This is a genomic window from Kribbella sandramycini (genome assembly GCF_013131805.1).
Taxonomy (GTDB): Bacteria; Actinomycetota; Actinomycetes; order Propionibacteriales; family Kribbellaceae; genus Kribbella; species Kribbella sandramycini.
Window position 1 is genome coordinate 1 of sequence record NZ_JABJRC010000015.1, and the last position, 56,769, is coordinate 56,769.

53 protein-coding genes (1 of these 53 only partly in view) are annotated in these 56,769 nt (G+C 69.2%); 35 read left to right on the forward strand and 18 right to left on the reverse strand.

All coding sequences use genetic code 11. The features are described from left to right. Window positions 1-408 (forward strand): hypothetical protein (locus HPO96_RS38790; protein WP_238355903.1); only part of this gene is annotated, 408 nt, incomplete at its 5' end. On the opposite strand, the gene HPO96_RS39405 is transcribed toward HPO96_RS38790, so the two are convergent. Continuing rightward, a complete protein-coding gene (locus tag HPO96_RS39405; protein ID WP_171678964.1) occupies window positions 350-1,651 on the reverse strand; it encodes a LysR family transcriptional regulator in 1,302 nt (433 codons plus the stop codon). The two genes, HPO96_RS38790 and HPO96_RS39405, sit on opposite strands and share 59 nt — an antisense overlap. A 70-nt stretch (window positions 1,652-1,721) precedes the next feature. On the opposite strand from HPO96_RS39405, the gene dapA reads away from it, so the two are divergent. After that, on the forward strand, window positions 1,722-2,624 hold the full coding sequence (dapA, locus tag HPO96_RS36030; protein WP_171678965.1) for a 4-hydroxy-tetrahydrodipicolinate synthase: 903 nt from the start codon (window positions 1,722-1,724) through the stop codon (window positions 2,622-2,624). A 38-nt stretch (window positions 2,625-2,662) separates the two neighbouring features. Here the strand turns inward: dapA and HPO96_RS36035 are convergent, their stop codons facing one another. Continuing rightward, window positions 2,663-3,514: a helix-turn-helix domain-containing protein gene (locus HPO96_RS36035; protein WP_171678966.1), complete on the reverse strand. Its 852-nt coding sequence runs from the start codon at window positions 3,512-3,514 to the stop codon at window positions 2,663-2,665. A gap of 124 nt (window positions 3,515-3,638) precedes the next feature. Between HPO96_RS36035 and HPO96_RS36040 the strand changes: the two genes are divergently transcribed. Then, on the forward strand, window positions 3,639-4,607 hold the full coding sequence (locus tag HPO96_RS36040) for an aldo/keto reductase (protein ID WP_171678967.1): 969 nt from the start codon (window positions 3,639-3,641) through the stop codon (window positions 4,605-4,607). Here HPO96_RS36040 and HPO96_RS36045 read toward each other — a convergent pair. After that, a complete protein-coding gene (locus tag HPO96_RS36045) occupies window positions 4,577-5,632 on the reverse strand; it encodes an NAD-dependent epimerase/dehydratase family protein (RefSeq protein ID WP_171678968.1) in 1,056 nt (351 codons plus the stop codon). The genes HPO96_RS36040 and HPO96_RS36045 overlap by 31 nt on opposite strands. Then, window positions 5,629-6,435 carry an S-methyl-5'-thioadenosine phosphorylase gene (locus HPO96_RS36050; protein WP_171678969.1) on the reverse strand — a complete coding sequence of 269 codons (807 nt, stop codon included), beginning with the start codon at window positions 6,433-6,435 and terminating at the stop codon, window positions 5,629-5,631. The genes HPO96_RS36045 and HPO96_RS36050 overlap by 4 nt, the downstream gene beginning before the upstream one ends. Before the next feature lie 86 nt (window positions 6,436-6,521). On the opposite strand from HPO96_RS36050, the gene HPO96_RS36055 reads away from it, so the two are divergent. Further along, the gene (locus HPO96_RS36055) at window positions 6,522-7,007 is read left to right on the forward strand and encodes a hypothetical protein (RefSeq protein ID WP_337796947.1); all 486 of its coding nucleotides are present in this window, start codon (window positions 6,522-6,524) and stop codon (window positions 7,005-7,007) included. Then, window positions 7,004-7,960 carry an RNA polymerase subunit sigma-70 gene (locus HPO96_RS36060; protein WP_238355904.1) on the forward strand — a complete coding sequence of 319 codons (957 nt, stop codon included), beginning with the start codon at window positions 7,004-7,006 and terminating at the stop codon, window positions 7,958-7,960. The genes HPO96_RS36055 and HPO96_RS36060 overlap by 4 nt, the downstream gene beginning before the upstream one ends. On the opposite strand, the gene HPO96_RS36065 is transcribed toward HPO96_RS36060, so the two are convergent. Next, the gene (locus HPO96_RS36065; RefSeq protein ID WP_171678971.1) at window positions 7,942-9,597 is read right to left on the reverse strand and encodes a bifunctional 3'-5' exonuclease/DNA polymerase; all 1,656 of its coding nucleotides are present in this window, start codon (window positions 9,595-9,597) and stop codon (window positions 7,942-7,944) included. The two genes, HPO96_RS36060 and HPO96_RS36065, sit on opposite strands and share 19 nt — an antisense overlap. Before the next feature lie 66 nt (window positions 9,598-9,663). On the opposite strand from HPO96_RS36065, the gene HPO96_RS36070 reads away from it, so the two are divergent. The 8 genes from HPO96_RS36070 to HPO96_RS36105 all read left to right on the forward strand — a co-directional run bounded on the left by HPO96_RS36070 (window position 9,664) and on the right by HPO96_RS36105 (window position 15,946). After that, window positions 9,664-11,019, forward strand: a complete 1,356-nt coding sequence (locus tag HPO96_RS36070) for an aminotransferase-like domain-containing protein (protein WP_171678972.1) — start codon at window positions 9,664-9,666, stop codon at window positions 11,017-11,019. Between the two features lie 75 nt (window positions 11,020-11,094). Further along, complete coding sequence (pdxS, locus tag HPO96_RS36075) at window positions 11,095-11,994, forward strand: pyridoxal 5'-phosphate synthase lyase subunit PdxS (protein WP_171678973.1); 900 nt, start codon at window positions 11,095-11,097, stop codon at window positions 11,992-11,994. Continuing rightward, window positions 11,991-12,563 carry a DUF6891 domain-containing protein gene (locus HPO96_RS36080; protein WP_337796948.1) on the forward strand — a complete coding sequence of 191 codons (573 nt, stop codon included), beginning with the start codon at window positions 11,991-11,993 and terminating at the stop codon, window positions 12,561-12,563. The genes pdxS and HPO96_RS36080 overlap by 4 nt, the downstream gene beginning before the upstream one ends. A gap of 11 nt (window positions 12,564-12,574) precedes the next feature. Then, the gene (locus HPO96_RS36085) at window positions 12,575-12,946 is read left to right on the forward strand and encodes a hypothetical protein (protein ID WP_171678974.1); all 372 of its coding nucleotides are present in this window, start codon (window positions 12,575-12,577) and stop codon (window positions 12,944-12,946) included. After that, on the forward strand, window positions 12,943-13,365 hold the full coding sequence (locus HPO96_RS36090) for a hypothetical protein (RefSeq protein ID WP_171678975.1): 423 nt from the start codon (window positions 12,943-12,945) through the stop codon (window positions 13,363-13,365). The genes HPO96_RS36085 and HPO96_RS36090 overlap by 4 nt, the downstream gene beginning before the upstream one ends. Before the next feature lies 1 nt (window position 13,366). Then, window positions 13,367-13,966 (forward strand): pyridoxal 5'-phosphate synthase glutaminase subunit PdxT, encoded by a 600-nt coding sequence (pdxT, locus tag HPO96_RS36095; RefSeq protein WP_171678976.1) that lies wholly within the window; start codon window positions 13,367-13,369, stop codon window positions 13,964-13,966. Between the two features lie 33 nt (window positions 13,967-13,999). After that, window positions 14,000-14,761 carry a YebC/PmpR family DNA-binding transcriptional regulator gene (locus tag HPO96_RS36100; RefSeq protein WP_171678977.1) on the forward strand — a complete coding sequence of 254 codons (762 nt, stop codon included), beginning with the start codon at window positions 14,000-14,002 and terminating at the stop codon, window positions 14,759-14,761. Between the two features lie 135 nt (window positions 14,762-14,896). Beyond that, a complete protein-coding gene (locus HPO96_RS36105; RefSeq protein ID WP_171678978.1) occupies window positions 14,897-15,946 on the forward strand; it encodes a glycoside hydrolase family 19 protein in 1,050 nt (349 codons plus the stop codon). Window positions 15,947-15,996: 50 nt separating this feature from the next. On the opposite strand, the gene HPO96_RS36110 is transcribed toward HPO96_RS36105, so the two are convergent. The 7 genes from HPO96_RS36110 to HPO96_RS36140 form a co-directional block, all read right to left on the reverse strand. Continuing rightward, entirely contained in the window at window positions 15,997-16,449 is a 453-nt protein-coding gene (locus HPO96_RS36110; protein ID WP_171678979.1) for a hypothetical protein, read from the reverse strand. A 102-nt stretch (window positions 16,450-16,551) separates the two neighbouring features. Continuing rightward, complete coding sequence (locus tag HPO96_RS36115; protein WP_171678980.1) at window positions 16,552-19,038, reverse strand: tetratricopeptide repeat protein; 2,487 nt, start codon at window positions 19,036-19,038, stop codon at window positions 16,552-16,554. A gap of 105 nt (window positions 19,039-19,143) precedes the next feature. After that, window positions 19,144-20,283: a Gfo/Idh/MocA family protein gene (locus tag HPO96_RS36120; protein WP_171678981.1), complete on the reverse strand. Its 1,140-nt coding sequence runs from the start codon at window positions 20,281-20,283 to the stop codon at window positions 19,144-19,146. After that, window positions 20,280-21,326, reverse strand: a complete 1,047-nt coding sequence (locus HPO96_RS36125) for a Gfo/Idh/MocA family protein (protein ID WP_171678982.1) — start codon at window positions 21,324-21,326, stop codon at window positions 20,280-20,282. The genes HPO96_RS36120 and HPO96_RS36125 overlap by 4 nt, the downstream gene beginning before the upstream one ends. An 11-nt stretch (window positions 21,327-21,337) precedes the next feature. Next, the gene (locus HPO96_RS36130) at window positions 21,338-22,939 is read right to left on the reverse strand and encodes a type 2 periplasmic-binding domain-containing protein (RefSeq protein WP_171678983.1); all 1,602 of its coding nucleotides are present in this window, start codon (window positions 22,937-22,939) and stop codon (window positions 21,338-21,340) included. 12 nt (window positions 22,940-22,951) lie between these two features. Further along, window positions 22,952-23,860, reverse strand: coding sequence for a carbohydrate ABC transporter permease (locus HPO96_RS36135; RefSeq protein ID WP_171678984.1), 909 nt, complete (start codon window positions 23,858-23,860; stop codon window positions 22,952-22,954). Then, window positions 23,857-24,768: an ABC transporter permease gene (locus tag HPO96_RS36140; protein WP_337796949.1), complete on the reverse strand. Its 912-nt coding sequence runs from the start codon at window positions 24,766-24,768 to the stop codon at window positions 23,857-23,859. The genes HPO96_RS36135 and HPO96_RS36140 overlap by 4 nt, the downstream gene beginning before the upstream one ends. 105 nt (window positions 24,769-24,873) lie before the next feature. Here HPO96_RS36140 and HPO96_RS36145 point away from each other — a divergent pair, with 105 nt between their 5' ends. From HPO96_RS36145 to HPO96_RS36200, 12 genes are all read left to right on the forward strand, one after another. Next, the gene (locus HPO96_RS36145) at window positions 24,874-25,878 is read left to right on the forward strand and encodes a LacI family DNA-binding transcriptional regulator (RefSeq protein ID WP_337796950.1); all 1,005 of its coding nucleotides are present in this window, start codon (window positions 24,874-24,876) and stop codon (window positions 25,876-25,878) included. 33 nt (window positions 25,879-25,911) lie between these two features. Next, window positions 25,912-26,373 carry a hotdog fold domain-containing protein gene (locus HPO96_RS36150; RefSeq protein ID WP_171678985.1) on the forward strand — a complete coding sequence of 154 codons (462 nt, stop codon included), beginning with the start codon at window positions 25,912-25,914 and terminating at the stop codon, window positions 26,371-26,373. Window positions 26,374-26,412: 39 nt separating this feature from the next. Then, window positions 26,413-27,573, forward strand: coding sequence for a GNAT family N-acetyltransferase (locus tag HPO96_RS36155; protein ID WP_171678986.1), 1,161 nt, complete (start codon window positions 26,413-26,415; stop codon window positions 27,571-27,573). A gap of 73 nt (window positions 27,574-27,646) precedes the next feature. Further along, the gene (gene ruvC, locus HPO96_RS36160) at window positions 27,647-28,279 is read left to right on the forward strand and encodes a crossover junction endodeoxyribonuclease RuvC (protein ID WP_171678987.1); all 633 of its coding nucleotides are present in this window, start codon (window positions 27,647-27,649) and stop codon (window positions 28,277-28,279) included. Then, on the forward strand, window positions 28,276-28,878 hold the full coding sequence (gene ruvA, locus HPO96_RS36165) for a Holliday junction branch migration protein RuvA (RefSeq protein ID WP_171678988.1): 603 nt from the start codon (window positions 28,276-28,278) through the stop codon (window positions 28,876-28,878). The genes ruvC and ruvA overlap by 4 nt, the downstream gene beginning before the upstream one ends. A 3-nt stretch (window positions 28,879-28,881) precedes the next feature. Then, the gene (gene ruvB, locus HPO96_RS36170; protein WP_171678989.1) at window positions 28,882-29,928 is read left to right on the forward strand and encodes a Holliday junction branch migration DNA helicase RuvB; all 1,047 of its coding nucleotides are present in this window, start codon (window positions 28,882-28,884) and stop codon (window positions 29,926-29,928) included. A gap of 204 nt (window positions 29,929-30,132) precedes the next feature. Then, complete coding sequence (yajC, locus tag HPO96_RS36175) at window positions 30,133-30,582, forward strand: preprotein translocase subunit YajC (protein WP_171678990.1); 450 nt, start codon at window positions 30,133-30,135, stop codon at window positions 30,580-30,582. 138 nt (window positions 30,583-30,720) lie between these two features. After that, on the forward strand, window positions 30,721-32,409 hold the full coding sequence (gene secD / locus HPO96_RS36180) for a protein translocase subunit SecD (protein WP_420371486.1): 1,689 nt from the start codon (window positions 30,721-30,723) through the stop codon (window positions 32,407-32,409). Continuing rightward, window positions 32,409-33,584, forward strand: coding sequence for a protein translocase subunit SecF (secF, locus tag HPO96_RS36185; RefSeq protein WP_171678991.1), 1,176 nt, complete (start codon window positions 32,409-32,411; stop codon window positions 33,582-33,584). The genes secD and secF overlap by 1 nt, the downstream gene beginning before the upstream one ends. After that, window positions 33,584-34,126: an adenine phosphoribosyltransferase gene (locus tag HPO96_RS36190; protein ID WP_171678992.1), complete on the forward strand. Its 543-nt coding sequence runs from the start codon at window positions 33,584-33,586 to the stop codon at window positions 34,124-34,126. Before secF ends, HPO96_RS36190 begins: the two co-directional genes overlap by 1 nt. A 132-nt stretch (window positions 34,127-34,258) precedes the next feature. Then, window positions 34,259-36,622 (forward strand): RelA/SpoT family protein, encoded by a 2,364-nt coding sequence (locus tag HPO96_RS36195; protein WP_238355905.1) that lies wholly within the window; start codon window positions 34,259-34,261, stop codon window positions 36,620-36,622. Between the two features lie 30 nt (window positions 36,623-36,652). Further along, on the forward strand, window positions 36,653-37,579 hold the full coding sequence (locus HPO96_RS36200; RefSeq protein WP_238355906.1) for a hypothetical protein: 927 nt from the start codon (window positions 36,653-36,655) through the stop codon (window positions 37,577-37,579). Here the strand turns inward: HPO96_RS36200 and HPO96_RS36205 are convergent. Further along, on the reverse strand, window positions 37,576-38,472 hold the full coding sequence (locus tag HPO96_RS36205; protein ID WP_171678994.1) for a hypothetical protein: 897 nt from the start codon (window positions 38,470-38,472) through the stop codon (window positions 37,576-37,578). The two genes, HPO96_RS36200 and HPO96_RS36205, sit on opposite strands and share 4 nt — an antisense overlap. Before the next feature lie 165 nt (window positions 38,473-38,637). Between HPO96_RS36205 and HPO96_RS36210 the strand changes: the two genes are divergently transcribed. Beyond that, window positions 38,638-39,219 (forward strand): papain-like cysteine protease family protein, encoded by a 582-nt coding sequence (locus HPO96_RS36210; RefSeq protein WP_171678995.1) that lies wholly within the window; start codon window positions 38,638-38,640, stop codon window positions 39,217-39,219. 1 nt (window position 39,220) lies between these two features. Next, on the forward strand, window positions 39,221-39,973 hold the full coding sequence (locus tag HPO96_RS39415) for a hypothetical protein (protein ID WP_171678996.1): 753 nt from the start codon (window positions 39,221-39,223) through the stop codon (window positions 39,971-39,973). 23 nt (window positions 39,974-39,996) lie between these two features. Here the strand turns inward: HPO96_RS39415 and HPO96_RS36220 are convergent, their stop codons facing one another. Further along, window positions 39,997-40,863: a hypothetical protein gene (locus tag HPO96_RS36220; protein WP_171678997.1), complete on the reverse strand. Its 867-nt coding sequence runs from the start codon at window positions 40,861-40,863 to the stop codon at window positions 39,997-39,999. Between the two features lie 94 nt (window positions 40,864-40,957). Then, the gene (locus tag HPO96_RS36225) at window positions 40,958-42,184 is read right to left on the reverse strand and encodes a DUF349 domain-containing protein (protein ID WP_171678998.1); all 1,227 of its coding nucleotides are present in this window, start codon (window positions 42,182-42,184) and stop codon (window positions 40,958-40,960) included. A 236-nt stretch (window positions 42,185-42,420) separates the two neighbouring features. On the opposite strand from HPO96_RS36225, the gene HPO96_RS36230 reads away from it, so the two are divergent. The 5 genes from HPO96_RS36230 to HPO96_RS36250 all read left to right on the forward strand — a co-directional run bounded on the left by HPO96_RS36230 (window position 42,421) and on the right by HPO96_RS36250 (window position 48,330). After that, on the forward strand, window positions 42,421-43,110 hold the full coding sequence (locus tag HPO96_RS36230; protein ID WP_171678999.1) for an MBL fold metallo-hydrolase: 690 nt from the start codon (window positions 42,421-42,423) through the stop codon (window positions 43,108-43,110). Continuing rightward, window positions 43,107-44,438: a histidine--tRNA ligase gene (gene hisS, locus HPO96_RS36235; protein WP_171679000.1), complete on the forward strand. Its 1,332-nt coding sequence runs from the start codon at window positions 43,107-43,109 to the stop codon at window positions 44,436-44,438. Before HPO96_RS36230 ends, hisS begins: the two co-directional genes overlap by 4 nt. After that, on the forward strand, window positions 44,435-46,210 hold the full coding sequence (gene aspS, locus HPO96_RS36240; protein WP_171679001.1) for an aspartate--tRNA ligase: 1,776 nt from the start codon (window positions 44,435-44,437) through the stop codon (window positions 46,208-46,210). Before hisS ends, aspS begins: the two co-directional genes overlap by 4 nt. 76 nt (window positions 46,211-46,286) lie before the next feature. Continuing rightward, on the forward strand, window positions 46,287-47,225 hold the full coding sequence (locus tag HPO96_RS36245; protein WP_171679002.1) for a glycoside hydrolase family 19 protein: 939 nt from the start codon (window positions 46,287-46,289) through the stop codon (window positions 47,223-47,225). Between the two features lie 133 nt (window positions 47,226-47,358). Next, a complete protein-coding gene (locus HPO96_RS36250; RefSeq protein ID WP_171679003.1) occupies window positions 47,359-48,330 on the forward strand; it encodes a glycoside hydrolase family 19 protein in 972 nt (323 codons plus the stop codon). 48 nt (window positions 48,331-48,378) lie between these two features. Here HPO96_RS36250 and HPO96_RS36255 read toward each other — a convergent pair whose 3' ends face one another. Continuing rightward, window positions 48,379-49,188: a hypothetical protein gene (locus tag HPO96_RS36255; RefSeq protein WP_171679004.1), complete on the reverse strand. Its 810-nt coding sequence runs from the start codon at window positions 49,186-49,188 to the stop codon at window positions 48,379-48,381. Further along, complete coding sequence (locus HPO96_RS36260) at window positions 49,185-49,781, reverse strand: RNA polymerase sigma factor (protein ID WP_238355907.1); 597 nt, start codon at window positions 49,779-49,781, stop codon at window positions 49,185-49,187. The genes HPO96_RS36255 and HPO96_RS36260 overlap by 4 nt, the downstream gene beginning before the upstream one ends. Before the next feature lie 51 nt (window positions 49,782-49,832). Between HPO96_RS36260 and HPO96_RS36265 the strand changes: the two genes are divergently transcribed. From HPO96_RS36265 to HPO96_RS36275, 3 genes are all read left to right on the forward strand, one after another. Further along, the gene (locus tag HPO96_RS36265) at window positions 49,833-50,285 is read left to right on the forward strand and encodes a helix-turn-helix transcriptional regulator (protein ID WP_171679005.1); all 453 of its coding nucleotides are present in this window, start codon (window positions 49,833-49,835) and stop codon (window positions 50,283-50,285) included. Next, window positions 50,282-50,710: a VOC family protein gene (locus HPO96_RS36270; RefSeq protein WP_171679006.1), complete on the forward strand. Its 429-nt coding sequence runs from the start codon at window positions 50,282-50,284 to the stop codon at window positions 50,708-50,710. The genes HPO96_RS36265 and HPO96_RS36270 overlap by 4 nt, the downstream gene beginning before the upstream one ends. Before the next feature lie 117 nt (window positions 50,711-50,827). Continuing rightward, on the forward strand, window positions 50,828-51,841 hold the full coding sequence (locus HPO96_RS36275) for an ArsR/SmtB family transcription factor (RefSeq protein WP_171679007.1): 1,014 nt from the start codon (window positions 50,828-50,830) through the stop codon (window positions 51,839-51,841). A gap of 43 nt (window positions 51,842-51,884) precedes the next feature. Here the strand turns inward: HPO96_RS36275 and HPO96_RS36280 are convergent, their stop codons facing one another. Further along, window positions 51,885-56,769: the 3' portion of an RHS repeat domain-containing protein gene (locus tag HPO96_RS36280; RefSeq protein WP_171679008.1), read on the reverse strand. Its footprint extends 1,322 nt past the window's final position; only the last 4,885 of its 6,207 coding nucleotides appear in the window; its start codon lies off the right edge, out of view; the stop codon is at window positions 51,885-51,887.

Sequence of the window (56,769 nt, forward strand, 5' to 3'; positions counted from 1 at the left end):
CTCCCGCTCCCGCTCCCGCTCCTGCTTCCGCTGGCCGGTGCGCTCCCGCTCCCGCTCCCGCTCCTGCTTCCGCTGGCCGGTGCGCTCCCGCTCCCGCTCCCGCTCCTGCTTCCGCTGGCCGGTGCGCTCCCGCTCCCGCTCCCGCTCCCGCTTCCGCTGGCCGGTGCGCAGGTGCTCCCGCTCCCGCTCCTGCTGGCCGGTGCGCAGGCGCTCCTGCTCCCGCTCGCGCTCCTGCTCCCACTCCCGCTCCAGCCACCCGAACTGCGCCTGCTCGCCTGCCGCCGCGGGGCCGGCTTGTCGCGCGTGCGCCCCCCCGCCGCACGCATGGCTCTCGGCAGGGGGCTGGGGATCAGGGTGTGGGGTGTGCTTGGCGGGCTGCGGTGTGGAGGGCTTGGCGGGCGGCGGTGATGGCGGGGTGGTTGCGGGTGCCTCGGCGGTAGGCGAGGTAGGTGTGGCGGTTGATGGGGAGTGGGGTGAGGAGGACGCCGGGGGGTGGGGTGGTGAGGGCGAGGTCGGGGATGAAGGCGGCGCCTTGGCCGGCTGCGACGAGGGCGAGGACGGCGCCGAAGTCGTCGGCGTGATGGCGGATCGACGGGGTGAAGCCGGCCGCCTCACATGCCCGGATCGTCAGCTCGTGGCACAAGGTTCCCGGCGTGCCCGCGATCCACGGCCAGTCCGCCAGGTCGGCGAGTGCTGGCACGCCGGTGTCGGCGTGGGCTTGTTCGAGACCGGCGGGGGCTTCGGTGGTGGTTGCGTGGTCGGCGCCGGAGTACGAAGGGGGGCAGGTGCCGAGGTGGGGGTGGGGCTCGGCGGTGGGCGGCGTGGAGTTGGGGCCGAGGTGGTGGGGGTGTGGTGGCGTGGAGTTGGGGCCGAGGCGGTGGGTGTTTGGGGGCGTGGAGTTGGGCATGGGGTGGTGGGGTTGTCGGGGACCGGCGGGGGCTTCGGTGGTGGTTGCGTGGTCGGCGCCGGAGTAGGAAGGGGGGCAGGTGCCGTGGGGGTGGGCGGTGGGTGGGGTGGAGTTGGGGCCGAGGTGGTGGGGTGGGGTGGAGGTCCTGGGGGGAGTGGTGGGTGGGGTGGGGCTGGGCATGGGGTGGCGGGTGTCCGGTGAGGTTGGGGGAGGGGCGGGGGTGGCTAGGTGGACGGGGTCGGTGTGTAGGGGGTCGGTTTGGAGGGAGGGATGGTGGGGGCGGGGGAGGTGGTCGTAGTGCTGGAGGAGGGCCAGGTCGACGGTTTCGGTGCGGAGGGCGTCGGGGACGGCGGCGGGGTCGAGTTCGCAGACGGTGAGGGAGAGGGCGGGGTGCTGGGTGCTGAGGGCAACCAGTGCGGGGGTGATCAGCGGGCGGACGGCGGTGGGGAAGGCGCCGATCCGGAGAACGCCGGAGAGCGCTCTCGACGCGTTCTCGAGGTCGGCGGCCGCGGCGTTCAGGAGGGCGAGGATCGATTCGGTGCGCGCGACCAGGCCGTGGGCGGCGGGGGTGAGGGTGACGCGGCGGCCGGTGCGTTCGAGGAGGGGGACGCCGGTCTCGCGTTCGAGGGCCGTGAGTTGCTGGGAGACCGCGGACGGGGTGTAGCTGAGCGCCTCGGCGACGGCGGCGATGGTGCCGCGGTGGGCGAGTTCGCGGAGCAGGCGCAGTTTGCGGACGTCGAGCATAAGGTGAGCTTACGGTTGCCGATGGAAAAGCGAACTGGATTTGACGATGGATTCAGGTGATCGTCGGTCCATGGCATTCACCGGGCTCTTCGTACCGCTGATCACCCCGCTCACCGCAACCGGCGACCTCGCCGGAGACGCGCTGGAAGCGCTCTCGCACGCCGTTCTCACCGACGGCGCGACTGGCCTCGTCGCCCTCGGCACGACCGGCGAGCCGGCCACCCTGACCACCGGCGAGCGCCGCCGAGTACTCGACATCTGCAAGAGCGTCTGCAAAGACCGCAACGCCCCACTCATCGTCGGCGCCGGCTCGAACTCGACCGCGCAATCAACCGAAGCCCTGGCCGAGCTCGGCGCCGGCGACGAAGTCAGCGCGGCGCTGGTCGTCGTCCCGTACTACACGCGACCGTCCGAGGACGGCGTCGTCGAGCACTTCCGTCGCCTGGCCGCCGCCAGCCCGGTCCCGCTCATCATCTACAACATCCCCTACCGAACCGGCCGAACCCTGAGCGCCGAAACCCTCCTCCGCCTGGCCGAGCTGCCCAATGTCGCCGGATTCAAGCACGCCGTCGGCGGCATCGACGCCGACACGATCGAGTTCATGACCCGTCTCCCCGACGACGTCAGCGTCCTGGCCGGGGACGATCTGTACGCCGGTCCGATGCTCGCCCTCGGCGCTAGTGGCGGCATCCTCGCCAGCGCACACCTCGCCACCCGCCGGTACGCCGACCTGATCGCCGCCTGGCAGCAAGGTGCGGTGACCCGAGCCCGCGAGCTCGGCCGGCAACTCACCCCGCTCACCCAAGCCCTGTTCGCCGAACCCAACCCCGTCATCACCAAAGCAGTGCTCGCGGCCGAGGGTCGGATCCCCACCGGCGACGTCCGCCTCCCACTCCTGCCCGCCGCCCCGAACTCCACCGCAACCGCTCTCGAACAGCTCGCCGACCTGGAAGTAGTTGCCGCAAGCAAATAACCTGCCTGTGCAGGTGATCTGTTCACCCAGGCGACTGCCTACTCGGGATGGACGGCGGTCGCGGCCCAGGTCGCCAGGAGGGCGAGGCTGTCGGCCGTCGGCGTACCGGCGGGAGCGGTGTAGAGCAGTAACGTCAGCCCGGGATGCGCAGGGAACTCCATCGCCTCGAAGGTCAGATCGAGCTTGCCGACGACCGGGTGCCGCAGGTACTTGATCCCCGTGCGATGGAAGCGGACGTCGTGGGCGGCCCAGCGGACGCGGAAATCCGCGCTCCGGGTGGAGAGCTCGCCGATCAGCTCGATCAGCTTCTGATCGTGCGGATTGCGTCCGGCCTCCGAGCGCAGCATCGCGGCGATGTCGTCGGCGGTGCGTTCCCAGTGCTGGAAGAAATCGCGCGCGGCCGGGTCGAGATAGACGAACCGCGCGTTGTTCGCCGGCCGCCGCGGATCGGCGAGCAACGGCGCGTAGAGCGCGCGAGCCAACCGGTTGGTTGCCAACAGATCGTGGCGTGCGTTGCGGACCCAGGCGGGTGCGTCAGAGATCGCGTCCAGCACGAGTTGCACGCTGGCCGGCACCGTCGCCGGGGCAGGTTTGCGTTTCCCGACGGGACCGGCCGCGCGGGCGAGCGCGAACAGGTGCGTGCGCTCCGCGTCGTCGAGTTGTAGCGCTTGGGCAATTCCTTCGAGGGCGAGATCGGAGGCGCCGGCCAGATTGCCGCGCTCCAGCCGGACGTAGTAGTCGATGCTCATCCCGGCGAGCATCGCGACCTCCTCGCGGCGCAGGCCCTTGACGCGCCGATTCCCGCCGTACGCCGGGAGCCCGGCCTGCTCGGGCCGGATCCGCGCTCGCCGCGAGACGAGGAACTCGCGGACCTCGGCTCGGTTGTCCATCCGGCCACGGTAAGCGAGATCCCGGTTCCCAAGGAGGTAATGGCAGTACCCGGAACGGCGGACACTCCCGCGGGGGATCGCACCGGCGTTGGCTGGCGGCAACGACAACGCGAGGAGGACAGCGATGGAATACCGCAGACTCGGCGACTCCGGCTTGAAGGTCAGCCGGATCGCGCTCGGCTGCATGAGCTTCGGCGACACCGCGCGCGGGGCCAACCGGTGGGCCCTGGGCAACGACGCGGCCGGCCCGATCTTCCGGCAGGCGCTCGAGCTGGGGATCACGTTCTGGGACACCGCGAACGTCTACGGGCTCGGAACGTCGGAGGAGATCGTGGGGAGCGCTCTCCGGCGGTACAGCCGGCGCGAGGACATCGTTCTTGCGACCAAGGTCAATCGGCCGATGCATGCCGGGCCGGGCGGCTCCGGCCTGTCCAGAAAGGCGATTCTGGAGCAGATCGACGCGTCGCTGACACGGCTGGGCACGGACTACGTCGACCTGTACCAGATCCATCGCTTCGACCCGGAGACGCCGGTCGAGGAGACGATGGAAGCGCTCCACGACGTGGTGAAGGCGGGGATGGCGCGGTACCTGGGCGCGTCGTCGATGTGGGCCTGGCAGTTCTCCAAGCTGCAGTACGTCGCCGAGCGGAACGGATGGACGAAGTTCGTCTCGATGCAGAACCAGTACAGCCTGATGCAGCGCGCCGACGAGCAGGAGATGTTCGGCCTGCTGGCGGATCAGGGGGTCGGGTCGATTCCGTGGAGCCCGTTGGCCAAGGGACGGCTGGCGCGGCCCTGGGGTACGGCGACCGTACGGTCGGGCGACGATCCGGTTGCGGCGCGGATCTTCGGGGCCGACGACCGGGCGGTCGCGGACGCCGTCGAGCAGGTTGCGGCCGCGCGCGGCGTACCGATGGCGCAGGTCGCGCTTTCTTGGGTTCTCCGGCACCCGGTCGTCACTGCGCCCATCGTCGGCGCCACCCGACCCGAGCACCTGCGGGACGCGGTCGCGGCGCTTGAGTTGGTGCTTTCGCCGGCTGAGGTCGAGTCGCTCGAATCGGTCTACACGCTGCGGGAGGCGACTGGTTTCTGATCGGGGGTCAGGAGGGTGGGGACGCCGGTGGTCAGGGTGTGGGTGGGGGACCAGGGGAGTTCGGCGCGGAGTTTGGCGGAGGTGGCGGTGATGTGGCGGACGTCGCCGAGGCGGTACTGGCCGGTGATGACGGGGAACGGGCCAGAGAGCGCTTTCGCGAGTTCTGTGGCCAGGTCGGCGATGGTGTGGACGGTGCCGGAGCCGACGTTGTAGGTCGTGACGGGTGGCTGTTCGGGGAGGGCAGCGGCCGCGGTGGTGACGGCGGTCGCGATGTCGGTCACGTGGATGAAGTCGCGGCGCTGGCGGCCGTCCTCGTAGACCTTGGGTGCTTCGCCGCGTTCGAGGGCCGAGCGGAAGATGGCGGCGACGCCGGCGTACGGCGTGTTGCGGGGCATGCCGGGGCCGTAGACGTTGTGGAAGCGGAGCGCGGTGACGCGGCTGCCGGTTTCCCGGGCCCAGGTCGCGGTCAGGTGTTCGCCGTTGAGTTTGGTGGCGGCGTAGGTGTTGCGGGGATCGGGGGGACTGCTCTCTGCGACGAGGCCCGGGCGCAGTGGGGCGGCGCAGATCGGGCACGGCGGTTCGAACCGGCCGGCGTCCAGGTCTTCCGGACGGCGTGGGCCGGGGGCGACCTGGCCGTGTCGTTCGCAGTCGTAGCGGCCCTCGCCGTAGACGACCATCGAGCTGGCGTAGACGAGGTTGCGGACGCCGGCGTGGGCCAGCTCGCGGAGCAGAACGGCGGTGCCGAGGCTGTTGGTCGACACGTAGTCGTCGATGTCGTCCAGGTCGACGCCGAGGCCGACCTTGGCCGCCAGGTGGACGACGGTGTCGACCCCAGGGAGCGCTCTCCGGACGCTCTCGGCGTCGCGGATATCGCCCACGACGACATCGTCGCTTGGCTCCGGGCGGCTCGCGTGCACGTCGGGGCGGAAGCTGTCGAAGGTCAGCACCTCGTGGCCCTCAGCAACCAACTGCGCGCGGACGTGCTGCCCGATGAACCCAGCTCCGCCCGTCAGCAACACCTTCACCGCGCAACCTCCGCCAGCAGCCGCGCGGACTCCGAGGAGGCTGCGGGGGTGTTGTCGAGGGTGTGTTGGCAGGGGCAGGTTGGGGTGGTGGGGAGGGTGGTGATTACTTGGGTGAGGAGGGCTTGGAGGCGGGTGAGGGAGTGGGCGAAGACTTTGAAGACCTCGTCGGCGGTGACGCCTTCGCCAGGGGTGGTGCCGGCGTCGTGGTCGGTGACGAGGGCGATGGAGGTGTAGCAGAGGGCGAGTTCGCGGGCCAGGGCGGCTTCGGGGGCGCCGGTCATGCCGACGACGGACCAGCCTTGGGCGGCGTGCCACTGGGATTCGGCGCGGGTCGAGAAGCGCGGGCCGTTGATGACGACCAGAGTGCCGGTGGGGACGACGTTGCCGGTGGCAATGACCGCTTCGCGGCCGGTGGGGCAGTAGGGGTCCGCGGCGGTGGTGTGGACGGCCAGGTCGTCGTACACGGTCTGTGGGCGGCCCCAGGTGCGGTCGACGTACTGGTCGGGGACGAGGAAGGTGCCGGGGACCAATTCGGGCCGGAGTGAGCCGACCGCGCACGGTGCGAGTACCTGCCGGACGCCGAGGGCACGCAAGGCCCACAGGTTGGCGCGGTAGTTGACCCGGTGCGGCGGGAAGCGGTGGTCCGCGCCGTGCCGCGGGATGAACGCCACCTCGCGCCCGCCAAGTGAGCCGACGACCGGTGGCTCGCTGGGCGGTCCGAACGGCGTTTCCACCTCGACAGGCCGCGCGTCCGCCAGGAACGAGTAGAAACCGGAACCACCGAGCACACCGATATCAGCCATGGTCCTGACGCTAATCGCGTCCAGACGGACAGTTACCCGATTCGGCCGGACCGTCAGCGCTCCGTAAGGAGTGATCCAATGTTGCCGTGAAGGTCTCCTGGTTGCTGCTCACAGCGGGCGTGCTGCTGCTCTTCTTCGGCGGCTACGCCAGTTGGACCGCAGGGCGCCTCGACCGCCTCCACCACCGCGTCGAGCTCGCTCGCGCCGCACTGGAGACAGAGCTGGTACGCCGAGCTGCGCTGGTCGCTGAGCTGGCCGGAGCCGGCGTACTCGACCCGGCGTCGTCGCTGCTCCTGCTCGACGCCGCGCACCGCGCGCGCACCGCGACTGCTGACGACCGCGAGCAGGCCGAGTCCGCACTGACCCGTGCGGTCAACGCCACCGGCACTGACGACGAGCCATGGTCCAGTGAGCTCGCATTGGCGATGCGCCGCGTCCAGCTCGCCCGGCGCTTCCACAACGACGTAGTGGTGTCGACACGCGATCTACGCCAACGTCGGCTGGTGCAATGGTTCCGGTTGGCCGGCCGCGCACCCATGCCGGGCACGATCGAGCTGGAGGACGGCCGTTGACCGACTTCGACTTCGAGCCGTACCGCCACGAGCTGCGTGTGCATTGCTATCGCCTGCTCGGTTCGTACGACGACGCCGAGGATCTCGTCCAGGAGACGTTTCTGCGGGCTTGGCGGAGCCGCGGTGACTTCGCGGGTCGTTCGAGCCTGCGGTCCTGGCTCTACCGGATCGCGACCAACGCCTGCATCGACGACGTACGCCGCCCGCGACGCGTTCTGCCGTACCAGCTCGAGTCCGCGTCGTTCCCGGCCGCAGCACTGCCCGCTCGGGACGATCTGCCCTGGCTGCAGCCGTTTCCGGACGTCCTGCTTGATCGGGCCGAAGAGCCCGACGCGCAGGTCATTCGCCGCGAAACGATCGAGCTGGCCTTTCTGGTGGCAATTCAGCACCTCCCACCGCGGCAACGCGCAGTCCTGATCTTCCGCGACGTCCTCGGCTGGTCGGCCAAAGAGACTGCGGCGGCGCTTGACCTGACCGTCGCCGCAGCCAACTCCGCGCTGCAGCGAGCCCGGCCAGTACTACGTGCTCAGCTGCCACCGCATCGGGCGGAGTGGTCTGTGACCGCGTCGACCGCGGCGGAGCAGGCGCTGCTGCGGAAGTACGTCGACGCCTGGGAAGCTGGCGACCCCGATGCGCTGACAGAGCTCATGCACGCGGATGTGCGGATCACGATGCCGCCGTACCCGTTCTGGTTCCAGGGGCGCGACGCAGCGCGACAGACCCTGATCCCGAATCTGGACCCGACCTACCGCGGCGACTGGCGCTTTCTGATCACGTCGGTGAACCGTCAGCCCACTCTGGCCGCCTACCTCCGCGAGCCTGGCGACACGGCGTACCGCCCGTTCGGACTGGATGTGTTCCGGATCGAGGCCGGTCTGATCGCCGAGCTGACCGCATTCGAGTACAACGACTTCCGGCGGCACAACCTCCCGGACTACTTGGCGTCGGCGTAGTTCTGCACTGTGGCTGTTGTGAACGCGAAGCGGGTCGGCGTCGGCCCGAACGTCAGAGTCCCGGCCAGATCGCTGGCAGCCTGGATGGCGGTCGAGACTGCCTCAGCCTCCTCGGTCGGGCAGTGCACGATCACCTCGTCGTGCTGGAAGAAGACAAGCTCTGCCTTGAGCGGTGCGAGGGCCTGACGCAGCGCAGCCAGCATCAGGAGCGCCCAGTCGGCCGCGCTGCCCTGGACGACGAAGTTTCGGGTGAAGCGGCCGCGGGCGCGGGCATGACGCGAATCCGGAGTTGGCTCGTCGGCCGGCGGACCCTCCAGCGTCGCGGCGTCGAGCGGGGCACCGGACGGCGGGCAGGTGCGTCCGAGCCACGTGCGGACCAGGCGCCCCTCCTCACCAGCGCGTGCGGCGTCGTCGACGTACGCCACGGCTCGGGGGAACCGCTTGCGCAGCATGGCCAGGTTCTTCAGGCCGTCGCCGGAGGTCTGGCCGTAGATCGCGCCCAGCACGGCGAGCTTGGCCATGTCGCGGTTACCGGCGAAGGCCTCGTCCGAGACGGCCTTGTAGAGATCGCCGGAGTCGCCTGCGACCTTCATGAGCGCCGGGTCCCGCGAGATGGCGGCCAGAATGCGCGGCTCGAGCTGTGAGGCGTCTGCGACCACCAGGCTCCACCCGGGGTCGGCCACGACCGCACGGCGGATCACCTTGGGGATCTGTAGCCCGCCGCCGCCATTGGTGACCCAGCGGCCGGACACCGTGCCGCCAGGCAGGAACCCGGGCCGGAAACGGCCGTCGTGCACCCAGTCGTGCAGCCAGCTCCAGCCGTTGGCGGTGTAGATGCGGTAGAGCTTCTTGTACTCGATCAGTGGCGCGACGGCGGGATGGTCGAGCGTCTCCAGCTCCCAGCGGCGGGTGGTCTTCACCTGGTACCCGGCGTTCTTGAAAGCCTTCAGCACGTCAGCCGGTAGGTCAGGCCGGACCCGGTGCCCGAAGGCGGCCGATACCTCGTCGGCGAGCTCGGTCAGCCGGCGCGGCTCGCCGCTGCCGCCGAATCGCTCGCCAAGCAGCTCTGCCAGCAGCTCCCGATGGACTGTCTCGCTCCACGGCAGCCCAGCGCGGTCCATCTCCGCAGCAACCAGCATCCCCGAGGACTCCGACGCGGTGAGTAGACGCATCCGCTCCGGGTGTTCGGCATCCCCATGCCGACGGAGTTGATCGGCGTACACCTGCAAGAGTGCCTCGAACGCGACCGGCTCCTCCTGGATCTCGAACAGTGACGACTGCTCACCCGGTACGGCGGCACGAGCAGGTGGATCAGGCGGCACCGGAGCGCCGGTCAGCCGGGCCCAAGCGGCCGCCAGCGAGCGCGGCTCACCCAACCGGCCCGCATGACCCAGCAACAGGCCTTCGGTGTTCTCGATGTCGTAGCAGCGGTCCACCCGGACGCCGCTGGCCAGCAACCGCGGGTAGATCTCCGCGGACGATCGCCAGACCCAGCGCGTCACCTGCGGCCGGGAGCCGACAGCCGCGGCCAGATCGGGCTCGTGCAGGATATGGCCGGCAGGCTGCCCATCCGGTTGCAGACGCGCGAGAACGGCTCCGCCGCCCTCCTCGGCCGCAATCGCCCACCGCTCGTCCATGTCCGAATCCTCACATCTCCCACCGACAGAACGGGGATGTCAGGCCAGTGCTGCCAGACTGGACTTATGTGGCGTGCTGGCGACCTGGACCCGGCGGACGGGACCAAGACCGAACAGGTCGAGGCTCTGGTGCTGCGCCGGATCGAGCGCGGCGAGTTGTCGATCGGCTCCCGGCTGCCGTCGGAGCGCGTGCTGGCCGAGCGTCTCGGGCTCAGCCGGGTCACCGTCGTCCGTGCACTCGATCACCTGCGCGCGGACGGCGTACTGGAGACGAAACGCGGCTCTGGCACGCATGTCCGGCCTATCGATCGGTTGCTGGATCCGATCGCACCTGCATCGACTGTGACCGCAGGCGATCAGCCGCTGCTCGACCTGCGGTTCGCAACGACGGCAGCGCCGCATGACGTGGTCGAGGCCGCGGCACAGGTCGTCGAAGATGCGCTGCCGCAGGCGATGGGCGGCGACGGTCCGCCGTCAGGCGGCTCTATCGAGCTGCGGACGGCGCTCGCTGAGAGGCTCACGCTGGAAGGCGTTCCGACCGAGCCGGACCAGCTGACCCTGACAGTCGGCGCAGCCGCTGGTCTGAACGCCGCACTGGCCGGCCTCGACCTCGGTCCGGGCGTGGCCATCACTGAGACGCCGACGTACCCGGCAGCCTTTGACCTGTTGCGCAGACACCGCCTGGACGTCGCACCCTGGCCAGCCGGCGTCTGGGACACCGACCAGCTCGCACACCTCTGCCGACGGCACCGACCCAAGGTCATCTACCTGCAGGCCGACAATCACAACCCGACCGGGCTCAGTCTCCCGGCGGATCGCCGTTCGACGGTTGTCGAGATCGCCAGACGGTACGGCGCCGCACTGATCAGTGACGAGACGATGCGGCCGCTGTGGCTGGCCAGCGGGGAGCAGGCCGACCCACTGAGCCGCTATCCGCGCACAGTCAGCGTCGGCTCGCTCTCGAAGACGGTCTGGGGCGGACTGCGAGTTGGCTGGGTCCGCACCGGTAAGCAGCTGCGCAGACGGATCAACACCGCTGCCCAGCTCAGCGTTGCCTCGCCCAGTGCACTGGACGACCTACTGGCTCAGGCAATCGTGCAGAAACTCGACAAGGTGATCAGCCGACGCCGCACTCGCCTCCGCGCCAACCTGCACGCCCTGGAGACCGGTCTGAAGACGCTGGACGGCGTGACCTGGCCCACTCCGACCGGTGGCATGACTCTGTGGCTGGAGCTCACCGAGACGCGCGCCAGGCGCGTGCTGGACGCAGCACGCGAGCAAGGCCTGCTGCTGGGCGCGGGCGACCTGTTCACGCCGGACGGCGCCGATCGGCGGCACATCCGGATTCCCTTCACCGCGCCGCCCGCCACTCTGCGGCTCGTCGTCGCCCGGCTCGGCGCCGCGATCAATCAGTCCACTTGAAACAAGGTGGACTGATAATCGGTCACCCGCGGCCCCTACTGTGGACAGCGGAGCCCCACCGATCAGGAGGATGCAGTGAGCGAGAACGTGACGCCGCAGACCGGTACCGCGAAGGTCAAGCGCGGAATGGCCGAGATGCTCAAGGGCGGCGTGATCATGGACGTCGTCACCGCCGAGCAGGCCAAGATCGCCGAGGACGCCGGCGCGGTCGCCGTGATGGCGCTGGAGCGCGTTCCGGCCGATATCCGCGCGCAGGGCGGCGTCTCCCGGATGAGCGACCCGGACATGATCGACTCGATCGTGCGCGCGGTCTCGATCCCGGTGATGGCCAAGGCCCGGATCGGTCACTTCGTCGAGGCCCAGGTGCTGCAGAGCCTCGGCGTCGACTACATCGACGAGTCCGAGGTGCTCACCCCCGCCGACTACGCCAACCACATCGACAAGTGGAACTTCACCGTTCCGTTCGTCTGCGGCGCGACCAACCTGGGCGAGGCGCTGCGCCGGATCACCGAGGGCGCGGCGATGATCCGCTCCAAGGGCGAGGCCGGCACCGGCGACGTGTCCAACGCGACCACCCACATGCGCCAGATTCGCCAGGAGCTGCGCAAACTGCAGAACCTGCCCGAGGACGAGCTGTACGTCGCGGCCAAGGAGCTGCAGGCGCCGTACGAGCTGGTCAAGGAGGTCGCGCAGGCCGGTAAGCTCCCGGTCGTGCTCTTCACCGCAGGTGGTATCGCGACCCCGGCCGACGCCGCGATGATGATGCAGCTCGGCGCCGAAGGCGTCTTCGTCGGCTCCGGCATCTTCAAGTCCGGCAACCCCGCGCAGCGCGCCGAGGCGATCGTGAAGGCCACCACCTTCCACGACGACCCCGACGTGATCGCCAAGGTCTCCCGCGGCCTCGGCGAGGCCATGGTCGGCATCAACGTCGACGAGATCCCCCAGCCGCACCGGCTTGCGGAGCGCGGCTGGTGACGAGTTCGGAGGGGCTGCTGGCTGTTGACGAGCGGACTGCGCGGGAGTTGCGTGGTCTGGCTCGGGTGCTGGTGCGTTCGGGGTATGCCGACGATGCGGCGATCAGTGCGGCGCTGGGTGAGGCTGTGCGGGAGGACGCGCCGACGGCGGATGCGGCGGCGCTGGTGCCGCTGCTGATCGGTGAGGCCCTGCTGGATCTGAAGGAGGAGGCTGCGGGCTGGCCTGCGACTACGGATACAGATCGGCTGGACGCCGTACTGGACGAGCTGGAGGCCCTTGGGCTGGTGGTGGTCCGCTACACGTCGGACCACCACGCGGCCAAGCAGGTGCTGCTGGCTGCTGCGGAGCCGCAGGGGCTGGTGTTCTTCACGGACACCGACGTCTGGCATGCGGTGGACTTCGGGATGCTCGAACTGAAGCTGTGGCATCCCGATACGGCGAACGTCGCGCCGGGGGAGCCGCTGCTGGAGGATGTGCTCGCGCTGCTGAACGAGCGTGAGCTGCCGGCCACCTTCGACGAGGGGCGGATCGAGGTCACGCTGAACTGGCAGCGGCGGGTGACGCTGTGACGCTGGTGCGGGTGGGCTCAGTGGTGCAGCGGGTCCGGTGGCGGAGCATTCCGGACAAGTACGTCGCGCCGCGGGTGCTGGAGACGCGCGCTGAGGCGCTGGAGTTCTCAGAGCAGCACCTGGTCTGGCTGGAGTACCTGATGGAGTTCCCGGAGGGTGAAGCCGCCCTAGGGACGCCGAAAGGTGAGTGGGACCAGCCTGACCCGGTGCCGGGCGATCAGGTCGTCCAGGTGTCGACCTGGTTCGACGACACGTCGTACAGCGATCCGGCGGCGGTCGTGGCCGCGGCGCCGGCCGGTGTGATCACGGAGGTCCAGCAGATCCTCTGGATCGGCCCGCAGCGGGTTGAGGTCTACAACCGGCACTCAGTGGACAAGACGTGACGTACGTCGCCGTCGGCTCCGTTGTGGAGTCGGTGTACTGGGAGACCGTCCCGGACAAGTACCAGCCGCCACGGAAGTTCGCAGTGCGCGCGGAGGCGGCGGAGTACGCCGAGCAGAACGCGCTGTGGTTCGACATGTACGTCCAGTTCGAGGGCGGCCTGTCAGTGCGGCTCGGAGCGCAGGACGGGCAGTGGGGCGACGAGGACCTCCGCCCGGGTGACGTCGTCCGGCGGGACCAGTTCCAGATCCAGCAGGGTCGCACTGTAGGCCCGACCGTCTATCCGGACCTTGCTGCCGCGACTGCGGCCGCACCGGACGGTCAGGTGACGGGCATCTATCAGACGCTCTGGATCGGCCCGAACGAGCACAAGCTGGTCGGAGCGGGCGGTTCGGTGGACAAAACCGGAAGGGAGAGCTGACATGAGCAAGCCGGTGATCGGAGTGTTCGCGCTGCAGGGCAATGTGCGCGAGCACGTGGAGATGCTGGAGCAGGTCGGCGTCGATGCCCGGCCGGTACGGCGTCCGTCGGAGCTGGAGCAGGTGGCGGGGCTGGTGCTGCCCGGCGGCGAGTCGACCACCATGGACAAGCTGGCCCGCGCGTTCGAGCTGTTCGAGCCGCTGCAGAAGCGGATCGCGGACGGGATGCCGGTGTTCGGGACGTGTGCCGGCATGATCATGCTGGCCGACGAGATCACCGGCGGGATCGCGGGGCAGGAGACGCTCGGCGGGCTCGATGTGACGGTCCGCCGGAACGCCTTCGGGCGGCAGGTCGACTCCTTCGAGGCGGACCTGGATTTCGCCGCCCTGAACTCGCCGTACCACGCCGTGTTCATCCGCGCACCGTGGGTGGAACGGGTCGGATCGGGGGTCGAGGTATTGTCGACGGTGAGCTCGGGCCCTGCCGCGGGTAGGATCGTCGCGGTTCGCCACGACCGGCTGCTGGCCACGTCGTTCCATCCGGAGCTGACCGGGGACGCGCGGTTGCACGGCTACTTCGCCGACCTGGTCCGCGGGCTCTAAAGTCTGTTCGGCGGTAGAAGGGTTGGGTTCGCGATGTCAGGCCACTCCAAATGGGCCACCACGAAACACAAGAAAGCGGTCATCGACTCGAGGCGCGCCAAGCTCTTCGCGAAGCTGATCAAGAACATCGAGGTGGCCGCGCGCACGGGCGGCGGTGACCTCGCGGGTAACCCGACCCTGTACGACGCCGTCCAGAAGGCGAAGAAGTCCTCGGTCCCGAACGACAACATCGACCGCGCGGTCAAGCGCGGCTCGGGCGCCGAGGCCGGCGGCGCGGACTGGCAGTCGATCACGTACGAGGGCTACGGCCCGAACGGCGTCGCGATGCTGATCGAGTGCCTGACCGACAACCGCAACCGCGCCGCGGCCGACGTCCGGACGGCGATGACCCGCAACGGCGGCTCGCTGGCCGACCCGGGCAGCGTCGCCTACCTGTTCAACCGCAAGGGCGTCATCGTCGTCGGCAAGGTGCAGGACGGTAAGACCTACTCCGAGGACGACGTGATGGAGGCCGTCCTGGAGGCCGGCGCCGACGAGGTGAACGACCTCGGCGAGTCCTTCGAGGTGATCAGCGAGTCCAGCGACCTGGTCAAGGTCCGGACGGCGCTGCAGGAGGCCGGCATCGACTACGAGTCGGCCGACGCCTCGTTCGTCCCCTCGATGACCGTCGAGCTGGACGCCGAGGGCGCGAACAAGATCTTCCGCCTGATCGACGCGCTCGAGGACAGCGACGACGTCCAGAACGTCTACGCCAACTTCGACGTGTCCGACGAGGTCATGGCCGAGGTCGGCTGATCCCAGCCGCACCGAACAGCCGCCGCGAAGCATCGTTCGCGGCGGCTGATTCTTTTCGTTGAGATCTTTCTTTAGTCGTGGTGGGCGTTTAGTCTGCAATTACCGGACGTAACCGCCCCTACGAACGGAGAACTCATGAAAAGAACGGTTGTTTTACTGTTCGCGTTACTCGCGCTGCTGGTGCCGGGAATCGCCGTCACCGCGCCCGCGACGGCCGCGCCGCTGGCTTGCACCGCTCCGGACTGGGTGCAGGGTCAGTTCTACGCCGCCGGCAGTATCGTGCGCTTCCAAGGCGCGTACTACATCGCCGAGCACGACAACCCGGGCTACTCGCCGACCGTGAGCACCTGGTACTGGGATCCGTACACCAACTGCGATGGCGGAAACCCGCCAGCTTGCAATTACCCGGATTGGGTCTCCGGCCAGTGGTATCCGGCCGGCAGTATCGTGCGTTTCCAAGGCGCTTATTACGTGGCTGAGCACGACAATCCGGGATATTCGCCGACGGTCAGCACCTGGTACTGGGACCCGTACACCTGTGGTGGCGGAAACCCGCCAAATCCCGGCGGCTTCCCGGTCAGCGAGAGCGTCTTCAACGCGATGTTCCCGAACCGGAACGGCTTCTACACCTACGCCGGGCTGATCAACGCGATCAGCGCCTACCCGGCGTTCGCCGCGACCGGTGACGACACCATGCGCAAGCGGGAGGCGGCCGCGTTCCTGGCGAACGTGAACCACGAGACCGGCGGGCTGGTCTACATCAAGGAGATCAACGAGGCCAACTACCCGAACTACTGCCATTGGGAGCAGCCGTACGGGTGCCCGGCCGGGCAGTCGGCGTACTACGGGCGCGGTCCGATGCAACTGAGCCACAACTACAACTACAAGGCCGCAGGCGACGCGCTGGGGCTGCCGCTGCTCACCAACCCGTGGCTGGTCGAGCAGGACTCCGCAGTGTCCTGGAAGACCGCGCTGTGGTTCTGGAACACCCAGACCGGCGCAGGGACTATGACCGCGCACCACGCGATGGTCAACAACCATGGCTTCGGTCAGACCATCCGCACCATCAACGGCTCGATCGAGTGCAACGGCGGTAACCCGGCTCAGGTCCAGGCCCGGGTCACCGCGTACCAGAACTTCACCAGCCGCCTCGGCGTCACGCCGGGCGACAACCTCTACTGCTGAACAGGCGATGCGGCCGGCCTCAGGCAGAGGCCGGCCGCATCCGCGGTCGATCAGGTGTGCGGGTTGTCCCGGAACGTGGTGTTGCACTTCAGCTCGGCGCCGAGGTCGACGCAGACCTGGACGCCGGCCTTGACGATGTTGGCGCTGGTGTTGAGCTCCCGGCCGGAGTACGGGCCCCAGTCGTCGCTCTCACAGGTGCCGTCGTCCTCGTGCCACGTGCCGTTGGCGTAGTTGCCGTTGCTGAGGAGCGCGCGGGCGCGGGCGATCACGCGGTAGCCGTCACCGGGGCAGGTGTCGTTGATCGTCCAGTTGTTGTAGGTGACCGAGCGCGCGGCGGTGAAGTTCAGGTCCGCGTCGCTCTCACCGCCCGACGTGCCGCCGGAGGGGTACGTGAGGACGCGGACGTACACGTGGCCGTCCTCGGCGACTGCGGGGGTCAGACCGACGGCCAGCAGCGCGGCCGAACCTACTGCGACACCCAAAGCCCTGGTCGCGAAACGCATAGCGGTACTCCTTCTGGTGGGCGGTTGCTGCCCGGACGCGGACAGCGGGCCCCATGCTCTCTTCGCCCGGACGGCGGTGTCCGCAAACCCGATCGAATCCGGTCAAGCCGACAATGCGGCCAGATCCGTCGCCACAATCCGGGCCTCAGGAGTCCGCAACTCCCCGAACAGCACCAGGGCCAGCCGCAGCTCGGACTGCGCCGCGGCCGCGTTGCCGAGCAGCAGCAACGCCCGAGCGCAGCCCTGATGGCTGCGGGCTCGTTCGTACGGGTCGCCGGTCTCTTCGGCGACGGCGAGCGCCGTCCGATGCAGATCGAGTGCGGACGCCGGTGCGCCCGCCGCGCTGGCCACTAGGCCGGATTCGTTCAGAGCGAGCGCTTCGGCGTCTCGGTTCGCGACTTCGATCGCGATCTGCAGTGCCAGCTCCAGTCTGGCCTGTGCCGGCTCCAGCGCGCCGATGGCGCCGAGTGCGCGGCCCAGAGTGATCAGTGCGTAGGCCTCACCGGTCCGGTTCGCGACCTCGCGGGCGATGGTGATCGCGTGTTCCGCATCCGCCCGCGCCTGGTCGACGCGGCCCAGGCTGAGGCTGACGGCCGCTCTGCTGTTCAGCGCGCGCCCCTCGGTCACCCGGTCGCCTGTCTCGCGCAGGATCGTCAGGCACTCCTGGACGCGCTCGTACGCCGTCTCGTACCGACCGAGCCGTTCGTCGAGGAGGACGGCGTTGTGCAGCGCGCGTGCCCTGGGCAGCCGGGCGTTAATGGTGGCTGAGATGTCGATCGCCTGCAGGTAGTTCGCATGCGCCTCGCTGTACGCGCCGACGCGTTCGAGGACCAGACCAAGGTTGATCAGCGCTCGGATCTGTTCCCGGTCGTCCCCGGCCGCTGTGGCCATTCTGAGCGCTTCGGCGTACACCTCGCGGGCCTCGGCGAACTTGCCGAGCCGCCAGCGCACCACGCCGAGACTGCTCAAGACCCGGCCACGCACCGCGTGCGGCGCGACTCGGGCCGCAGCACTGTGCAGCGCCTCGCCGTCGGCGTAGTGGCCCGCGTCGTCGAGGTAGCGGTACAGGATCGACGACAATTCGGCGGCGTGCGCAGGCAGCTCATGCTCAGCCGCAAGCAGCCCACTGGCCACCAGATTGGTTCGCTCGGACTCCAGCCACGTCAGTGCGGCATCGCGACTCGACGGATCCACCAGCGGTACGACGGACGGCCGCACCCGCGGTCGCCAGTCCGGCTCGTGCGGTGCATAGGCGGCCATCGCGGTCGCTGCCACAGCCCGGTAGTGGTCCACCAGCCGGGTCAGCGCGGCTCGGCGGGCGCTCGCCGGGTCCTCGTCGCTTCCGCACTTCGCCGCGTACACCCGGACCAGGTCGTGCATCTCATACCGCCCTGGGGCCCGCTGCTGCAGGAGGTTCCCGGCGACCAGCTCGTCGAGCAGATCGGTCGTGTCCGGCACTCCGGCCAGCACTGCCGCCGCACTGCTGTCGAAATCGGTGCCTGGGTGCAGAGCAAGCATCCGCAGCAACGTACGCCGAGCCGGCGGCAGGCTCGAGTACGACTGCGCCAGCGCGTTCTCCACGGCGTCATCAAGGCATCGGATTCGCCCACGCTCGACCAGGCGCTCCAGGTGATCGGTGAGACTCCAGTCCGGACTGGCGTCGATCCGCCCGGCGACCAGCGCGAGTGCGAGCGGCAGCTGGCCCATCTGGACGGCGATCCGCCCGGCCGTGGCCGGATCGGCACGGACCCGGTCACCAACCGCTTTCCGCAACAGCTCATCGGACTCCGCAGGCGTGAACGGACCGAGCTGCAGGGCCTGGGCCCCCGGTAGATCCAACCGGCGTCGGCTGGTCACCACGACGACGCTCCCCGGTACGCCGGGCAGCAGCGGAAGCACCTGCTCCGCCGAGGCGGCGTTGTCGAGTAGGATGACCGACCGCCGTCCACGCAGTACCTCACCGAGCTTCGCCGTTCGCGCGCTGTGCTCTGCTCCCGGCGCCCGGCTCACTCGTACGCCGAGCAGCCGCAGAAACGCTTCCAACACCGCACCGGGCTCTGCCGGGTCGCGTGGGTCGAAGCCGCGCAGGTTGACCGCCAGCACCTGGTCGACACCGACCAGCCGATGCGCCGCGTGCACGGCCAGCCGGGTCTTGCCGACCCCGGCCATGCCGGCCACTGCGACCACCACCGGTGCGGACCGCTCGAACGACAACCGGCGGAGCACCGCCAACTCCTCTGCCCGGCCGGTGAACAGTTCGAGGTCGTCAGGCAGTCTGTCAGTCACGTTGACCACCGCGGCGTCCGACGCGGCTCCGCTGGCCAGCTGGTACGCATGCCGCCAGGCCAGCACCGCCTCCTCGTCCGTCTCGCCGATCAGCGCCCGGACGACGTCCACGACCAGCTCTACGTCCAGCCGGCAGCGGCCGGGCTGCAGGCAGCGGTAGACGGTGTCGTACGCCGGTATCTCGGCTACTCCGCGCGCTGTCCGGCTCCGGACGATCCGCCGGTGCAGCTCGCGGTACGACACCCCCGACCACGCCCGCAGCTCCTGCAGCCGAGAACCGAACTCGGCGATCTCTCCGACCATTTCCGGTCGTGGCGGTGCGCTCACACCCATTCGCGTGCCTCCCCGTGGTTCCCCCGAACCTGCTCGCCGGGCGAGGCTAACCCCTCAGAGGTGAGAACGCGAGTCTTAGATCCGCATCATCGCGTCGATTCGATCCTGGTCGACGTCGCCGCGCAGGGCTCGGTAGAACGGATGCCCGGTGACCAGATCGGCCCGTCGTACCGGCGTCCCGGTGACTGCCGAGGCGTAGAGAGCGGTGACGAACTCCATCGTCGGTCGCGTGGACGCCAGGGTGGTGTCGTGGGACCGCCCAGCCGCGAGGTCGTCGAGCAGCCGCTGAATCTGCGCTTCATGATTGCTAGGGACGTCGTCACCCGCAGAATCGGCCCACTGGTCTGGTCCGGTCGCTGCCTCCGCGTTCCCAGGGACTCCGGGGTTCAGACCGAGCTGAGCGGCCCGAGCGGCGTCAGGGACCGCGTGGAAGGTCCAGTCCGCGTCGGAGTAGCCGTAGACGTGGTTGACCTCCAGCGTGCCGCCTGTGGTGTCGATGCGGATCCGGCTCAGCTCACGTGGCGACAGCAGGCTGTTGATGACTGTCGCGACCGCTCCGCTCTCGAAAACGACCGATGCCATCGACACGTCCTCGAACTCGACCGGCCGGTCCAGCCGGACCGCAGTGGCCTGGATGGACCGCCATGGGCCGAGCAGATGCAGCAGAAGATCGATCTGGTGGATTCCGTGGCCGAGCGTCGGCCCGCCGCCCTCACCGACCCACGTGCCGCGCCACTCCGGGTCGAAGTAGCTACGCGGCCGAAACCACAGCGTCTCGCAAACAGCGACCTGCGGTACGCCGAGGACACCGCGGCGCAACAAGTCCGCGGCGCGCACCCCACCGGAGCCGTGCCGGTGCTGGAAGACCACGTACGCCGAGGCGGCGCTGGCTCGCTCGGCCGACGCCACTGCGTCCATTTCGGCCAGGCTCAGCACCGGAGGCTTCTCCAGCAGCACTGAACGGCCCGCAGCGAGGATCTGCACGGCCAGCTCGGCGTGGCTGCCCGGGGGAGTGGCGACCGAGATCAGCTCCGCGTCAGTTGCCGCTAGCAGCTGAGTGGCGTCGGAGTGCGCCCGCGCGCCGTACTTGGCTGCCAGCTCGGCCGCCTTCGCCGGGACGATGTCCGCGACGTCCACGAGCTCCGCGCCCGCTGCGGCGTACGACTCGGCGTGCCGGCGACTGATGTTGCCGCAGCCGACGATCGCGACCTTCATTCGGCGGCTCCGCGGATGACGGCCTGTTGCTGGGCGGTCAGCGCCAGCCGCGTCGTCTCGAACGTGTGCTCCTGCGGTGCGGCCGTGCTGGTCCGCTCCTGCACGTCCCGGACGAGGTCGTCGTAGTAGGTCAGCTCCACGTCCGAACAGTCGACGTAGTGCGTGCCGTCCTGGTCGGCGATGAACAGGTGGTCGCCACCCGGACGGCCCTCGATGTCGACGTACTTGCGCAGCTCGATGTAGCCGTCGGTGCCGAGGATCATCAGCCGGCCGTCGCCCCAGGTCGGCAGCCCGGCCGGGGTGTACCAGTCGACGCGGACGTAGCCCTGTGCGCTCTCGCTGCGCAGCAGCAGGTCACCGAAGTCCTGCAGGCCGGGCGTCTCCGGGTTCGCGAAGTTGCCGACGCTGCTGGCGACCACCTCGGCCGTGCGGGAGCCGGTGTACCAGAGGAACTGGTCGATCTGGTGCGACGCGATGTCGACCAGGATGCCGCCGTACCGGCTCTTGTCGTAGAACCAGTCCGGACGGCCGGCGCCGCCGCCGAGGTGGCCGCGGTCGCCGACGCGGTGCGGCCCCAGACCCAGCGTCTGGACGACGGTGCCGATCCGGCCGGCCCGGACGAGCTCACCGGCCTTGATCGCGCAGCGCACCTCGAACCGCTCGGAGAACGTCACCGACCAGAAGCGGCCGCTCTCCGCGACGGCCTTCTCGATCTCCTCCAGTTGGGCGAAGCTGACGCAGCCCGGCTTGTCGGTGACGACGTCCTTCCCGGCGCGCAGTGCGGCGACGGCGATCGGCCCCCGGCGGTCCGGCACGCCGGCCGTGACGATCAGGTCGATTCCGTCCGTGCTGATCAGCTCGTCGACGTCCTCGACGACGGGTACGTCGGGGTAGCGCTCCCGGACCTGCTGCGCGATGGCGGCCGACCAGTCGTCGGTGGCCATCGCGACGAACTCCGCCCCGGCAGCGATCAGCCCGGCGACCTGTCCGTGGATGTGAGCGTGGTCGAGACCGACAGCGGCGAACCTGACTGTGTTGGACAACGTGGTTCCTTTCAGCGCGACGCTTCGAGTGCCTGGGCGAATTCCTCGGCGATCTTGTCACCACCGCCGCTCTTCCACTTCTTGACCGCACCGGCCCAGGCAGAGACCGGTTTGCGGCCCTGGATGATGTCGTTGGTCAGCTGGGTCATGTCCTCGTTCAGCTGCGGCCCCTTGCGGACGTTGGTCTCGGAGTACAGACCGGCGGCCGGATCGGCCAGAGCGGTCGGGCAGGTCTGTTTCATCGCATTGAACTCCGCCTCAGCGTTCCCGGCCTTCTCGGGCAGGAAGATCGTCCACGGGCCGTCCGCCTGGTACATGAGGCCGAGCTGAACTTCGCTGAAACCCTTCTGGGTCAGCACCGGGTTGCCGTCCACCACCTGATGGTGCAGCCCGGGCAGGCCGAACTTGCGGAACAGGTACTCCTGAGTGCCGAACGGCGCGGCCAGGAAGTTCAGATAGGCCAGCAGCGTCTCGACGCGCGACTCCGCCTTCTTGTTGATCGCCACGAAGCCGATCGCCGGTGCGCCGAGCCAGATCTTGCCGGTGCCGGAGCCGTCATGTTTCGGCGGTGCGATGATGCCGATCCGGGCGTCTTTGTCGACAGCCGTCTGTAGATAGCTCGGCCAGCCGCTGAACGTGTCCTGGACCAGCGCACTGGTCCCACTGCCGAAGCGAACCTTCATGTCCTGGTTCTGGCCGGAGAACGCGTCCGGGTGCACGTAGCCGGCGCTCCACAGCTTCCGCAGTACTTCGAACGCCGCCTCGTGCGACTCGTGCTCGTAGTAGTGCACCAGCGTGCTGCCGTCCTCACGCCAGTTGTTGGGCATGTCGAACATGTTCCGGACGTACTGCGTCGGCGACGTGGCCAGTGCGAACCGGTTACGTCGTTTGTCGGTCAGTTGCTTGCACAGCTCAATGAAGTCGTCGGCGCTCTTGATACCGGCGTTCAGCCCCTGCTTCTCCAGCAGGTCGGCCCGGCTGTAGAGGGCCTGCGAGCTGATCGCGCCCCGGGGGATGGGGACGCCGTAGATCTTGTTGCCGTAGATGCAGTTGTTCCAGGCCGTCTCCGGCAAGTTGGCCAGGTAGGGGTACTTCTTGATGTTGTCACCGGAGAGGTGGGCCGTCAGGTCAGCGGCTTTCGCTCCCAGCAGTTGCGGCACCTGAGGGACGGCGCCGACCATGAAGATGTCACTGAGCCGGTCACCCGCGACCACCGTGGCGAACTTCTGGTTGTAGTCCACCGACGGTGTCAGACTCACAGTGACCGGCGAACCGACCCGACGGTTCAGCTCCTGCCAGAACCGGTTCTGCTCCAGCTTCGGCGGAATGGGCGTGTTGGTGTACGTCGTGATGCTGATGGGCCGGCCGTCACCAGGCGGCTGTGTGATCGCCTGCACCGGGTCGGCCGGGTAGCGGTTGAACGCATCCGGGATGTTGTACTCGGCGCCCGCGAAATCCGGTTTCACACCGGTGTAGCGCTGGTACGCCGGACGGACGCCGGCTGCGTTGCCGGAGCCGCCGGTCGGGCCGCCGCGACCCTCGTTCGAGCAGGCGGCCAGGCCAAGCACGCCGACCCCGGCCAGCAGCGTACGACGGGAGAGCTGTGAACTCATGATGGTTTCCTCTCAGCCCTTCACCGCGCCGGTCAGGACGCCCTTGGCGAAGTGCCGCTGGATGAATGGGTAGACGCACAAGATGGGGACGACCGAAATCATCAGAATCGCCATCTGGATAGAGGTCTGCGGTGGCAGCGCCTCACTGGCCGCACCGAGGTCCTGTGCGCCGATTTCGACGCCGTTGACGACGTACGTCCGCAGAACCAGTTGCAGCGGCCACTTACTGCTGTCGTTGAGGTAGAGCAACGCGCCGAAGAAGCTGTTCCAGTAGCTGACGCCGTAGAACAGTCCGACCACTGCGACCACAGCCTTCGACAGCGGCAGCCCGATGTGCCAGAACGTCCGCCACTCGGAGGCGCCGTCGATCTGAGCCGAGTCGAAGACGGCTGCGGGCAGACCGATGAAGTACGCGCGGACGACGATCACGTTGAAGGCGCTGATCGACACCGGCAGGATGACTGCCCAGAGACTGTCCAGCAGCCCGAACTGCTGCACAACCAGGTAGGTGGGGATCAGGCCAGGGTTGAACAGCAGACTGATCAGCACGAGCAGTAGCAGCGGTTTGTTGCCGACAGTCCCGCGCCGGCTCAACGCCCAGCCCAGTGTGCACGTCAGGGTGAGTGCGATTGCCGTACCGACCAGGGTGATGAAGGCGCTCACCAGAAGCGCCTCGGTCACCGTCCCGCCGGACAGGATCGAGCGGTACGCCGAGAAGTCCAGACCGTCCTTCGGGAACAGGACGAAACCGCCTGCACGGATCACCTCGTCAGGAGAGGCGAGGCTGGTCGAGATGACGCCGATGAACGGGACGATGACCAGTGCGCAGATGACGGTCAGGAAGACGGCTTTGACGACGGACTCCGCCCGGCCGGGCATCGGCATCCCGCCGACGAGGACCTGACGCGGTTTGGCGCTCATCCGCGGTACACCCCTTCCTCGCCGAGGCGGTGCGCGAGTTTGTTGGCGGCCAGCACCAGAACCAGTGCCACCACGCTCTTGACCAGGCCGACCGCGGCCGAGACGCCCCAGTCGCCACCGAGGATGCCGTTGTTGTAGACGTAGGTGTCGAGCACTTCGCTCGCATCGACTCCTACGGCCTGCTGCTGCAGGATGATCTGCTCGAAACCGACGGTCAGCGAGTCTCCGAGTTTGAGGATGAGCAGCAGGATGATGATCGGTTTCAGGCCCGGCAACGTGATGTGCCAGGTCTGCCGCCAGCGGCCGGCGCCGTCCACCGCGGATGCCTCGTAGAGCGAGCGGTCGATCTGGGAGAGCACCGCGAGGAACAGGATCGTCGCCCAGCCGGTGTCCTTCCACATCACCTGTGAGGTGAGCAGAGCGCGGAACGCGTCGACGTTGCCGATCACGTGGATCGGGTCGTACCCGTGCGAGCGCAGCCAGTTGTTGATCATGCCGGTGCCGCCCAGCATCTGCTGGAAGACGGCCACCACGATCACCCAGGACATGAAGTGCGGTAGGTAGATCACCGTCTGGACGAACTGGCGGATCCGGTTCGACAGCAGGCTGTGCAGGACCAGCGCGACCACGATCGGGGCCGGGAACACGATCACGGTCTGGATCGCGGTCAGGATCAGCGTGTTCTTGACCGCGTTCACGAACTCGGGGTCGCCGTTGACCACGACGCCGAAGTTCTCGACGCCGTTCCACAGGCTCTTGCCGACGCCGAGATAGGGCTGGTAATCCTGGAAGGCGATGACGTTGCCCCACAACGGGTAATACTGGAAAGCGCAGATGACGAGCATTCCCGGGATCGCCAGCAAAAGCACCGGATAGTCGCGGCGAAGCCGCTGGAGAAAGGCAGTCACAGGGACCTCCCTGAGGCTGGATTCAAAATGTGATCGATCCACTTCTGCTGCAGGAGCTAACCGCAGGCCGTGGCGGGTGTCAAGGCCTCGGTGTAACCTTCGGGCGTGACCGACGCACGCCCGAAGCGGCCCGCGACCATCCATGAGGTGGCCCGGCTGGCCGGGGTTTCGCACACCACGGTGTCGCGCTACCTGCAGGACCACGACAGCGTGAAACCCAAGACCCGGGTCAAGGTCGAGTTCGCCGTGAAAACCCTGGATTACCGGCCGAATCTGGTCGCCCGGTCGATGCGGACCCGGCGGACGAACCGGCTCGCGATCGTGCTCGCGGCCGGTTCCCACTTCCCCGGCCGGCAGCTTGCCGCGGCGTCCGGAACGGCCCATCAGGCGGGCTACCAGGTGGATGTGGTGAGTGTCGAGGGCGGCCCGCGGGCGCGGTCGGCGCGGATTGACGATTTGGCGCGTTCGGGGCAGGTCGACGGAATTCTTGCGATTTCCTCGATAATAAGCCGGAGTAAATCCGCGGGCGGGGTTCCGGTGGTCGAGAGTGAGAATTACGACGAGAAGCTGCATGTGCTGGGCGAGCTGGCCGGCGCGGCCGAGGTGCGGGAGATCGTCGAGTACCTGGCCGGCCTCGGCCACGAAACATTTCTGCACGTCGCGGGTGATCAGACCTTCGCCTCGGCCCGTAACCGCAAGAGTGTCTACCTCGCGACGATCGAGCGCCTCGGCCTGCGGTCGGTCGGCGTGCTCGGCGGCGAGTGGTCCGCGCAATGCGGTTTCGACGCTATCACCAGCCTCCCGGAGGGCTGCGGCGTCACTGCGGTCGTGGCCGCCAACGACGTCGTCGCGACCGGCGTCGTCCGCGGCGCACTGTCCCGTGGCTGGCGCGTTCCGGACGATCTGAGCGTTTTCGGCTGGGACGACGAGGAGATCGCCCGCTTCACCACGCCGTCCCTGTCCACCGTCGCCGTCGACCGGGAGGGCCAGGGCCGGGACGGCATCCATCGGCTGCTCGCCGCCATCAACGGCGAGCCCGCGCCGCAGCCCGTGACCCGCAAGGTCAACCAGCTGATCTTCCGGGAGTCCACTGCGCCGCCACCGTCCTAGCGAAACTGCTTACTCGTGGGTAACCTGGCCTGCATGGCTACACAGGTGATGGCGATGTGGGAGCGGTTGCGGGCGGTCCCGGGCGGCGATCGGGTGTTTTCGCGGGCGTTCACCTGGAAGGCGCCGTACTTCCGGTCGATCCGGCCGCGGTTCGTCCAGGTCGGTCCGAACTACGCCTCCCTGGTGCTGCCCAAGCGGCGGGCGGTGCACAACCACATCGGCACTGTGCACGCCATCGCGGTCTGCAACGGCCTGGAGGCCGCCATGGGCGCGCTGGCCGAGGCGACCATCCCCACTGGCAAGCGCTGGCTGCCGAAGGGCATGGAGGTCGCCTACCTCGCCAAGTCGACGTCCGACCTCACCTGCTCGGCCGAAACCGACCCTGACGACTGGACCGCCGGCCCCGACGTACCGGTGCGGGTGAAAGCGACGCGCGACGACGGCACGGTCGTCGTCGAAGGCACCATCAACCTGTGGGTCACCGACCGGAAATAGCGATGCCAGCGCCGCACCGGCTCACGTAGGGTCGACCGGGTGACTGATGCGCTGCGGGTCGTCGACATCACCGAGGAACACCTGGACTCGGTCTGGCAGGTCAGAGCGAGATCGTTCGGGCCCGGTGGGGACAAGGACGAGTTCCGCAAGAGCGCACTGGGGTTCATTGCCGACGGTCGGTATGTCGGTGTGGCCGCAGGAGACGAGGTGGTTGCCGCAGGGCGGATCTGGCCGTTCGAGCAGTGGTGGTCCGGACGCCGAGTGCCGATGGCCGGAGTGGCCGGTGTGATCGTCGCACCGGAGTACCGCGGCCGCGGCGTCGGCAGCCTGCTGATGCGCGGAGTCATGCAGCGCGCTGTGGAGAAGGGCTATCCGCTGTCCGGCCTCTACCCGGCGACCACAGTGCTGTACCGCCACCTCGGCTACGAGTTCGGCGGCGCGCGCTACAAGTTCACCTTCCAGTCCGCGGACCTGCGCGTGCTCGGTGGCAAGGACGTGTCGGTACGCCGAGCCGGACGCGCTGACGCGCAGCTGTTCATCGAACTCGCGTCGAAGCTCCACCAGGCGCGCCGTTCGAACGGACCGCTGATCTGGCCGCTCAGCGAGATCGAGAGCTGGCTGGGCGATGACGACAACTTCGCGTACGTCGCCGACGACGGTTTCGTCGTCTACAACTGGGCCGACGGCAACCTGGACATCGACGAGCTCATCGCGGGTTCCGAAGCGACCACTCGGGCCTTGCTGGCCACCGTCGGCTCCGGTGCGTCGATCGCCAAGTCCGTCAACGTTTTCAGCGCGCCCTACGACCCTGTGCACCTGCTGGCCGAGCACGAGGCGGACGGCGATGCCCGCGTCGGTCGTTGGATGCTGCGGCTGCTCGACGCCCCGGCCGCGATTGCCGCGCGCGGGTTTGCCCCGGTCGCGCTGGAAGCCGATCTGCGCCTCGACGACTCGGAGTTCGCCGCCAACACAGGTGACTGGCGACTGTCGATCGCGGACGGCTCCGGTGCGCTGACGCCGGCTGCCGCATCCGCTGACGCACTGCGGCTCGGCGCGCGCGGATTGGCCGCTCTGTACGCCGGTACGCCGCTCGCCACGCTGCGCGGCGCCGGCCTCGCGAGCGGCGGATCCGCGGCCGGCGACGCCGCTCTCGATGCCGCGTTCGGCGGCGGTTCGGCGTACATGCTCGACTTCTTCTGAGCGGGCGGCGCGTCGATTAACGGGGTGTCCGAACGGCCCGTTAGGGTGTCGAACAAACGTTCGGAGGTGGTCCATGCGCGTGCTCGGCGTCGACCCGGGATTGACCCGGTGCGGGCTCGGCGTCGTGGAGGGCATGCCTGGGCGGCCGCCGGTGATGGTCGCGGTCGGGGTGATCCGGACGCCGGTCGAGGACGAGGTCGCCCAGCGGCTGGTCCGGATCGAGGCGGAGCTGGAGCAGTGGATCGCCGAGCACAAGCCGGATGCGGTGGCCGTGGAGCGGGTGTTCGCGCAGCACAACGTGCGGACGGTGATGGGCACGGCGCAGGCGTCCGGGGTGGCGATGGTGGTGGCCGCGCGGCGCGGGCTGCCGGTCGCGTTGCACACGCCGAGTGAGGTGAAGGCCGCGGTCACCGGGTCGGGCCGGGCCGGTAAGGAGCAGGTGACCTCGATGGTGACCAGGATCCTGCAGCTGCCCGAGCGTCCGACGCCCGCGGATGCCGCCGACGCGCTGGCGCTGGCGATCTGCCATGTGTGGCGCGGTGGCGTGGCCGGCAAGTTGCAGCAGGCTGCGGCCGCCCGGGCCCATCTCGAGGCGCGGGCCGAGGCGCAGGCCCGGTTGCAGAAGGCGCGGTTGCGGGCGGCGGTCGAGGCCCAGCAGGGTAAGGCGGCACGGCAGGGCAGGACAGTGAGCGGAGGTTCGCGGTGATCGCGTTCGTACGGGGTCCGGTGGCGGCGATCGGCGTCGACAGCGCCGTGATCGAGGTCGGGGGAGTGGGGCTGCAGGTCTTCTGCGACCCCGGCACGCTGGCCGGGTTGCGCCCCGGTCAGGAGGCCCGGGTGGCGACGTCGATGGTCGTCCGGGAGGACTCGCTGACCCTCTACGGTTTCGCCGACGACGACGCCAAGAGCCTGTTCGAGCTGTTGCAGACGGCGTCCGGCGTCGGTCCGCGGCTCGCGCAGGCCGCGCTGGCGGTGCTCAGCCCCGACCAGCTGCGGCAGGCGGTCGCCTCCGAAGACCTCGCCGTCCTGTGCAAGGTGCCGGGGATCGGTAAGAAGGGCGCGCAGCGGATCGTGCTGGAGCTGAAGGACAAGATCGGCGCCCCGTCGAAGACGGTGTCCGGCCGGCCGTTGCAGGCCGCGGAGGCCTGGCGCGACCAGGTGCACGCCGGTCTGGTCGGCCTCGGCTGGTCCGCGCGGGACGCCGAGGACGCCGTCACCGCGGTGTCGCCGCTGGCCGCCGACAACCCGAACCCGTCGGTGCCGGATCTGCTGCGGGCCGCGCTGCGCGTGCTCTCGAAGGCGTAAGCGATGGATGACAACGTCCGGCCGCTGGTCTCCGCGGACGCGGTGGATCTGGAGGAGCGCAAGATCGAGTCCGCGCTCCGGCCGCGGACGCTGGCCGAGTTCGGCGGGCAGCGCCGGGTCAGTGAGCAGCTGGAGCTCGTGCTGCACGCCGCCCGGGCCCGGCACCGTGCACCCGACCATGTGCTGCTGTCCGGCCCGCCCGGGCTGGGCAAGACGACGCTGGCGATGATCATCGCCGCCGAGCTGTCCGCGCCGCTGCGGGTGACGAGCGGGCCGGCCATCCAGCACGCCGGCGATCTGGCCGCGATCCTGTCCGGGCTCGGCGAGGGCGAGGTCCTCTTCCTGGACGAGATCCACCGGATGTCGCGGCCGGCCGAAGAGCTGCTCTACATGGCGATGGAGGACTTCCGCGTCGACGTGATCGTCGGCAAGGGGCCGGGCGCGACCGCGATCCCGCTGGAGATCCCGCCGTTCACCCTCGTCGGCGCGACCACCCGGGCCGGGCTGCTGCCGGGCCCGCTGCGCGACCGGTTCGGTTTCACCGGGCATCTGGAGTTCTACGACGCCGCCGAGCTGGAGAAGATCGTCAACCGGTCGGCCGCGCTGCTCGAGGTCGACATCACCCCCGAGGGCGCGGCCGAGATCGCGTCCCGCTCCCGCGGCACCCCCCGGATCGCGAACCGGCTGCTGCGGCGCGTCCGCGACTACGCCGAGGTCCGCGCCGACGGCATCATCACCCTGGCGCTGTCCAAGGCCGCGCTCGAGCTCTACGAGGTCGACAAGATGGGCCTCGACCGGCTCGACCGCTCGGTCCTCGACGCCTTGTGCCGGCGCTTCGGCGGCGGCCCGGTCGGCCTGTCCACCTTGGCCGTCGCGGTCGGTGAGGAGCGCGAGACCGTCGAGGAGGTCGCGGAGCCGTTCCTGGTCCGCACCGGCTACCTCGCCCGGACGCCGCGCGGCCGCGTCGCAACCCCGGCCGCCTGGCGGCATCTCGGGATGGCAGTGCCGAAAGGCGCAACGTTCGCGGACACGTTGTTCGACTCCGAGTGATCGCGGAACATTTCGACGCAGAACGAACAGTCCGCAGCCGGAAAGCGAGTAACGCAAACGTGACCCGGTGTCGTGACGCGCTTGTTGGCGGCCGGGGTTAGACTCCCGGTGGCCTGACCTGAGGTCATTCCGCTGCGGCCTGCACGCTGTGAGCAGAGCGTGCGGGACGTTCGTACTCCCGATTCCGAAGGACTCTGAGACCCGATGCAACTCCTCGCCTCCCCGTTGGCCTCTTCCGGAGGTGGCGGCATCACCCTGCTGCTGCCGCTGATCCTGATCGTCGGGATGATCTGGTTCATGAGCCGCACGCAGCGCAAGCAGCGCGAGCGCCAGGCGGCGACCGTCGCGGCGCTGCAGCCCGGCACCAAGGTCGTCACCACCAGCGGCATGGTCGGCATCGTCGAGGAGACCGACGACGAGTACGTGACGCTGGAGATCTCCGACGGCGTCCTGGTCCAGGTGGTCAAGGCCGCCATCGGCCGCGTCATCCCGGACGAGGCCGAGCCGGAGACCGCGGACGAGGCGACCGACGACGTCGCCGACGAGGTGGGCGAGGTCACGGACCCGAGCAAGGACCCGGTCGACGTACCGGACGCCGGCCGGGACAAGGCTGACGGCAAGGTGCAGGACACGCCGAAGCACACCGAGAACTGACATACCCCACTGACGGCCTGCGGCGCGCCTGGGCGCCCTCACGACGCCTAGGCCTGCCCAGAAGCAAAGGTTGAATCTGACGTGGCAACTCCGACGACATCCCGCCCTGGTCGGCTCCTGCTTGCCCTGGGAGTCATCGTGGTCCTGCTGTTCGGGATCATGGGACTCACCAAGACCTGGAAGCCCAAGCTCGGTCTGGACCTGCGTGGCGGCACCACCATCACGCTGACCGCCAAGAACGTCACCGGCGGCGGCCAGGTGACCTCCGAGCAGCTCAACGAGGCCAAGAACATCATCACGCAGCGCGTGAACGGGGCGGGTGTCGCGGAGGCCGACATCACCACCTCGGGCAACAACCACATCACGGTGGCGGTGCCCGGCGCGACGCGGGACAGCTTGGTGGCCCAGATCGGTCAGACAGCCCTGCTGTACTTCCGGATCGTCTACGACGCGCAGGCGTCGCAGCAGATGCCGGTGCCGTCGACGACCCCGACCGGCACGCCCAAGCCGGGCTCGACGCCGAAGCCGAGCACCACGCCGAAGCCGAGCACGTCGGTCAAGCCCAGCACGCCGGCCACGGCGACGCCGAACGGGCGGGCCTGGAGCAGCGCCCTCGGGCAGGCGACTCCGACCCCGACGCCGAAGCCGTCGGCCACCCCGACCCCGAAGCCGTCGACCCCGCCGGCCGCCCCGGGCGGCGACCCGCTCACCTACACCCCCGACGCGGCCACCCAGGCGGCGTTCGCGGCGTACAAGTGCGGTGACAAGCAGGAGGACGACCCGGCCAAGCCGCAGTTCGCCTGTGACAAGGGTGAGCAGTTCAAGTACCTGCTCGGTCCCGCGATCCTGAAGGGCACCGACCTGTCGGATGCCTCGGCCGGGATCCCGCAGGGCGGCCTGCAGTGGCAGGTGAACCTGGAGTTCACCGGCGAGGGCGGCAGCAAGTTCCTCAAGGCCACGCAGAACATCTCCCAGCGCGGCGAGGGCCAGAACCTGTTCGCGATCGTGCTGGACGGCGTCGCGATCTCCACCCCGAGCGTCTCGCAGCCGATCCCGGGCGGGACGGCGCAGATCACCGGTAGCTTCACCGAGGCCGAGGCCCGCGACCTGGCCAACGTGCTGAAGTTCGGCGCGCTGCCGGTCGCGTTCGACACCTCCTCGGTCGAGACCGTCTCGCCGCAGCTCGGCGGCGACCAGCTGTCGGCCGGAATTTACGCCGGTATCGCCGGGCTCGCGCTCGTCGTGCTGTTCTCGTTCCTGTACTACCGCGGTCTCGGCCTGGTCGTCGTGCTGTCGCTGGCGGTCGCGTCGATCCTGACCTTCGCGATGGTGGTGCTGCTCGGCAAGGCGATCGGGTTCACGCTGACCCTGGCCGGGATCGCCGGTCTGATCGTGGCCATCGGTATCACCGCGGACTCGTTCGTCATCTACTTCGAGCGACTCCGCGACGAAGTCCGCGAAGGCCGCAGCCTGCGCTCCTCGGTGGAGACCGGCTGGGCCCGCGCCAAGCACACGATCATCGCGGCCGACTCGATCTCGCTGCTGGCCGCGCTGGTGCTCTACATCCTGGCCGTCGGCAGCGTCCGCGGCTTCGCGTTCACGCTCGGCCTGACCACGCTGATCGACCTGGTCGTGGTGTTCGTCTTCACCAAGCCGCTGGTCACGCTGCTGGCCAAGACGAACTTCTTCGGTCACGGCCACAAACTGTCCGGTCTGGATCCGGAGCATCTCGGCGTCGAGCGGCTGCCCGGCCACAGCGCCGGCCCGGCCGCGCCGCGCCCGCGCAAGTCGCCGTCCACGCGGAAGCCGATCGGAGGGGAGGTCTGATGTCGAAGCTCGGACAGCTCGGGAACAAGCTGCACAAGGGTGAGGTCTCCTACGACTTCATCGGCAAGCGCAAGATCTGGTTCGTCGTCTCGATCGTCCTGGTCCTGCTCTCGCTGGGCGGCCTGTTCACCCGCGGCCTGGCGCTCGGGATCGAGTTCCGCGGCGGCGTCGAGTACGAGGCGAAGACCGCGGTCACCGACAGCACCGTGCAGGACTTCACCGACACGGTGAAGGCGCTGAACATCGACGGCCTGGGCGACCCGGTGGTCACCACGATCAACAACGAGCGGGTCCGGGTCCAGACCAAGCCGCTCGACCAGACCCAGGTCGTCACGGTCCGGAACGCGATCGCCAAGGAAGCCGGCATCGGCCCGGAGCAGGTCACCTCACAGCAGATCGGCGCCTCCTGGGGTGAGCAGATCGCGAACAAGGCGCTGATCGCGCTGGCGGTCTTCGTCGGCCTGGTCTTCCTCGTGATCTGGGCCTACTTCCGCGAGCCCAAGGCCTCGATGGCCGCGATCATCGCGCTGCTGCACGACGTCCTGATCACGGTCGGCATCTACGCGCTGATCGGTTTCGACGTCACGCCGGCCACCGTGATCGGCGTCCTGACCATCCTCGGGTACTCGCTGTACGACACGGTCGTGGTGTTCGACAAGGTCCGCGAGAACACCCGCGGGATCACCGGATCGAACCGCTACACCTACTCCGACGCCACCAACCTGGCCGTCAACCAGACCATCGTGCGCTCGATCAACACCACGCTGATCGCGCTGATGCCGGTCGGGGCGATCCTGGCCGTCGGCGTCTGGGTGCTCGGCAGCGGCCCGCTGAAGGACCTGTCGCTGGCGCTGTTCGTCGGTATCGCCGTCGGCGCCTACTCGTCGATCTTCATCGCCCCGGCGCTGCTGGCGCTCTTCAAGGAGCGCGAGCCGGGCATGCAGGCGCTGAACCGCCGCGTGACCGCCAAGCGCGCCCAGGCCGCCGGTGGCGGGGCTGCCGTCAAGACCGGCGTCCAGGACAAGCTGGTCCCGGCGGGCTCGGGTGCGACCGCAGTGCAGGACGCGCCGCGGGCGACCGGTTCGGCGCCGACGGCGGCGCCCCGGCCGATGAACACGACGGGCGCGGGCCGGCCGCAGCCGTCGCGGAAGCCGCGCTCGAAGCGCGGTAAGTAATGGCGCGGACGCTGGAGCAGGTCCTGGCCGACGGGATCCGCGACATCCAGGACTACCCGCAGGCGGGGGTGGTGTTCAAGGACATCACCCCGCTGCTGGCCGACCACCTCGGGTTCGCCCAGGTGGTCGAGGCGCTGGCCGCCGCGGGGACGGACGACGACGGCCGACCGGTCGTCGACAAGGTGGTCGGGATCGAGGCGCGCGGGTTCATCCTCGCCGCCCCGGTCGCGCTCGCCCTCGGGGCCGGGTTCGTCCCGGTCCGCAAGAAGGGCAAACTGCCGGCGGCGACGTACGAGGAGTCGTACGCGCTGGAGTACGGCGAGGCGACCATCGAGGTGCACCAGGACGCGTTCGCGCCCGGTGACCGGGTGCTGGTGATCGACGACGTCCTGGCCACCGGCGGGACGGTCGAGGCATGTCTGAAGCTGATCCGGCGCTCCGGGGCCGAGGTCGTCGGGACCGCCGTCCTGCTGGAGTTGTCGTTCCTGCCGTGGCGCGAGCGGCTGAGCGCGGAGCGCATCACTTCGCTGCTTTCGGTCTGAATTCAGATAAACTCTGCGTGACCAGTCAATGACCCGGCGTGTTGTCCACAGGGTGTTTCTCTGTCGTTGGCCGGTGGCCCCTAGACTGGGGGTCTGTCGGCGGAGGGACACAACGTGGGCGAAGACCCGGCGATGACGTCAGCGGTACCGAACGTAGTACCGCAGGAGCCTCCGCGCGCCCCGGCGCCGGTGCGCCCGGCTCCCGTGTCACCGCCGCCGGCCGCCCAACCGCCGCGGATCGCCCCGGCCCGTGTCCGCGCCCGGCTGGCCCGTCTCGGCGGCACACGGCACCCGAACCGGGCGCCGATGCTGGAGCCGCTGTTCCGGGTGGTCCGGGCGACGCACCCCAAGGCCGACCTGGCGATGATCGAGCGCGCCTACCGGACGGCGGAGAAGTACCACACCGGCCAGCTGCGCAAGAGCGGCGACGCCTACATCACACATCCGCTGGCCGTGGCCACGATCCTGGCCGAGCTCGGTATGACGGTGCCGACGCTGTGCGCCGCGCTGCTGCACGACACCGTTGAGGACACGCCGTACACGGTCGAGGAGCTGACGCGCGACTTCGGCGCCGAGATCGCGATGCTGGTCGACGGCGTCACCAAGCTGGACAAGGTCAAGTACGGCGAGTCCGCGCAGGCCGAGACGATCCGCAAGATGGTCGTCGCGATGGCCAAGGACATCCGGGTCCTCGTCATCAAGCTGTCCGACCGGTTGCACAACATGCGGACGCTGGGCTTCCTGCGCCAGGAGAAGCAGGAGCGGATCGCCCGCGAGACACTGGAGATCTACGCCCCGCTGGCGCACCGGCTCGGTATGAACACGATCAAGTGGGAGCTCGAGGACCTGTCGTTCTCGACCCTGCACCCGAAGGTGTACGACGAGATCGTCCGGCTGGTCGCCGAGCGCGCGCCGTCCCGGGACGAGTACCTGGCCTCGGTCATCGACCAGGTCCACGAAGACCTGCGCGCCGCCAAGGTGAAGGCGACCGTCACCGGCCGGCCCAAGCACTACTACTCGATCTACCAGAAGATGATCGTCCGCGGCCGCGAGTTCGGCGACATCTACGACCTGGTCGGTATCCGGGTCCTGGTCGAGTCCGTCCGCGACTGCTACGCAGCCCTCGGCATCCTGCACGCGCGGTGGAACCCGGTCCCCGGCCGGTTCAAGGACTACATCGCGATGCCGAAGTTCAACATGTACCAGTCGCTGCACACCACCGTGATCGGCCCGCAGGGCAAGCCGGTGGAGCTGCAGATCCGGTCCTTCTCGATGCACCGCCGCGCCGAGTACGGCATCGCCGCGCACTGGAAGTACAAGGAAGACCCGAACGCCCCGGCGCCGGAGGTGCCGGTCACCGATGTCAGCACGCCGAACGAGATGCCCTGGGTGCGGCAGCTGGTCGACTGGCAGCGGGAGACCTCCGACCCGTCGGAGTTCCTCGACTCGCTGCGATTCGAGATCAACAACTCCGAGGTCTACGTCTTCACCCCGCGCGGTGACGTGATGTCGCTGCCGGCCGGGTCGTCCCCGGTCGACTTCGCGTACGCCGTGCACACCGAGGTCGGCCACCGCTGTATCGGGGCCCGCGTCAACGGCCGCCTGGTGCCCCTGGAGAGCACCCTGGAGAACGGCGACGTGGTCGAGGTCTTCACCTCCAAGGCCCAAGGCGCCGGCCCCTCGCGAGACTGGCTCGCCTTCGTCAAGAGCCCGCGCGCGCGGAACAAGATCAAGCACTGGTTCTCCAAGGAGCGCCGCGACGAGGCGATCGAGCACGGTAAGGACGCGATCGCCAAGCAGCTCCGCAAGGAGGGCCTGCCGCTGCAGCGCCTGCTCTCCCACGAGACGCTGACCGCGGTCGCCAACTCGCTGCGCTACCCCGATGTCACGGGTCTGTACGCCGCCGTCGGCGAATCGCATGTGAGCGCGCAGGCCGTCGTCCGGCGGCTGATCGAGACGTACGGCGGTGAAGAGGGCGCGGCCGAGGATCTGGCCGAGGGCCTGCGGCTGCCGGCCACCCGCGAGCGGCGCAAGCGGACGGCGCGCGGCGACGCCGGTGTCATCGTCAAGGGCGCGACCGACGTCCTCTCGAAGCTGGCCCGGTGCTGTACGCCGGTGCCCGGTGACGAGATCATCGGCTGGATCACCCGCGGCGCGGGCGTCTCGGTGCACCGGGCCGACTGCGCCAACGTGGAGAACCTGTCGACCCAGCCCGAGCGGATCGTCGAGGTCGAGTGGGCCCCGACGGCGCAGTCGCTGTTCCTGGTCGCCATCCAGGTCGAGGCGCTCGACCGGGCCCGGTTGCTCTCGGACATCACCCGCGTCCTGTCGGACTACCACGTCAACATCCTGTCGGCGGCGCTGACCACGACGCGGGACCGGATCGCGAAGTCCCGGTTCACGTTCGAGATGGGCGATCCGACGCACCTCGGGCATGTGCTGAAGGCGGTGCGTTCGGTGGAGGGCGTGTTCGACGTCTACCGCGTCACGCAGTAGCCGTTTGGGTGGCCGGGGGAGACTGCAGACATGGTCTCCTCGGGTGAGTTCGGGCGGCGCGGGCTGCTGATTGCGGGTGCCGGTCTGTTGGTCGGTTGCAGCGGTTCGCCGTCCACCGGTACGCCGTCGCCCAGCGGCTCGCCGACGTCGACCGGGACGGTGCCGCCGGCGACCCGCAGCCCGGGTCCGGCGTCCACTGGGCCCCGGAGTGCGACACCGGGGACGCCGTCCGCTCCGGCGCTGCCGACCGTGCGCCCGTGGGCGCCTGGAGCGGGGGAGATCGCGCCGGAGGTGAAGCGCGCGGCGCTGGCCGCGGTCCGCAAGTTGCTGGAGCGGCCGGGGAACGTCGTCGAGGTGATCGACGCGCAGTACGGCGGCATCCTCAGCACGACGGCGAGTGTGCTCGTTCCGTGCCGCGTCTACTCGATCAGCGGCGGCCGGGTGGTGACCGGTGGGACGACGGTCGACGTCCGGCTCGCTCGATCGGGCGGCAGCTGGCGGGTCACCGCGACCCATCCGGCCCAGCCCGGCCCGGCGGCGAAGCAAATGTCCGCATTGGCACGGAGAGTGCTCGCGAACGAGCAGATTCTGTTGCCGCCGGCATCGATCGCGGATGTGCGGTCTGGGCAGGTGCACGACAGTGTCTTGACCGCGATGCTGGAGCTGGCGAAGACGTACCGGATCGGCGTCAGCGTGATCCGCTCCGGGCACCCGATCAACGTGTTCGGGACCGATCGACCCAGCGACCACCCGCGGGGCCGGGCGTTCGACACCTGGCAGGTCAACGACCAGGCCGTGGTCTCGCCGTCCACCTCACGCACGCTGATCTCGGCGTACATGAAAGCCTCCGAGGCGGTCGGCTCGTACAACGTCGGTGGCCCGGTCATGCTGTCCGGAGCGGCGTACTTCTCGGACCGCACGCACCACGACCACGTCCACGCGGGCTTCCGCGCCTAGTCCCACTCCCAGTCGATGCCGAGGAGGCCGGGTTCGGTGACGGCTTCGAGGAGGTGGGCCCGGGCGTCGGGGGTGAGCAGGAGCTCATCGCGGTCCGCGGCAGGTTTGGCTTGCGGTCGGCGGTAGGAGCTGACCCGGACCGGGAGGGCGGTTCGGTCGAACTGGACCTCGAGGACGTAGTGCGTGCCGCCCCACTCGTCGAAGCGGTAGTAGTTGGTCGAGGGGAGGGCGGTGCGGTCCTCGATCTCGTAGTGGACGACGGCGGTGTCGCCGACGGCGAGGACGCGGTCGAGGAGGAGTTCGGCGAGGATCGCGCCGGCCTCGGGGGAGCGGGCGATCCGGCCGTTGCGGCAGCCGCTGAGGCCGGTGACGGCGAGTAGGTCGGCATCGCAGCCCGGCTCGCCCTGGTGGGCCACGATGATCCGGTCGACGGGCTGGACGGCGACGACGCTTTGGACGACGCGGCGGCGCGGCGTACTGCGATCCGCCCCGACCTGCACCTCTTCGACGACGGTGAGGTTGCGGAGCCGGCCGTGCGCCTCCCGGCGGAGCCGGTCCAGGAGGCGGCCGAGGGCTTCGGCGTAGTCGACGACGGCGTACGGCTGGCGGGCTGCGGCTTGGTCGGTGCGGGCCGGCGGGATGCGGACCGTGAGCCAGCCGGGCGGGACCTGGAGCAGCTCCTCGAGGGCGGTGATGACGGCGAGCGAGTCGTCGCGCGGGACCCGGCGTCCGCTCTGCCAGGTGCTCAGGGTGGCGATGCCGACGTGCAGGCCGCGGTCGGCGAGGTGGGTGCGGATCCGGTTCAGGGCCAGGCCGCGGTGGGCGATCGCCTGCCGGAGGGCGGTCGCGAAGGAGGAGTCCGGGGTGACGGCGGGCACCGACGAACCGGTCATGCGCGTCAGTGTAAACGTTCACAGCGCGTGCCGATATCGCTCGGTGACCCGCTGTTCACGCCGTGCTGCCGTTCACAGCGCGATTCGGCGCGGGAGTTACTTCTTGCCGGGGCCGCGGTGCGTTCTGACTATTGACGCCACCACCACCCCATTCGAGGAGGGAACATGAGCAGGCTCCGCCTCCGCCGCTCGTGGTCATTGCTGTTGGCAACCGTGCTCGGCGTGGCCGCTCTGGTCCCGCTGGCGCCGGCCGCCACCGCCGCGCCCGGCAGCTGGTACCTCAACATCACCGGCCAGGCCCAGCAGAAGTCGAACTGGTGCTGGGCCGCGACCGGGAACAGTATCGCCGCCTTCTACGGCAAGAACTACTCGCAGAACCAGTTCTGCAACCTTGCGTTCGGCAACAACATGAACGCGACCTGCCCGAACAACCAGGCCACGCTGGGCAACGACCAGCGCGCGTTCAGCGCGATCGGGATCAGCTCCGGCAGCTACGTCTCGTCGACGCTCAGCTTCAGCACGCTCGTCACCGAGATCGCGGCCGGCCGCCCGGTGATGACGCGGATCGGCTGGACCGCCGGCGGCGGCCACATGATGGACATCATCGGCTACAACTCGGCCGACTCGACGATCAAGTACTACAACCCGTGGCCGGACGACCCGCGCTACAACTTCTCGACCTACAACTGGTACCGGTCGAACTCGCAGTTCACCTGGACGCACTCGCTCTACCGGATCGGAGCCTGAGATGCTCAAGAACATCCTGCTCCGCTCGGCCGCCGTCCTGGCCGCCGGTCTCGGTCTGACACTCGCGCTCGGCGGCGCCGCGCATGCCGCCGGCCCCGAGCCGGTCCCGGCCGGAGAGTTGTCGAAGGCAACCAGCGCGGCGAGCTCGCCGACCGCCTTCAGCCTGCTCGGCCAGGCGACGGCGGCCTCGAAGTCCGCCAAGTCGATCGCCAAGCCGACCGTGGCCCGCGAGGCCCGCCCGGTCTACGCCCTCAACCCAGCCTTCGTCCGCGACGCCGCAGCCCCGGTCGCCACCTTCTGGTACGCCGCCACCCCGGCCACCCGCGGCACCGACAAACTCACCGTCTACACCGCCCCCGACGCAACCGGCGCCTGGCAAGCCGTCAACGTCGCAACCGGCGACACCGAGTCCCGCATGTTCGCCAAAGCCAACGGCGCCCTCGTCTTCACCGAACCCCAAATCGGCGCCTGGTACGCCCTAACCGCCGACCGCATCCGCCCGTTGAACCCATCCGCAGTCGACTCCATCGGCAGCACCCCCATCACCGTCGCCGCCTACCAAGACCTCGTCGCCACCCGCTACGCCGACAAACAAGCCGGCAGCTCCTACGCCGACAACGGCACCGCCGGCGGCTACAACCCCACCGCCACCACCGACCCCGAGCCGACCACCAACCTCTGGATCCCCCTGACCACCTCGGCCCTGGGCATCCTCGTCCTGGCCTTCGTCATCCACCGCCGCCGCACCGCCTGACCCAACCGCACCCCGCCGCCGGCCTACCAGCGGCGGGGCAAGCGCGGTTGCTGGCAGAGGAAGCCGCCGACGGCCAGTTCGAGAGCTGGGTAGGAGCCCCACAGATCGGTGCGGCGGACGGGCATGATGTGCCAACCGAGGGAGCCCAGGGTGGCACGGCGGGCTTCGTCGCGGTGTTGCTGGCTGTCGGTGGAGTGCCAGGCATCTGAGTCGTATTCGAGGCCCAGGCGGCGGCCGTCGATCGGGTTGTCGGGGTAGCCCAGGTCGAGGCGGTAGGTGCGGCCTTGACCTTCGACACTGACCTGCAGCTCAGGTCTCGGGAAGCCGGCGTCGAGCAGCCGGAGGCGTAGCCACGACTCACCGGGGGAGGCCGCGCGGCGGTCGGCGTAGCGGAGGATCTCCTGGCTCTGCCGGTACCCACGCTGCCCTTCGTGAGCCGCGGAGGCGGCGCGGAGCGCCCAGCGGTCGGCCCGGCCGGAGTAGAGGAAGGCGTCGACGGCGGACAGGGCGAACGGGCGCGGAAGCTGCATCGCGAGCGCGACGGCGGTGGTGATGGGGTCGGTGGCCTTCAGCTCGCCGATCTCGACGACGTCGCCGAGCGGGCGGTGGGTCCACTCGGGGTGGAGTAGCTCTTCAGGGCCGAGCGCGGTGGTGCCGATCCCGTGCAGCCAGGCGGCGGTTCGGCCATAGACGGTGGCGCCTGGCGGGACGACCAACTCGAGGGCCGCGTAGCGCAGGGCGGGTGAGTCGTGGATGCGGACGTCGACGTAGACGCCTTTGACGAGTTGGCGGATCAGGCCGCGGTCCTGGAACCAGCGGAGTTTGCGGGGGACCTGGCGGGCGGTGAACGGGATGCCGCCGAAGACGTGCGGGTCGTCGTGCTTGAACATCGCCTCAGGATGACCGAAGCCGCCGAGGCGTGCGGCGAGTTATCCACAGGCAGGCCGGCGCAGCCTGCCGAAGCAGGCTGCGTCCCGGGCGGCGTCAGCTGAAGTCGGTGAGGGCGTTTTGGGCTTGGGTCAGCCATTCGCGGCGGGCGGCGATGGCTTCGCGGGCTTCGGTGGCTTTGCGGGTGTTGCCTTGGGCCTCGTGTTTGGCGGCTTGTTTCTCGAGGTCGGTGATGAGGGACTGGAGTTGCTTGACCGTGGCTTCGGCGCGGGCGCGGGCTTCGGGGTTGGAGCGGTTCCAGACGTCGTCCTCGGCGGACTTGACGGCTTGTTCGACGGCGCGCAGGCGGCCGTCGATGGGGCGCATCGAGTCGCGCGGGATCTTGCCGATCTGGTCCCAGCGGTCGAGCAGGTCGCGGAGCTGGTCGCGGGCGGTCTTGGCGTCCTTGACCGGGAGGATGGCCTCGATCTCGACCAGCAGGGCCTCCTTGGCCTTGAGGTTCTCGACCTGCTCGGCGTTCTCCTCGGCCTGGACGGCGTCGCGGGCGCCGAAGAAGGTGTCCTGGGCGGCGCGGAAGCGGGCCCAGAGCTTGTCGTCGACCTCGCGCGGGGCGGGGCCGGCGGCCTTCCACTGGCGCATCAGCTCGCGGAAGCGGCCGGACGTCGGGCCCCAGTCGGTGGACGCCGACAGGCCCTCGGCCTCGGCGGCCAGGCGCTCCTTGACGGTGGCAGCCTCGTCGCGCTTGGAGGAGAGCTCGGCGAAGTGCTGTTTGCGGTGCCGGGTGTACGTCGTCCGCGCGGAGGAGAAGCGGTGCCAGAGCTCGTCGTCGGAGGACTTGTCGAGCCGGGGGAGCGCCTTCCACTCGTCGAGCAGCTCCCGCAGCCGGGTGACGCCGTGCCGCCAGTCGGTGCCGGCGGCGATCGTCTCGGCCTCGGTGGCGATCTTGGTCTTGGCGGCGCGCGCCTCCTCGACCTTCGCGGCGCGTTCGGCCTTGCGCTTCTCGCGCTGCTGGGCGAGCAGCGGGGTGAGCGCCTCCAGGCGGGCCTTCAGCCCGTCCAGGTCGCCGACCGCCTGCGCGTCCTCCAGCGAGCTGTTGACCTTCTTCACCGCCGCGCGGGCGTCGTCCGGCGAGACGGTACCCGCTTGCACGCGCTGCTCCAGCAGCTCCACCTCGAACGCCAGCGCGTCGTACCGGCGGGTGTAGAAGGCCAGGGCCTCCTCCGGGTTCGCGTCCGGCCACTGGCCGACCGCCCGTTCGCCATCCTTCGTCCGGACGAAGACCGTTCCGTCCTCGGCTACCCGGCCCCAGCTCTCTCCGGCCACAACTCGCCCCTTCCGGCGGTATGAACTGCGCTCGTGCCCATTCTGGTCGGCCCCCGGTCCAAGTGCGCGAACAGGGGCCGTCCGGGCGCGTCGGGCCGCAAACCCGACGCTTATCCCAGAACAATCACAAACCTTCGGCCGTCACGCAATGCTGTTGCGTCACAATCCGGTGCGAAGTCGCCCACGGAGCACCGGTAGCCTTGGGTGGTCCAGCTCAGGTCTGCGGAAGGTCAGTCGTGCTCATCGCCGGGTTCCCCGCGGGTTCGTGGGGTACGAACTGCTACGTCGTCGCCACCGGCCAGGGCGCGGAGTGCATCGTGGTCGACCCGGGGCAGGGCGCCACCGCCGGGGTCGAGCAGGTCGTCCGGGAGAACAAGCTGAAACCCGTCGCGGTGCTGCTCACCCACGGTCACATCGACCACATGTTCTCGGTCCTCCCGGTCTGCGGCACGTACGACGCGACCGCCTGGATCCACCCCGGCGACCGGCACCTGCTCGCCGACCCGATGGCCGGGATCAGCCGCGAGACCGCCGCGATGCTGCTCGGCGGCAACCACGAGTTCGCCGAGCCGGACGACGTCGCCGAGCTCGCGGACGGCCTGAGCCTGGAGCTGGCCGGGCTGAGCTTCACCGTCGACCACACCCCCGGTCACACCCAGGGCTCGGTCACGTTCACGACGCCGTACCTCGGGCCGGAGGACGTGCCCGCGGTGCTCTTCTCCGGGGACGTGCTGTTCGCCGGGTCGATCGGCCGGACGGATCTGCCCGGCGGCGACCATCCGGCGATGCTGCATACCTTGGCCACCAAGATCCTGCCGATGAGCGACGAGATCGTCGTCCTGCCGGGTCATGGCGGCCAGACCACGATCGGCCGGGAGAAGGCCACCAACCCCTACCTGCAGGACCTGGAGATTCCCACACCATGAGTAAGGTGACCCCGCTCAGCGGGTTCCCGGAGTTCTTACCGTCCGACCGGATCGTCGAGCTGCAGTTCCTCGACACCATCCGGGAGACGTTCGAGCTGCACGGTTTCGCCTCGGTCGAGACCCGCGCGGTCGAGCCGGTCGAGCGGCTGTCCAACCAGGGCGAGGACGCCGACAAGGAGATCTACGGCGTCCGGCGGCTCGCGGCCGAAGCCGGTGAGGACACCTCGCTCGGGCTGCACTTCGACCTGACCGTCCCGTTCGCCCGCTACGTGCTGGAGCACGGCGGCAAGCTCGCGTTCCCGTTCCGCCGCTACCAGATCCAGAAGGTCTGGCGCGGCGAGCGCCCGCAGGAGGGCCGGTACCGCGAGTTCACCCAGGCCGATATCGACGTCGTCGACAGCGGCGAGCTGCCGAACCACTACGAGGTCGAGCTCCCGCTGGTGATCGCGGAGGCGCTGCGCAAGCTGCCGGTGCCGGAGTTCGTGGTCAAGGTGAACAACCGCAAGATCCCCGAGGGCTTCTACCGCGGCCTCGGCCTGGACGACGTCGCCACCGTGCTCCGGATCGTCGACAAGATCGACAAGATCGGCCCGGAGAAGGTGATCGAGCGCCTGGTCGAGTCCGGCGCGACCGACAAGCAGGCCCGGCTGGCGGTGCAGCTGGCCGACATCTCCAGCCCGGACACGTCGTTCGTGGAGCAGGTGCGGGCGCTCGGCGTCGAGCACCCGACGCTGGACGAGGGGCTCGAGCAGCTCAGCCAGGTGATGGCGGCCGCGGCCGAGCACGCGCCCGGTCTGCTGCTGGCCGACCTGCGGATCGCCCGCGGTCTGGACTACTACACCGGCGCCGTCTACGAGATCTACCTGGTCGGCCAGGAGTCGTTCGGGTCCGTCGGCGGCGGCGGCCGGTACGACGCGCTCGCGTCCGACGGCAAGACGACGTACCCCGGTGTCGGTATCTCGATCGGCGTCTCGCGGCTGGTGCACCGGCTGGTCTCGCAGGGGCTGCTGAAGGGCACCCGCAGTACGCCGACCGCCGTCCTGGTCGCCCTGAACGCCGAGGAGGACCGGGCCGAGGCGATGCGGACGGCGGCGCGGTTGCGCGCCCGGGGGATCCCGGTCGAGGTGGCGCCCGCGGCGGCCAAGTTCGGCAAGCAGATCAAGTTCGCGGATCGGCGGGGGATCCCGTTCGTGCTGTTCAGCACCGAGAACGGTCCCGAGATCAAGGACATCCGCAGCGGTGACCAGCAGCCGGTCGACCCGGCCGTCTGGACGCCGCCCGCGGCCGACGTACGACCAGGTATCGAAACCCTTCAGGAGAACTCGTGATCCGTACCCATTCCGCAGGCTCGCTGCGTGCCGAGCACGCCGGGCAGACCGTGACGCTGGCCGGCTGGGTGGCGCGGCGGCGTGATCACGGCGGCGTGGCGTTCATCGACCTGCGCGATGCGAGCGGCACGGTCCAGGTCGTCATCCGCGACGAGGAGGTCGCGCACCCGCTGCGCGCCGAGTTCTGCCTGAAGATCGTCGGCGAGGTGAACGCGCGGCCCGAGGGCAACACGAACCCGAACCTGCCGACCGGCGAGATCGAGATCATCGCGACCGAGGTCGAGGTGCTGAACTCGGCCGACCCGCTGCCGTTCCCGGTCGAGGAGCACCACGCGACGCCGGTGAACGAAGAGGTCCGGCTCAAGTACCGCTACCTCGACCTGCGCCGCCAGGGCCCGGGTGCGGCGCTGCGGCTGCGCAGCCAGGTGAACAAGGCGGCCCGCGACGTCCTCGCGAACCACGACTTCGTCGAGATCGAGACGCCGACGCTGACCAAGTCCACGCCGGAGGGCGCGCGCGACTTTCTGGTCCCGGCGCGGCTGCAGCCCGGCTCCTGGTACGCGCTGCCGCAGTCGCCGCAGCTGTTCAAGCAGCTGCTGATGGTGGCCGGCATGGAGCGGTACTACCAGATCGCGCGCTGCTACCGCGACGAGGACTTCCGCGCCGACCGGCAGCCGGAGTTCACCCAGCTCGACATCGAGATGAGCTTCGTCGACCAGGACGACGTGATCGCGCTGGCCGAAGAGGTGCTGGCGTCGCTGTGGAAGCTCGTCGGGTACGAGATCCAGACGCCGATCCCGCGGATGACGTACGCCGAGGCGATGGCGCGGTTCGGCTCCGACAAGCCCGACCTGCGGATGGGCCTCGAGCTCGTCGAGTGCACCGACTACTTCAAGGACACCCCGTTCCGGGTCTTCCAGGCCCCGTACGTCGGCGCCGTCGTGATGCCCGGCGGCGCGGACCAGCCGCGGAAGCAGCTGGACGCGTGGCAGGAGTGGGCCAAGCAGCGCGGCGCCAAGGGCCTGGCGTACGTGCTCGTCGGCCAGGACGGCGAGCTCGGCGGCCCGGTCGCCAAGAACCTGTCCGAGGAGGAGCGGGCCGGGCTGGCCGACCACGTCGGCGCGAAGCCGGGCGACTGCGTCTTCTTCGCCGCCGGTCCGGTCAAGTCGTCGCGGGCGCTGCTCGGCGCGGCCCGGCTGGAGATCGGCCGTCGCGGCGGCCTGATCGACGAGTCGGCCTGGTCGTTCCTGTGGGTCGTCGACGCGCCGCTGTTCGAGCCGGCCGACGAGGCGACCGCCGCCGGTGACGTCGCGGTCGGTTCGGGCGCGTGGACCGCCGTCCACCACGCCTTCACCTCCCCGAAGCCGGACTCGGTGGACACCTTCGACACCGACCCGGGCTCGGCCCTGGCCTACGCCTACGACATCGTCTGCAACGGTAACGAGATCGGCGGCGGGTCGATCCGTATCCACCGCGAGGACGTCCAGAAGCGGGTCTTCAAGGTGATGGGCCTGACCGACGAGGAGGCGACCGAGAAGTTCGGCTTCCTGCTCGACGCGTTCAAGTTCGGCGCGCCGCCGCACGGCGGGATCGCCTTCGGCTGGGACCGGATCACCGCGCTGCTGGCCGGTACCGAGTCGATCCGGGACGTGATCGCGTTCCCGAAGTCCGGCGGCGGGTTCGACCCGCTGACCGCGGCCCCGGCGCCGATCACCCCGGCCCAGCGCAAGGAGGCCGGCGTCGACTTCAAGGCCGAGGCCAAGAAGTCCTGACGTTGCGTACTTGAGCAACGCTCCTGGGGCGGTGGGACGGTGAAGTTCTTCATCTCCGCCCGCCCCAGGAGTGCTCATGCTCAAACGTGTTCTCGCGTCGGCTGTCGCCGGCGCAGCGATCGGTGTCGCCGTGACCGTTCCGGCGTACGCCGCGCCTTTCACCACCACCGCGTCGAACCTGAACATCCGCTCCGACGCCTTTCTGTCGGCCTCGGTGGTGAAGGTGCTGGCCGGGCCGACGTCGGTCGAGGTCGACTGCCAGAAGTCCGGTGACTCGGTCACCGTCGGCTCCCGGACGACGACCTGGTGGGCGCATCTGCCCGCGCACAGCGGCTATGCGACGGTCGCCTACATCGACACCCCAGGTGCGAAGCTGCCCGGCGTACCGGACTGCCCGCAGGATCCTCCGCAGACCGGTGACGTCACACTGGCCGACGTCCAGGCCATGTTCGGCAGCCGGATCGCGAACCCGTCGCTCGTCCAGACCGGACTGCCGTCGCTGAACCAGGCGATGCGGGACGCGAATATCAACACCGCCCGCCGGAAGGCGGCGTTCCTGGCCACGCTCGTGCACGAGTCGCGGCTGGAGTACAACATCCGCGAGATCGGCGACACCCGGTTGTACGGCGGCCGCGGGTACATCCAGCTCACCGGCGACTTCAACTACGGCCCGGCCGGCCGCTACTTCGGGATCGACCTGCTCGGCAACCCGGAGCTGGCCCGCTCGCTGCAGTGGAGCGCCCCGATCGCCCGCTGGTACTGGACGGTCGCGCGCAACATCAACCCGTACGCCGATGCCCTGGACATGGGCCGGGTGAACGCTGCGATCGGCTACCCGGCAGGTTCCGAGGACACCCGGCGCTGTGACTCGTTCAAGAACGCGCTGCGCTACCTGACCGGGTCGGTGCCGAGCGGCGTGAAGTGCACGCGCCCGGCCAAGATGTCCGGTGACACCAGCAAGCTCACCCGCACCCAGTTCGAGGCGCTCACCAAGTCTCCGGGCACGGTCGGCTGAATCTGGGTCGAAGGGCTGGTCCATCAGGGTCGAAAGGGTTGCCGAGGGGCGGAGATCGGTGAAAAGTGACCGTAGAAAGTGGTCTATTGGAAGATTTTCACGGATTTCCGTCCCTCCCGCCCTGGAGTTCCAGATGATCCTTCGCCGTCTCAGTACCGCACTACTGGCCGGACTGGGCGTCGTCGCCGCCGGTCTGGTCGCCGCGACTCCCGCCCAAGCGGCGGTTTTCTCCACCTACGGCACCGGTGTGAACGTCCGCGCCGACGCCTACCTCAACGCCACGATCGTCCGCACGCTGCCCGGCCCGACCCAGATCGACGTCGACTGCCAGAAGCGCGGTGATCGCGTCACCACCGGCGAAGGCACCAGCGAGTGGTGGGCCCACGTGCCCGCGCTCGGCGGTTACGTGTCGGTGGTCTTCGTCGCGATCCCCGAGGACAAGCTGCCCGGGGTCGCCGAATGCACGACCGAGCCCGAGCCGCCGTGGGTGGACGTCACCTACGCCGATATCGACGCGATGTTCCGCAGCCGGATCGCCAAGCCGGAGACGGTGAAGGCCGGGCTGCCGTCGCTGAACCAGGCGATGCGGGAGGCGCAGATCAACACGCCGTACCGCAAGGCCGCCTTCCTGGCCACGCTGGTGCACGAGTCGCGGCTCGAGTACGACATCCGCGAGATCGGCGACACCCGGCCGTACGGCGGTCGCGGGTACATCCAGCTGACCACCGAAGGCAACTACCGCGCGGCCGGCAACTACCTCGGGGTCAATCTGATCGCCGAGCCGGAGAAGGCCAGGTCGCTGGAGTGGAGCGCTCCGATCGCCCGCTGGTACTGGACGGTCGCGCGCAACATCAACCCGATGGCCGACGCGCTCAAGATGGGCCGGGTCAACGCGGCGATCGGCTACCCGGCCGGCGCTGAGGACGGCCGCCGTTGCGAGAGCTTCCGGGTGGCGATCGCCTACTTCACCGGTCAGCCGGCTCCCGTGGTCAACTGCAGCCGCACCGGCAAGATGGAGGCGGACACCAGCGGTTTGACGCGCGCCGAGTTCGACGCGCTGGCCAAGCAGGAGGACAGCCTGAGCACACAGGGCAGCCGCGGCTGACCCTTTCGAGCCGGCCGGCCCCGCAGGGTCGGCCGGCTCGTCCGCGGTTTACCCGAAGGTCTTCGCCCAGACCTGCTTGCCGTTCTCGTCCAGCGCACGGACGTCGACCTCGGACCGGCCGTGTTGGGCCTCGGCGCCGGGTAACGCGGCCGCGACGTAGCCGGACGAGTCCTCGACGTTCACCCAGAACCACGGCGATGCGCCTTCGGTGCCGCGGATCCGGAGCTCGACCCGAGTGACGGCCGGGTCGGTGCGGAACGAGTAGGACGCCCGGGCCTCGCCGTCGACGGTCGACCAGGCCCAGGTGCCGCGGACCGGTTCGTTGTACCAGGTGCGGTCCTCCAGGACGACGCCGTCGCGCAGGAACTCGCCGTCCAGGCACTGGTACCAGACGTTGGCGGGCCGGGTGACCAACGTGAGGTGCAGCCGCGGAAGGTCCCCGGGGATCTTGATCCAGCGGGCGCTGCGGATGGTCTTCGCGGCCTCCGGATTGCCCAGGTGGTTCGGGTAGCCGTATGCGTTCTTCTTCGGGGTGAGGCACTCACGAGCCGCCGTGTCGATCTCCGGAGGGAAGGCAAGGCCGTTCTCCAGCGTCTGCTGCGGTGACTGGTCGGCTGGGAGCTGCACGATGCCGGCCGGGCCTGCTGGGCCGCCGCGAGACTGGCTCAGACCGACCACACTGGCCGTGCTGATCGCCACTGCGGTGACGGCTGCGACGATCGGTACCCAGGTGAACAGGACACGCCGGTGCGATCGCGGCTGCTCCTGCCGACGCGCTTTGCGAACCAGCTCCTGCTTGAGGTCAGCGGCGTACTCCGGGTCGAGTTGCTCGACCGGCGGGGGAGTGGTGAGGTTCATCGGTTCTCCTCCAGCAGTGCGGGCAGACGACGGCGTGCCCGGGACAGCCGGGCCTTGACGGTGCCCTCGGCGACTCCGAGGACGACAGCGGCGTCCGCAATCGACAGCTGGGCCCAATAGACCAGTTCGATGGTCTCCCGCTCATGGCGGGGAAGGGCAGCCAGAGCTGCCCGAACGGCCCGAATGTGCTGCGCCGAGTCCACTCTGGCCGCTACGGCCTCGGAGTGGTCCGGGTGATCCAGTGGGGCTGGCTGACGCAGCAGAAACTGCGTTAACCGCCGCCGCGCCCGCGTGCTGTTCCGCAACTCGTTCCGCGCGATCGCCAGTAACCACGGCTTCGCGCTCCCGTTCTGCAGCGGGCCGGGGTCAGTGCGCCCGAACTGCCGCCACGCCGTCACGAAAGTGGCCTGTACGGCGTCGTCGGCGTACGCGTAGGAGCCGGTATGCCGCACTGCGTAGGCGTGCACCGCCCCGGCGTACCGGCTGAACAACTCCCCGAGCGCCTCCGGGTCCCGCGCCCGCAGCGCGTCCCAGAGGTCCTCGTCCCCGCCCACCGGCGGCGCATGGTCCGTCCGCCGCGAAGTCATCGTCATACCCCTAAAGGTCCGCACCCGCCTGTCCGGTTGCAGTACTACCATCGCAGCATGGTGCCGGTGGACCTCTTGGCGCACCTGCGCCGCGCACGTGACACGGCCGACCGCCACTTCGCCGAGCCGCTCGATCTGGCCGCGCTGGCCCGGGCGGCCGGGGTATCGAAGTACCACTTCCTGCGGTGCTTCGCGGCCGAGTACGGCGAGACGCCGATGCAGTACGTGACCCGGCGACGCATCGAGCGCGCTGCCGACCTCCTCCGGGCGACCAACTTGACGGTCACCGAGGTGTGCACGCTGGTCGGCTACAGCAGTCTGGGCACGTTCTCGCGGCGCTTCCGTGAACTGGTGGGGACGACGCCCACGGCGTACCAGCAGACCCAGGCCGGTGCCCGGATCCCAGGGTGCTTCGTCTTCATGCTGGGGCTGGACTCCGCAATTCCGGAGAAGCAACCGCGGCGGACGGACGCCTACGGTCGGAGTCTTACCGAGGAGGAGCAACTGTGATCACCAACGTGCATCTGGTCACCGTCTACGTGAACGACATCGACGAGGCCAAGGCGTTCTACACCGACAAGCTCGGCTTCGTGCTGAAGACCGACATCACGCTCAGCGCCGACTTCCGCTGGGTCACCGTGCACCAGGCCGACCACCCCGAGCTGGAGCTGGCCCTGATGCTGCCCGGCCCGCCGATGGACGCCGAGTCCGCGGACGCGGTCCGCCGGATCGTCGCCAAGGGCATGATGCACGGCGTCGGCCTGGCCACCGACGACTGCCACAAGACCTTCGCCGAGCTGGTCGCCAACGGCGTCGAATACCTCCAGGAACCCTCCGAACGCCCCTACGGCATCGAGGCCGTCCTCCGCGACAACTCGGGCAACTGGCTGGTCCTGGTGGAGCAGCGCCCGTACAGCCCGGCTGACTTCGGCTGAGGCACTGCGAGTGAAGTGAGAGCGGACTGCGAGCGCCGGTGGCTGTACTGAGGCCGGCTCCCGCCGGGGGCCGCCGCGACGGGAGGTCGCGGCTGGACAGCCCGGGAGGGACCTCGCATGGGAGAGCTGGCGCAAGTACGGGAGAAGACGTGGGAGCCGGCGGTGCGCGCCGTACCGGCCGGACGGACTCGGCTGGTGCTGGGCGACCTGGACGCCGTCCAGGTGCGGGTGGTGTCGCCGCCGATCACCAGCCTGACCGCCATTCTGGTGGACGCCGTCGGAGGCCCGCGCCAAGGCGTCCCCAGAGCCTGGACGACGGCGCTACGTCGTGACCTGCCCGGTGCGGCGGTGGCCGCCGTCGCAGCCCAGTTCGAACACGGCCTGCTGCCGGACTGCCTGACTCCGATGAGCACCGCGCCGATGGACGAGCAACTGGAGCGAATCGCCGACCTGAGCCCGCAGGAGCTGGTCGACAGCATCGACGCGATCCTCCCCGACAGCCCACCGGCGTCCTGGAACACCGCCCTCCGCAACCCCACCAGCTGGCTGGCCCACTACACCGCCGTCCTGACCGCCGCCTGGCGCGTCTACCGCCCGATCTGGGCCGCCAGCACCCCACTGCGCGAACGCGAAACCGAACGCATCGGCCGCGCCGCAGTGACCGGCACCCTCGACCTCGTCCTCAGCACCCTCGCCCAACGCACCACCTACGCCGACGGTGTCCTCCACCTCCCCGACGCCCTCCCGTACCGCTCCGACCTGGCGAACCGCCCCCTCCACCTCGTCCCCCTGGTAGCCGGCACCCGCGCCTCCATCTTCAACCTCGACGACCCCACCCAAGCCTGGATCGGTTACCCCGTCCCCGGCTTCACCCCCACCACCCCCGCCCCCACAACCACCGACGTCCTCACCCTCCTCCTCGGCCCCGTCCGAGCCACCCTCCTCCGCACCCTCGAAACCCCCACCACCATGGGCGCCCTCGCCCACCGCACCTCCCTCAGCCCCAGCCGAACCACCTACCACTGCACCCACCTCACCACCGCCGGCCTCATCACCCGAACCCGCACCGGCCAATCGGTCCAAGTCCACCGAACCCCCCGAGCCGAAGCCCTCCTCAACCTCCTCACCTGACCCCCAGCCGGGCCCTGCGCTCGCAGGGCCCGGCCGGTTCAGGTCAGCATCCCCGCTTGGTCACGACGCAGGCGATCGATGGATTGAGAATGTTCCCCAAGCCACCGCGAGTGGCGAGTTGGGTGCCCCAGACGGTCAACCGGGTGGGCACGATCCCGATCGCCCACTGCGCTCCGCGGACCCAGTTGACGCCGTCCTTCTGGTTCATGTCGTTCCATGCCGCCTGTGCGTACAGTGTGACGCCGCCGCCGAGGAGCCCGGCTCCGAATCGGGCTCCGTGCCCGGCGATGGCTGCCGCGATACCGGCCGCGCTGCCCGACTTGACGAGCTCGACTCCCCAGCTCGCATCGTCCTTCTCGGTGTTGCCGATATCCATCCCGCTCCAGGGGTAGGGCCAGCCGTCGTGCTCACCCCACAGATTGAGGTCCACCGAGCCGCGTTTCGGCCGGCGGATCTGCTCGGCCGCTTGCCGATGGGCGGCGGCCCACGCGGCCGCGCCGGTGGCCGCGGTGTGCGCGGCAGCGTTCCTCAGCAGGTCGTTGGAGTGCTTCAGCATCGCGTCCAGCTGTTTCGCCTCGGCGCCGCCGACCCAGCGTTTGAGTCGTTTGGTGACGCGTTCCTGGACCTTGACGAGCTCACGGATGGTCTTGACGATCTTGACCATGCGCCAGGTCTCCCGCCAGGCCCAGTAGCCCAGCGCGGCTCCGAAGGCGTGGAATCCCATCATCCGCAGTGCCTTGGACGCCAGCGTCAGCGTGCGGACGAATACCCGGGTCCGCTGGAGCCGGCGCTCCTCTTCGATGACGCGTTTGTACGTGACTTTCAGGACCGTGCGGAGGCTGGTGACGGTGTCGATGACGTAGCGCTGACCGTCGGGGTCACTGAAGCTGACCGGGCTGTTGTTGGCGTAGGCGTAGGCGTTCAGCTGCTGTGGGTCCTCGTGGTCGATCATGGGGTCCACCGAGACGAACTTGCCCAGGACCGGGTCGTAGTCACGCGCGTCGAGGTGCACCAGACCGAACGCGGCGTCCTCGACACCACCGACGAAGCCACGCTGCCCGGGCCAGGTCCCCGGGGCGGCGCCGCGGGTTTCGCCGTACGGCGTCGTCCGGCGCCGCTCGGCCGCGAGACTGTCGGCATCGACCTGGATACTCATCGTGCCGTGGTGATCGCTGCTGACCCAGTTGAGCTTCGTCGAGCCGACCCGGACGGCGACCTTCTGATCGCCTAGTGAGTAGTACCGAATGCCGAGTATCGAGCCGTCGGCGCCCAGCGTCAGCTCGCTGTCGCCGAAGAACAACGTGGCGCCCTTGGTGTCCTTGCGGAGCAGGCGGTTGCCATCGGCGTCGTACACACTGCTCGCGGTTTTGCCGCCACCGGCGATGGTGTCCACCCTGCCGTCGCCGGTCCACGTGAGGCTGTCGGTCGTCCCGTTCCGTGTCCGAGTCTTCAGATTGCCGGACGCGTCGTAGGTGTAGGAGTCGGCCTTGGCGCCTGTCGTGACCTTCTGAACCGCGTGCGGCCGAGCCTGACCGGCAGCGGGGTACTCGTAGGTGCTGCTGGTCTCTGTGGTCGGGGTGATCCGCCTTTCGGTCTTTCGGTTGCCGGTCACGTCGAACGTCCAGCTGTGCCAATACGGCGCCGGTCCACCGAGTGCGGCCTTGGCCGGCGCCGCTGCGCAGTCGCCGCTGCCCGGCGTCCAGGCATTGGTCAGCCGACGGTAGTGGTCGTAGCCGAAGCACTGGGTGTCGACGGCGTCGATCGTGGTGGGCGTGTCGGTGACCTTGGTGACGTTGCCGGACTGGTCGTACGAGTACTCGACGTTCGACTCGAGCCCGTTCGGCGTCATGAATCCGGCGCTGCGCAGTTGGTGCGTGCCGATGTCGAAGTCGTAGTGCTGCTCGGCCCAGTTGTCACCGCGCTCCATCTTCAGCCGGAGGGTCTCGCCGTACGGCGAGTAGTCGACCTCGGTGACGTAGCGATCCGCGCCGATCAGGCTGGTCGGCCGGCCGCGGTCGTCATAGGTGTAAGTGAGCGTCTCCGCCGGCAGACCGCCAATACCCGGCAGCTTCACTGTGGCGAGTTCGCCGCTCGCGTTGTAGGTCCGGCTGCTGGTGTAGGTACCGGCCAGACCTCCCTCGCTCTCGGGGATCTCCATCTGCTCGCCGGTCGGTCGGCCGGCCTCGTCGTAACCGGTGAAGGCGGTGGTGTAGCGCTGCCCGTTGGCGTAGCGCGTCGTGCTGGTGAGTGAGCCCGGCCTGAGCGTGTCGTACTTCCACTCGCTGACGAGTTCGCCGTCCACGCGGACCGCCGTACGGCGACCGACTTCGTCGTAGCTGACCGATTGAACGACGCCCCGGGCGTCCGTCGACGACACCATCCGATCGAGCTCGTCGTAGCCGTACGTGGTGATGCCCTTGTCGGGGTCCGCTGCCTTGATCTTCCGGCCGCGCTGGTCGTAGAAGTAGCGCCACACGTTGCCGGCCGGGTCTCGCACCGTCGCCAGTTGCCCGGCCGGGTGGTAGCTGTACGTCGTCGCGTCGTACGAGCCCGTCGCCTTGTTGCCGTGGTACTTGCGCAGTTCGACGAGCCGGCCCTGAATATCCGTGATCCGCGTCGTCGCCTGCTCGCCCGTCGGTGGCTCGGTGGTCTGGACGCCGGTCGCGTTGTCGTGCGTCCGCGTCCACAGTTGCGCGCCTTGGGACGTGAAGGACTCCGCTTCGGGCCTGCCGAGGCGGTCGTAGCTGGTGAGTCGCTGAGCCGGTAGATCCCGCTCGTTCGCCGGCCGGACGATCTCGAAGCCGAGCGGAGCCTCGTTGTAGTACGGCCCGTTCTGCTTCACCTCGCGGCCCTGGGAGTCGTAGATGTAGTCGGTGATGACACGCCCGACGCCGTCCGCGGACTCCGACTGGGTCTGGCGGCGGCGCATCAGACCGTCGCTGAACTCACGCTTGACCTCGGTCTTGCCGCCCGGTCCGAGTGAGACCGTGGTGACGAGCCCGGACTTGTCCTGCCCGTCCTGGTAGAGCGTCTTCTCGTTCGGCACTGTGCCCTCGTTGCCGGCCAGCCAGGTCTCGACCACTCGGCCGAGGGCGTCGCGTTTGGTGGTCGACTTCCGGCCGGCCGGGTCGACGACCTCGGTCTCCTCGCCCCAGGCGGGCTCCAGCTTCGTCGTACTCGTCTGGCCATTCGGCTGGATGCTCTTGGTCTGCGTCACCGGACCGCCGTCGCGCGGGCTGTACTCGATCGCCGTCGTGTGGTCCTCTGCATCGGTGGCTCGCTCCAGCCGGCCGAAGACGTCGTACGACGACGTGCTCGTCGTCTGGTAGATCTCCTTGCCGGCGGCATCGAATCCGGTCAGCCGCCGCACAGCCAGCTGTGCGCCGGTGTCCGGGTCGTGGGTGACGCGCTGATCGGAGAGGACGTCGGCCTGCGTCCACGGCTTGTCACAGGCGACCCCGAGCCGCTGCTCCCGCGACTGCAGTGCAGTCAATCCTCGGGAGGGGTTGGAGAAGTATTCGTAGCGGGTGCAGGTGTCGTCGGTGGGGGTGGATTTGTCGCGTTCGTCGGTCTTGGACTCGAGGAGTCCGGTGGTGGGGTTGAAGGTGTTGGCGGAGGCGCTCTTGCGCCAGCCGGCGCCGACGGCTTCGTCCTGGGTTACCGCTTGTTCTTCGACCTGGTGGGCGGTGGTGGTGGCCCAGGGGCGGTCGCGGGTGGCTCGGGCGGCGGAGATCCAGTGGGTGGTGAGGGAGCGGTCGACGAGTTTGTCGCCGTCGTAGGTGGACTGTTCGCGGAGTTTGCCGGACAGGGCGTTGGTGTCGGGGGTGGTGGCGCCGGTGGAGTCGGTGATCTGCACCGACTTCCTGCCGCCGGCGGCGAGTTTGTCGCCGTCCATCCCGCGGAAGTAGGTGTTGACCTTGACCTGTTGCGGGCCGTCGACGCCGTCGCCGGTGATCACCTTGACCTTCTCGTAGCCGCGCCACTGTGACCAGGTCTTCTTGCCGACCTCGACCAAGCCGTCCTCGTCGTCGTAGCGCCAGGCGGGCGGGGTCAGGTACTCGACCTTGGTGACGGAGCCGGTGGTGCCGCCGACCAGGTCGACCTCGGTGACCGAGCCGACGACGTACTTGTGGAACCAGTCCTCGCGTTCGGCCTGGTTCTGCGGGGTCCACTTGATCGGGTGGCAGCGTTTGGTGTTCTGGTCCGGGGCGGGGACGTTACCGGGCAGGCTGCAGTCGGCGCCCAGGTAGCCGACGACGATCTGGCCGCCGGTGCCGTAGGTGATGGTCCGCATCCGCGGCCAGTTCAGCGCGGGCTGGCCGAGCGAGTCCGGGCCGAGGATGCGGTTCGGCTTCAGCTCGGCGCCGAAGGTGGTTTCGGGCAAGGTGGTCTGGCCCGCGACCAGGCCGACGTTCGTGATGCCCTCGAGCCACAGCATCGGGGAGCGGCCCTCGTCCTTGGGGTCGAGGTAGGTGTGCCGCAGCGACCACGAGCTGACCGGCGCGTACGCCGAACCGCGCCAGACGTGGGTGGTGACCTTGGCGAGCCGCTTCTTGGTCCAGAACGACGGGTAGAACTTGTTGTTGCAGTTCGTGTCGCTGGTGCACTCGAGGTCGAGGGGCGTGTCGGGGTAGTCCGACGCGACGCAGCCGCTGGACTTCACGCAGCGCTCCGCGGTCTCGAAGGTGACCGCCGCGACCCGGGCGGCGTCGTCGAAGACCTTGCCGTCGCGCTGGCCGTACTCGATCCGCCTGACGTGACCCGAGCGGGTGTACTTGCTGACCGTGGTCGCGGTGCCCGCGCGGGCGTACCGGTTCTCCTCGCGGTCGTAGAACAGGCTCATCGTGTTGCCGAAGGCATCGACCACGTGGTCGAGGTTCCAGCGGTACGCCTGAGCGCAGTACGACGCCGCGAACGTTGCCCCGTGA

Coding starts and splice junctions, on each gene's coding strand:
- HPO96_RS39405 (WP_171678964.1), bottom strand. CDS start 1,651: ATGCTCGACGTCCGCAAACTGCGCCTGCTCCGCGAACTCGCCCACCGC.
- dapA (WP_171678965.1), top strand. CDS start 1,722: ATGGCATTCACCGGGCTCTTCGTACCGCTGATCACCCCGCTCACCGCA.
- HPO96_RS36035 (WP_171678966.1), bottom strand. CDS start 3,514: ATGGACAACCGAGCCGAGGTCCGCGAGTTCCTCGTCTCGCGGCGAGCG.
- HPO96_RS36040 (WP_171678967.1), top strand. CDS start 3,639: ATGGAATACCGCAGACTCGGCGACTCCGGCTTGAAGGTCAGCCGGATC.
- HPO96_RS36050 (WP_171678969.1), bottom strand. CDS start 6,435: ATGGCTGATATCGGTGTGCTCGGTGGTTCCGGTTTCTACTCGTTCCTG.
- HPO96_RS36065 (WP_171678971.1), bottom strand. CDS start 9,597: ATGGACGAGCGGTGGGCGATTGCGGCCGAGGAGGGCGGCGGAGCCGTT.
- HPO96_RS36070 (WP_171678972.1), top strand. CDS start 9,664: ATGTGGCGTGCTGGCGACCTGGACCCGGCGGACGGGACCAAGACCGAA.
- pdxT (WP_171678976.1), top strand. CDS start 13,367: ATGAGCAAGCCGGTGATCGGAGTGTTCGCGCTGCAGGGCAATGTGCGC.
- HPO96_RS36100 (WP_171678977.1), top strand. CDS start 14,000: ATGTCAGGCCACTCCAAATGGGCCACCACGAAACACAAGAAAGCGGTC.
- HPO96_RS36105 (WP_171678978.1), top strand. CDS start 14,897: ATGAAAAGAACGGTTGTTTTACTGTTCGCGTTACTCGCGCTGCTGGTG.
- HPO96_RS36110 (WP_171678979.1), bottom strand. CDS start 16,449: ATGCGTTTCGCGACCAGGGCTTTGGGTGTCGCAGTAGGTTCGGCCGCG.
- HPO96_RS36115 (WP_171678980.1), bottom strand. CDS start 19,038: ATGGTCGGAGAGATCGCCGAGTTCGGTTCTCGGCTGCAGGAGCTGCGG.
- HPO96_RS36120 (WP_171678981.1), bottom strand. CDS start 20,283: ATGAAGGTCGCGATCGTCGGCTGCGGCAACATCAGTCGCCGGCACGCC.
- HPO96_RS36130 (WP_171678983.1), bottom strand. CDS start 22,939: ATGAGTTCACAGCTCTCCCGTCGTACGCTGCTGGCCGGGGTCGGCGTG.
- HPO96_RS36135 (WP_171678984.1), bottom strand. CDS start 23,860: ATGAGCGCCAAACCGCGTCAGGTCCTCGTCGGCGGGATGCCGATGCCC.
- HPO96_RS36150 (WP_171678985.1), top strand. CDS start 25,912: ATGGCTACACAGGTGATGGCGATGTGGGAGCGGTTGCGGGCGGTCCCG.
- ruvC (WP_171678987.1), top strand. CDS start 27,647: ATGCGCGTGCTCGGCGTCGACCCGGGATTGACCCGGTGCGGGCTCGGC.
- ruvB (WP_171678989.1), top strand. CDS start 28,882: ATGGATGACAACGTCCGGCCGCTGGTCTCCGCGGACGCGGTGGATCTG.
- yajC (WP_171678990.1), top strand. CDS start 30,133: ATGCAACTCCTCGCCTCCCCGTTGGCCTCTTCCGGAGGTGGCGGCATC.
- secF (WP_171678991.1), top strand. CDS start 32,409: ATGTCGAAGCTCGGACAGCTCGGGAACAAGCTGCACAAGGGTGAGGTC.
- HPO96_RS36190 (WP_171678992.1), top strand. CDS start 33,584: ATGGCGCGGACGCTGGAGCAGGTCCTGGCCGACGGGATCCGCGACATC.
- HPO96_RS36195 (WP_238355905.1), top strand. CDS start 34,259: ATGACGTCAGCGGTACCGAACGTAGTACCGCAGGAGCCTCCGCGCGCC.
- HPO96_RS36200 (WP_238355906.1), top strand. CDS start 36,653: ATGGTCTCCTCGGGTGAGTTCGGGCGGCGCGGGCTGCTGATTGCGGGT.
- HPO96_RS36205 (WP_171678994.1), bottom strand. CDS start 38,472: ATGACCGGTTCGTCGGTGCCCGCCGTCACCCCGGACTCCTCCTTCGCG.
- HPO96_RS36210 (WP_171678995.1), top strand. CDS start 38,638: ATGAGCAGGCTCCGCCTCCGCCGCTCGTGGTCATTGCTGTTGGCAACC.
- HPO96_RS39415 (WP_171678996.1), top strand. CDS start 39,221: ATGCTCAAGAACATCCTGCTCCGCTCGGCCGCCGTCCTGGCCGCCGGT.
- HPO96_RS36220 (WP_171678997.1), bottom strand. CDS start 40,863: ATGTTCAAGCACGACGACCCGCACGTCTTCGGCGGCATCCCGTTCACC.
- hisS (WP_171679000.1), top strand. CDS start 43,107: ATGAGTAAGGTGACCCCGCTCAGCGGGTTCCCGGAGTTCTTACCGTCC.
- HPO96_RS36245 (WP_171679002.1), top strand. CDS start 46,287: ATGCTCAAACGTGTTCTCGCGTCGGCTGTCGCCGGCGCAGCGATCGGT.
- HPO96_RS36250 (WP_171679003.1), top strand. CDS start 47,359: ATGATCCTTCGCCGTCTCAGTACCGCACTACTGGCCGGACTGGGCGTC.
- HPO96_RS36255 (WP_171679004.1), bottom strand. CDS start 49,188: ATGAACCTCACCACTCCCCCGCCGGTCGAGCAACTCGACCCGGAGTAC.
- HPO96_RS36260 (WP_238355907.1), bottom strand. CDS start 49,781: ATGACGATGACTTCGCGGCGGACGGACCATGCGCCGCCGGTGGGCGGG.
- HPO96_RS36265 (WP_171679005.1), top strand. CDS start 49,833: ATGGTGCCGGTGGACCTCTTGGCGCACCTGCGCCGCGCACGTGACACG.
- HPO96_RS36275 (WP_171679007.1), top strand. CDS start 50,828: ATGGGAGAGCTGGCGCAAGTACGGGAGAAGACGTGGGAGCCGGCGGTG.